The sequence below is a fragment of the Streptomyces sp. NPDC023723 genome (assembly GCF_040639815.1).
Taxonomy (GTDB): Bacteria; Actinomycetota; Actinomycetes; order Streptomycetales; family Streptomycetaceae; genus Streptomyces.
Genome location: NZ_JBFAAP010000052.1, coordinates 1 through 51,760, shown reverse-complemented (window position 1 = coordinate 51,760; position 51,760 = coordinate 1). Strand labels below are relative to the sequence as shown.

Genomic DNA, 51,760 nt, shown 5'->3' with positions numbered 1-51,760 from the left:
CCGACGTAGTCCACGCACAGGTCCAGCATGTGCGCGCCCTCGCGGATCTGGTCCCGGGCCATCTCCACACAGTCGTCCCAGCGGGCCTCCAGCATCGCCTCCCGGAACTTCTTCGACCCGTTCGCGTTGGTCCGCTCACCGATGGCCAGGTAGGAGGTGTCCTGCCGGAACGGGACCGACTGGTACAGGGAGGCGGCGCCCGGCTCGGGCTGGGGGTCGCGCTCGGTGGGGACGGCGCCGCGGACGCGTTCGACGACCTGCCGCAGGTGCTCCGGGGTCGTGCCGCAACAGCCGCCGACCAGCGACAGACCGTACTCACGGACGAACGTCTCCTGCGCGTCCGCCAGCCCTTGCGGACCGAGTGGGAAGTGCGCGCCCTCTTTGCCGAGGATCGGCAAGCCGGCGTTGGGCATGCACAGCAGGGGAATGCGGGAGTGCCGGGTCAGATGCCGCAGGTGCTCGGTCATCTCGGCCGGGCCGGTGGAACAGTTCAGGCCGATCATGTCGATGCCGAGCGGCTCCAGCACGGTCAGCGCCGCGCCGATCTCCGAGCCGAGCAGCATCGTGCCGGTCGTCTCGAAGGCCATCGACACCAGCAGGGGCATGTCGATGCCGAGGGTGTCCATCGCCCGCCGGGCACCCAGCACCGACGCCTTGGTCTGGAGCAGGTCCTGCGTCGTCTCCACCAGCAGCGCGTCCGCGCCGCCCGCGATCAGGCCCTCGGCATTGCGCTGGAACCCGTCGCGCAGCACAGCGTAGGAGACATGGCCGAGGGTGGGCAGCTTGGTGCCCGGTCCCATCGAGCCGAGCACCCAGCGCTGCCGGCCGTCCTTCGCGGCGAACTCGTCGGCCACCTCACGGGCCACCCGGGCACCGGCCTCGGACAGCTCGTGCACCCGGTGCGCGATGTCGTACTCACCGAGCGCCGAGTGATTGGCGCCGAAGGTGTTGGTCTCCACACAGTCCACACCGACCGCGAAATACTCCTCGTGGACGGAACGGACGATGTCGGGCCGGGTCACGCTCAGCACCTCGTTGCAGCCCTCCAGCTGCTGGAAGTCGTCCAGCGTCGGGTTCTGCGCCTGGAGCATGGTGCCCATCGCACCGTCGGCGACCACCACACGGGTGGCGAGCGCCTCGCGCAGGGCGGTGACACGGCCGGTGCTCGGGCCGCCCATCAGGACGCCCCGGTGAGGTGCCGGTCCAGGTCCTCGGCCGCGGAGATCCCGTAGGCGTCGCGCACCCTGGCCAGCAGGCCGTGGCCGGACAGGGACGACGGCTGGGAACCGGTGGCTTCCAGGACGGCGGTGGCCACCGCGCTGCCCAGTTGGGCGGCGCGGCGATGGCTCAGGCCCCAGGCGACCGCCGCGAGGAAGCCGGCCCGGAAGGCGTCGCCCGCGCCGGTGGGCTCCGCGGGTCCGGTGGGCGGCACCGACTTCACGGTGACCGGCCGCAGGCCGGCCTGCTGGACGACGGCGCCCTCGGCGCCCCGGGTGATCACCCAGCTGCCCACCCGGCCCAGGATCTGCTGCTCGGTCCAGCCGGTGCGTTCCTGGATGAGCACGCTCTCGTACTCGTTGGTGAACAGGTGGCGGGGGCCGGTGAGCAGCGCGCGGACCTGGTCGCGGTCCAGCCGGGCCAGTTGCTGCGAGGGGTCGGCGACGAAGGGGATGTCCATCTCGACGCACTGGCGGGTGTGCCGGAGCATCGCCTCGGGGTCGTTGGGCGAGACGACGACGAGGTCGAGTCCGCCCGCTCGGTCCCGTACCGGCCGCAGGTCGATGTCCCGGGCCTCGCTCATGGCACCGGTGTAGAAGGAGCCGATCTGGTTGTGGTCGCGGTCGGTGGTGCAGACGAAGCGGGCGGTGTGCAGCCGGTCGCTCACCCGGACCGGCGCGGTGTCGACACCGCGCCGCTCCAGCCGGGCGCGGTACTGCTCGAAGCCGTCCCCGACCGCTCCCACCAGCAGCGGCCGCAGCCCGAGCAGTCCCAGCCCGTGGGCGATGTTCGCGGCGGTTCCGCCGGGACGTATCTCCAGTTCGTCGACGAGGAAGGAGAGCGACACCTTGTCGATGTTCTTGGCGATGAACTGTTCGGTGAACCTGCCCGGATAGACCATGAGATGGTCCTCGGCGATCGAACCCGTCACGGCGATCTTCATCAAGTGCCCCTGCCCCTGTGGCGTGGATGTCGGCTGCCGCCCACATCATTCGAGGTGGCGCTTAAGCGGGGGTAAGACGGGAGTACGGTCGCACCGGCTGCCAGGCCCGGCGGGACCTGGGGAAAAGCAAAAGACCCCTGGTGAACAGGGGTCTCATGGGAGATCGAATCGACTGCTGGTACTGACTGGTGTCCGAGGGGGGACTTGAACCCCCACGCCCGATAAAGGGCACTAGCACCTCAAGCTAGCGCGTCTGCCATTCCGCCACCCGGACCAGGTGTCTGCCGTCCGCCAGGGCTGTACCCGGCGGCGACATGGACAACCATACCAAGCTTTCGCAGTGCCTTTCACCTGCGTTTCCGTGCCCTGGGCAGCGGTCGGCACGAGTGGTGACCGGTCGGCTACGGCATGAGCTGGTACGCCGAGAAGTTGCCCGGGAGCCGCTCCCCCGCGGGTCCCCGGGTCACCGCGCGGACCAGCAGGTCGCCGCCGACGAACGCGCCGCTCCAGGACGCGCCGAGGCCGCCGAACAGCTCGTCGCGGTCGCCGCGGGAGCGGGGGACGCCGTGGCCCACCTTGAAGGCGCGGATCTGCGGGGCCAGCCGGTCGTACGTCGCCCGGTCATCGGTGGACAGGGTGGCGACCAGGGCGCCGTTGGAGGCGTTCATGGCGGCGAGCAGCTCGGCCTCGGTGTCGACCAGGACGACGGTGTCGACCGGGCCGAAGGGTTCCGCGTGGTGCAGCGGGGAGGAGCGGGGCGGGTTCAGGAGCGTGACCGGGTGGACGTAGGCGGAGGTGTCCTGGCCGGGCAGGAAGCGGGCGTCGGCCGGCCGGCCGCGGTGCAGCGGGACGGCGCCGCGGTCGACGGCCTCGGTGACCTGGTCGTGCAGTTCCTTCGCCTTGGCGGCGCTGATCAGCGGGCCGAAGTCCAGCCGGGGCGGCGGGTCGGCCGGGTCCTCGACGGCCAGCGGGTGGCCGACGCCGAGGGTGCGCACGGCCGGGAGGTAGGCCGCGAGGAACTCGTCGAACAGCTCGCGCTGGACGACGAAGCGCGGGTACGCCGTGCAGCGCTGTTTGCCGTAGTCGAAGAGCTTGGGGACGACGGCCGTGAGCGTGTCCCAGTCGGAGTGGTTCCAGATGCCCCAGGTGTTGAGTCCCTCCTGTTCGAGGATGTGTCGTTTGCCGAGGTCGGCGACGGCCGTGGCGACCGCGGCGCCGGTGTCCCGGCCGCCGACGAAGGAGACGCAGCCGATCTCCGGCGCCCGCACCAGCGCCGCGGACAGCTCGCGGCCGCTGCCGCTGACGAGGGTGACGGGTATCCCCTCACGGGCGGCGAGCGCCGCGGCCAGGGTCAGGCAGGCGACACCGCCGTCGGTCGGGGTCTTGGCGATGACCGCGTTGCCCGCCAGGGCTTGGACCAGTACCGCGTGAACGAGCACGCTCATCGGGTAGTTCCAGCTGGCGATGTTGGAGACCGGGCCGTCGAGCGGGGACCGGCCGGTCAGCATCCCGTCGATGCCGTCGACGTACCAGCGCACCCCGTCGATGGCCCGGTCCACATCGGCCTGGGCGAGCCGCCAGGGTTTGCCGATCTCCCAGACCAGGAGCAGGGCGAGCAGTTCGCGGTGTTCGGCGAGGGCGTCCAGGGTGGCGGCGACCCGGGCCCGGCGTTCGGGGAGCGGGACGTGCCGCCAGGCGCGGTGCTGGTCGAGGGCGGCGCGTACCGCCCGGTGGGCGGTGTCGGCGTCGAGCCGGGGCGGGCCGGCGACCGGAGTGCCGTCGACGGGGCTGGTGGCGGGCAGGGCGCGGCCGTCCGGCCGCCAGGCGGCGTTCCAGAGGTTGAGGACCCGGTCGTCGCGGAACGCCTCGGGGGCGACGGCACGGCAGCGCCGCCAGGCGTCGGTCCAGGCGGTACCGGGTTTGAGGGAGAGGGTGCGGGCGTGGGTGGGGTCCGGGGCGGGGCTGGGTGCCATGGGGTGTCTCCGCTCTCGGTGCACGGTCGGGGGCGGGGCTGGGGGGCTGGAGGTGGGGGCGGGGGCCGGCGATGCTCGGGGCCGGGAGTCGGCAGTGGCTCCGGAGAGCGGGGCGTGGCGTCAGGCGTGGGTCAGGACGCTCTGCACCAGGCGGGCCGTCTCGGTGGGGGTCGCGCCGACCCCGACCCCGGCCGCCGCCAGCGCGGCCTTCTTGGCCTGGGCCGTGCCGGACGAGCCGGAGACGATCGCGCCCGCGTGGCCCATGGTCTTGCCCTCGGGCGCGGTGAACCCGGCGATGTAGCCGACCACCGGCTTGGTCACGTGCTCGCGGATGTGGGCCGCCGCGCGTTCCTCCGCGTCGCCGCCGATCTCGCCGATCAGGACGATCAGGTCGGTGTCGGGGTCGTCCTGGAAGGCGGTGAGGCAGTCGATGTGGCTGGTGCCGACGACCGGGTCGCCGCCGATGCCGACGCAGGTGGAGAAGCCGATGTCGCGCAGTTCGTGCATGAGCTGGTAGGTGAGGGTGCCCGACTTGGAGACCAGGCCGATCCGGCCGGGCTCGGTGATGTCGGCCGGGATGATGCCGGCGTTGGACCGGCCGGGGCTGATCAGGCCGGGGCAGTTGGGGCCGACCACACGGGTGCCGTGCGCCCTGGCGTGCGCGGTGAAGGCGACCGAGTCGTGCACCGGGATGCCCTCGGTGATGACGACCGCGAGGCCGATGCCCGCGTCGACGGCCTCGGTGACCGCCGCCTTCGCGAAGGCGGGCGGTACGAAGACCACGGTGACGTCCGCGCCGGTGGCCTCGACGCCGTCGCGGACCGAGCCGAAGACGGGGACCTCGCGGGTGCCGAACGCGGCGGTGCGGCCGGCCTTGCGCGGGTTGACGCCGCCCACCACGTCGGTGCCGGCGGCGAGCATGCGGCGGGTGTGTTTCATACCCTCGGCGCCGGTCATGCCCTGGACGAGGACCTTGCTCGCCTCGGTGAGAAAGATGGCCATGTCCTACGGCTCCTCAGGCTGCGGTGGCGAGTCGGGCGGCCCGGCGGGCGGCCCCGTCCATGGTGGGAACCTGGTGCACGAGCGGATGGGCGTGCTCGTCGAGTACGGCGCGGCCCCGGGCCGCGTTGTTGCCGTCCAGCCGCACCACCAGCGGTTTGGTCAGCCGCACCGTGTCGAGGGCGCGGACGATGCCCTCGGCGACCGCGTCGCAGGCGGTGATCCCGCCGAAGACGTTGACGAGGACGGACTTGACGGCCGGGTCGGACAGGACGACGGACAGTCCGTCGGCCATGATCCGGGCGGAGGCGCCGCCGCCGATGTCGAGGAAGTTGGCGGGACGGGCGCCGCAGCCGGCCACCACGTCGAGGGTCGACATGACCAGTCCGGCGCCGTTGCCGATGACGCCGACCTCGCCGTCCAGCTTCACGTAGTGCAGGCCCTTGGCGGCGGCCGCGGCCTCCAGCGGGTCGCCGTGCCCGTCCTTCTCGGCACCCCACCGGGTCTGGCGGAAGCGGGCGTTGTCGTCCAGGGTGACCTTTCCGTCCAGGGCCACGATCCGGCCCCGCGCGGTGCGCACCAGCGGGTTCACCTCGACGAGCAGGGCGTCCTCGCGGACCAGTACCTCCCACAGGCGTACCAGCACGTCGACGGTCTCCGGGGGCAGACCGGCGGCCGCCGCGATGCGTGCCGCGTGGGCGGTGGTCAGGTTCCCGGCGGGGTCGACCGGGACCCGGACCACCGCCCCGGGGTGCCGGGCCGCGACCTCCTCGATCTCCATGCCGCCCTCGGCGGAGGCGATGGCGAGGAAGCCGCCGGCCGCGCGGTCGAGTACGTAGGCGACGTAGAACTCGCTGTCGATGTCGACGGGTTCGGCGACCATGACGGTGCCGACCGTGTGGCCCTTGATGTCCATGCCGAGGATGCGGCGGGCCGCCGCCTCGGCCGCGGCGGGGTCGGCAGCCTGTGCGACCCCGCCCGCCTTGCCGCGTCCACCGGTCTTGACCTGCGCCTTGACGACCGCGCGGCCACCGAACCGGCGGGCGATCTCGCGGGCCCGCTCGGGCGAGTCGGTGACCTCGGCCCTGGGCACCACGATGCCGTGGTCCGCGAAGAGTTCCCTTGCCTGGTGCTCGTACAGGTCCATTTCGGCTCCTGACTGAAAATGCCGTACGCCCCCTGGACACCACCCACCGGATGCGGGATAACAAGCTTCATACAGTATTCGTCGACTGTATGCAATCTACCGCGAGAGCGCCCCACCCCCTCATGGAAGGGACAGACTTCGCATGCCCGAGGACACCCAGTCCCAGGACGTCATATCCGGCGGTCACCTCGTGGCCAAGGCACTCAAGGCCGAAGGGGTCGACCGCATCTACACCCTCTGCGGCGGCCACATCATCGACATCTACGACGGCTGCGTGGACGAGGGCATCGAGGTCGTCGACGTCCGCCACGAGCAGGTCGCCGCGCATGCCGCCGACGGGTACGCCCGGGTCACCGGCAAGCCCGGCTGCGCGGTCGTCACCGCGGGGCCCGGCACCACCGACGCCGTCACCGGCGTCGCCAACGCCTTCCGCGCCGAGTCGCCGATGGTGCTGATCGGCGGCCAGGGCGCCCTCAGCCAGCACCGGATGGGGTCCCTCCAGGACCTGCCGCACGTCGACATGATGACGCCGATCACCAAGTTCGCGGCCACCGTGCCGTCCACCGCGCGGGCCGCCGACCTGGTGTCGATGGCGTTCCGCGAGTGCTACCACGGCGCGCCCGGGCCCTCCTTCCTGGAGATACCGCGCGATGTGCTCGACGCGAAGGTGCCGGTGGACCAGGCACGGGTGCCGAAGGCCGGCGGCTACCGGGCCTCGACCCGCTCGGCCGGCGACCCGGCGGCCATCGAGCGGCTCGCCGACCTGCTGACGCACGCCGAGAAGCCCGCCATCCTGCTGGGCAGCCAGGTGTGGACGACCCGCGGCACCGAGGCGGCCGTCGAGCTGGTGCGCACGCTGAACATCCCGGCGTACATGAACGGCGCGGGGCGCGGCACCCTGCCGCCCGGCGACCCGCACCACTTCCAGCTCTCCCGCCGCTACGCCTTCTCCGGCGCCGATGTCATCGTGATCGTCGGTACTCCCTTCGACTTCCGCATGGGCTACGGCAAGCGGCTCTCGCCGGACGCGACGGTGGTGCAGATCGACCTGGACTACCGCACGGTCGGCAAGAACCGCGACATCGACCTCGGCATCGTCGGAGACGCCGGGCTGGTGCTCAAGTCGGTGACCGAGGCGGCCTCCGGACGGCTGAACGGCGGCGCGGCCCGGCGCAAGGAGTGGCTGGACGAACTGCGCGCGGCGGAGCGGGCGGCGCTCGAGAAGCGGCTGCCGCAGCTCCGGTCGGACGCCTCCCCCATCCACCCGTACCGGCTGGTCAGCGAGATCAACGACTTCCTCACCGAGGACTCGGTCTACATCGGCGACGGCGGCGACATCGTCACCTTCTCCGGGCAGGTCGTGCAGCCCAAGTCGCCCGGGCACTGGATGGACCCGGGACCGCTCGGCACCCTCGGCGTCGGTGTCCCCTTCGTGCTGGCCGCCAAGCAGGCCCGGCCCGACAAGGAGGTGGTCGCCCTCTTCGGCGACGGCGCCTTCTCGCTGACCGGCTGGGACTTCGAGACCCTCGTCCGCTACGACCTCCCCTTCGTCGGCATCGTCGGCAACAACTCCTCCATGAACCAGATCCGCTACGGCCAGGCCGCCAAGTACGGCAAGGCCCGCGAGCGGGTCGGCAACACCCTCGGCGACGTCCCCTACGACCAGTTCGCCCGCATGCTCGGCGGCCACGGCGAGGAGGTGCGGGACCCCGCCGACATCGGCCCCGCGCTGCTGCGGGCCCGCGAGTCCGGCAAGCCGTCGCTGATCAACGTCTGGGTCGACCCGGACGCGTACGCCCCCGGAACCATGAACCAGACCATGTACAAGTGAGGTGATCGCCCGTGACAGCGAAGGCTCTTGAGGGCATCCGCGTCCTGGACATGACGCACGTCCAGTCCGGCCCCTCCGCCACCCAGCTGCTCGCCTGGCTCGGCGCGGACGTGGTCAAACTGGAGGCGCCGACCGGTGACATCACCCGCAAGCAGCTGCGGGACCTGCCGGACGTCGACTCCCTCTACTTCACGATGCTCAACTGCAACAAGCGGAGCATCACCCTCAACACCAAGACCGAGCGCGGCAAGGAGATCCTCACCGAGCTGATCCGGCGCTCGGACGTCATGGTCGAGAACTTCGGGCCGGGCGCGGTGGACCGGATGGGCTTCACCTGGGACCGGGTCAAGGAGATCAATCCGCGGATCGTCTACGCCTCCATCAAGGGGTTCGGCGAGGGCCCGTACACCAACTTCAAGGCGTACGAGGTCGTCGCGCAGGCCATGGGCGGATCGATGTCCACCACCGGTTTCGAGGACGGGCCGCCGCTGGCGACGGGGGCCCAGATCGGGGACTCGGGCACGGGCGTGCACGCCGTGGCGGGCATCCTCGCGGCGCTGTACCAGCGGGAGCGCACCGGGCGCGGGCAGCGGGTGAACGTGGCCATGCAGCACGCGGTGCTCAACCTCTGCCGGGTGAAGCTGCGCGACCAGCAGCGCCTGACCCATGGTCCACTCGCCGAATATCCCAACGAGGACTTCGGCGACGAGGTTCCCAGGTCCGGCAACGCGTCCGGCGGCGGCCAGCCCGGCTGGGCGGTCAAGTGCGCGCCGGGCGGCCCCAACGACTACGTGTACGTCATCGTGCAGCCGGCCGGCTGGCAGCCGCTGACCGAGCTGATCGGCCGGCCGGAGCTGGCCGACGACCCCGAGTGGGCGACTCCGGCGGCCCGGCTGCCGAAGCTGAACAAGATGTTCCAGCTGATCGAGGAGTGGTCGGCCACGCTGCCCAAGTGGGAGGTGCTGGAGCGGCTGAACGCGCACAACATCCCGTGCGGGCCGATCCTGTCCACCAAGGAGATCATCGAGGACCGGTCGCTGGCCGACAACGGCATGGTGGTCCGCGTCCCGCACCCCGAGCGCGGCGAGTTCGTCACCGTCGGCAGCCCGCTCAAGCTCTCCGACTCCCCCGTGGAGGTGGCCGCTTCCCCGCTGCTGGGCGAGCACAACGAAGAGGTCTACGTCGGTGAGCTGGGCCTCGGTGACGAGGAACTGCGGCTGCTCAAGTCGAACGGGGTGATCTGAGGTGATGGCCGAGGACCGGACCGCGCGGGTGCGCGCGCTCCTGGACGCGGTGCGCGCCGAGGGGCGAGCCGCGCTCACCGCACCCGAGGGCAAGGTGCTCGCCGACGCGTACGGGATCGCCGTACCGGGCGAGGAACTGGCCACCGACGTGGACGAGGCGGTGGCGTGCGCCGCGCGGTTCGGCAGACCCGTCGTGATGAAGATCGTCTCGCCGGACATCCTGCACAAGACCGACGCGGGAGGTGTGGTCGTCGGCGTCGAAGGCGCCGTCGACGTCCGCGCGGCGTTCCACCGGATCGTGGCGAACGCCCGAGCGTACGACGCGACCGCCCGCATCCAGGGCGTGCAGGTCCAGGAGTTGCTGCCGCGGGGACAGGAGGTCATCGTCGGCGCGGTGACCGATCCGACGTTCGGGAAGGTGGTGGCGTTCGGGCTCGGCGGGGTGCTGGTCGAGGTCCTCAAGGACGTCACGTTCCGGCTGGCGCCGGTGGACGCGGACGAGGCGCTGTCGATGCTGGACTCGATCCGGGCGGCCGAGGTGCTGCGCGGGGTGCGCGGGCAGCAGGGCGTGGACCGGTGGGCGGTGGCGGAGCAGATCCGCCGGGTCTCCGAGCTGGTCGCGGACTTCCCGGAGATCGCCGAGGTGGACCTCAACCCGGTGATCGCCACGCCGACGGGCGCGGTCGCCGCCGACATCCGGGTGATCCTCTCCGAGACCGAGGTGAAACCCCGCCGCCGGTACTCGCGCGAGGAGATCCTCGCCTCGATGGGCCGGCTGATGCGGCCGCGGTCGGTCGCCGTGATCGGTGCCTCCAACGAGCCGGGCAAGATCGGCAACTCGGTGATGCGCAACCTGGTCGACGGCGGCTTCGCCGGGGACATCCATCCGGTGAACCCCAAGGCCGACGACATCCTGGGCCGCAAGGCGTACCGGAGTGTCACGGACGTGCCAGGCGAGGTGGACGTGGCGGTCTTCGCGATCCCCGCGCGGTTCGTCGCCGCGGCCCTGGAGGAGGTGGGCCGCAAGGGCGTGCCCAACGCCGTCCTGATCCCCTCCGGCTTCGCGGAGACCGGCGAACACGCCCTCCAGGACGAGATCGTGGCGATCGCCGAGCGGCACGGCGTCCGGCTGCTCGGGCCGAACATCTACGGCTACTACTCGACGTGGCAGGACCTGTGCGCCACGTTCTGCACGCCCTACGACGTCAAGGGCGGCGTGGCGCTGACCTCCCAGTCGGGCGGCATCGGCATGGCCATCCTGGGCTTCGCCCGCACCACCAGGACGGGCGTCTCCGCGATCGTCGGGCTCGGCAACAAGTCGGACCTGGACGAGGACGACCTGCTGACCTGGTTCGGCGAGGACCCGCACACCAAGTGCATCGCGATGCACCTGGAGGACCTCAAGGACGGCCGCGCCTTCGTGGCAGCCGCACGGGCGACCGTTCCGAAGAAGCCGGTGGTGGTCCTCAAGGCGGGCCGTACCGCCGCGGGCGCCAGGGCGGCCGGCTCGCACACCGGGGCGCTGGCCGGGGACGACGCCGTGTACGACGACATCCTCCGCCAGGCCGGGGTCATCCGGGCGCCCGGCCTGAACGACATGCTGGAGTACGCCCGCGCGTTGCCGGTGCTGCCGGCTCCCAAGGGCGACAACGTCGTCATCATCACCGGGGCGGGCGGCAGCGGCGTGCTGCTCTCCGACGCGGTGACCGACAACGGGCTGTCCCTGATGGAGATCCCGCCCGACCTGGACGCGTCCTTCCGGAGGTTCATCCCGCCCTTCGGCGCGGCGGGCAACCCGGTGGACATCACCGGGGGCGAGCCGCCGTCGACGTACGAGGCGACGATCCGGCTGGGCCTGGAGGATCCGCGCGTCCACGCGCTGGTCCTCGGTTACTGGCACACCATAGTGACCCCTCCCATGGTGTTCGCCGAACTGACCGCCCGGGTGGTGGCGGAGTTCCGCGCGCGCGGCATCGAGAAGCCCGTGGTGGCCTCGCTCGCGGGCGACGTGGAGGTCGAGGAGGCGTCCCAGTACCTCTTCGAGCACGGGGTCGTGGCGTACCCGTACACGACCGAGAAGCCGGTGGCCGTGCTCGGCGCGAAGTACCGCTGGGCGCGGGCGGCGGGGGTGCTGGGGGGCGGTACATGAGCTGAGCCGCAGCGGGGCCGGCCGACGGTGCGCGTCGGCCGGCCCCAGGACCCGTGCGCACACGAAAGGCATTGGACAGGGGGCGCTGGCCAGAGCTTTCGAACGCAAGGGGTACGACTGTCATGACCACAACCGATCTACCCGCTTCAGTCCCCTACCGGGAGGTGGCGGACGCCAACGGCCGGGTGTACCGGGTTGGCGAGAGTGATGTCGACATCATGGGGCGCAAGCGCAAGTGGATGGTGATCCTGCCCTGGGTGGGCATGATGGGGATCTCCTCCGCCGAGTACGCGTTCGCCTCCGCGGAGGACACCCTCCACACCGCGCACCACTGGGACAGCGGTCACATCTTCTGGATGATGACCGTCTGGGTGTTCTTCCAGGCCGCCGTGGCCTTCCCGGCCGGACGGCTGCGGGAGAGCGGCAGACTGCCCGCCCGCTGGGCGATGATGCTCGGCGCGACCGGCACCCTGCTGGGCTATCTGTCGCTGGCCTTCGCGCCGCACGTCGTGTTCGCCTACATAGGCTTCAGCATGTTCAGCGGCATGGGCGCGGGCATGGTGTACGCCACCTGCGTCAACATGGTGGGCAAGTGGTACCCGGAGCGCAGGGGCGGCAAGACCGGCTTCGTCAACGGCGGCTTCGCCTACGGCTCGGTACCGTTCGTCTTCCTGTTCACCGGCTACATGGACCTCACCAACTTCCGCTGGGTGCTGGTCAGCGTGGGTGTCCTCCTTGCCACGACGGTCGCGGTGGCCGGCGCGTTCTTCAAGGACCCGCCGAAGAACTGGTGGCCCGCGGACATCGACCCGCTGAACCCGCCCAAGGACCCGCGCGCCCGTCGTTCCCTGGCGAAGAACCCGCCGGCGGTCAAGCAGTACACCCCGCTGGAGGCGTGGCGGACCGGCCGGGTGGCACTGATGTGGTTCTGCCTGGCCTGCACCTCGGGCGTGAACATCTTCGGTATCGCCTTCCAGGTGGACATCGGTGAGGAGGCGGGCTTCGCGGGCGGGATCGTGGCCACCGCGATGTCGCTCAAGGCGATCGTCAACGGCACCGGGCGCGGCGTCATCGGCTGGCTCTCCGACCGCTACGGCCGCAAGCAGTGCCTGCTCGCCGTCTGCGTCATCCTGGGCCTGGCCCAGTTCGGCATCATCTGGTCGGCCGAGGCCAAGACCCTGCCGCTGTTCCTGGTCTTCTCGGCGGTCTCCGGCTTCGGCGGAGGCGCCATCTTCCCCATGTTCGCGGCACTCACCGCGGACTACTTCGGCGAGAACAACAACGCGACCAACTACGGCATGGTCTACAGCTCCAAGCTGGTCTCCGGTCTCGGCGCCGGCATGGGCTCCGTGGTGGTCGGCGCCTGGGGGCACTCCGGTGCCTTCATCCTGGCGGGCTGCATCTCGTTCTTCGCCGGATTCATCGCGATCTTCCTGACGCCACCGGGCCGCCCCAAGCCCCGTGGCATCCGCCCCAATCCGCAACCGCTCGGTGAGGAGATGGCCTGATATGACGGCGGAACCCATCGCCGCAGGAAACAACGCGCCGGCCGCCGGCGCGAAGTACCGAGAGATCACCGACGAGCACGGCCGGGTCTATCGCGTGGGCGAGACCGACCGCGACATCCTCGGCCACTCCCGCAAGTTCATGGTCTATCTGCCATGGGTCGCGATGATGGCCATCAGCGTCTCCGAGTACGCCTTCGGCTCGGCCGAGGACACCCTGTCCCACGCGCACGGGTGGACGCAGTCCAACACGTTCTGGATCCTGAGCGTCTGGGTGTTCTTCCAGGCGGGCATCGCGTTCCCCGCCGGCTGGCTGCGCGAGAAGGGCGTCCTGTCGGCCCGGCGGGCCATGTACGCCGGCTCCCTGCTGTGCCTGTTCAGCTTCCTGGCCCTGTCCCACCTCGACAACGTGTGGCTGGCCATTCTCGGTTTCGGTGTGATCGGCGGCCTGGGTTCCGGCCTGGTCTACTCGACCTGCATCAACATGGTCGGCAAGTGGTTCCCGGAGCGGCGCGGCGCCCGCACCGGGTTCGTCAACGGCGGGTTCGCCTACGGGTCGCTGCCGTTCATCTTCATCTTCAACTACGGCTTCGACACCGCGAACTACCACCGGGTCCTGGACCTCATCGGCTGCTACATCCTGGTCGTGGTCCTGGCGTGCGCGTTCTTCTTCAGGGACCCGCCGAAGAACTGGTGGCCCGCGAACGTCGGCGTGCCGACCCGCGGAACCAGCACCGGGAGCCTCGCGAAGAACCCGCCGGCGGTACGGCAGTACACGCCGAAGGAGGCGATCCGCACCGGCATGCTGCCGCTGATGTGGATCTCGGTCGTGATGACCGCCGGGGTGTCGATCTTCGGTATCTCCTTCCAGGTCGACTTCGCCAAGGAGATCGGTTTCGGCCCGCTGGTCGCGGCGTCCTCGATGGGCGTCATGGCGGTGATCAACGGCGTCGGGCGGGGTGTCGTGGGCTGGCTGTCGGACAAGTGGGGCCGCAAGCCGACCCTGGTGTTCGTCATCGTGGTGCTCGGACTCGCCCAGTTCGGCGTGATCTGGGCCGGCGACCTGAAGAGCGAGTGGCTGTTCCTGTTCTTCGCGTTCCTGTCCGGGTTCGGCGGCGGCGCGTTCTACCCGCTGTTCGCCGCGCTGACGCCGGACTACTTCGGTGAGAACTACAACGCCACCAACTACGGGCTCGTCTACAGCGGCAAGCTGATCAGCGGCCTGTTCGGCGGCGGACTCGGCTCCATGGTGGTCGCCGCCTGGGGCTACAACGGCGCCTACGCGCTGGCCGGCGGCGTGTCGATGGCCGCGGCGGCGCTGGCCCTGCTGCTGCGGCAACCGGGAGGGCGGCAGGCCGTGACCTGACCGGTCCCGGCCAGGTGTGCGACAGCATGGGGCGGCCCCTCCCGCGGTGCGCGGGAGGGGCCGCCCCATGCGCGCGGGTCAGCGACGGCGCTTGCGCAGGGCCGCCAGGTTGTCGTAGCTGATCTTCGCTTCGCGCAGCGACTGCGCCGGATCGGTGGCACTCGGCGAATTGTCGTCCTCGATCATCGGGTTGCGGTAGTCGCGCCGGCCGACCCGGGAGAAGAACGTCGTGTAGTCGATGACACCGGTGCCGAACGGCACCATGTCGTAGCCCATGCCGTTGGTGGTGCTCACGACGCCGTCCTTGGCGTGGAACAGCGGATACCGCTTGTTGTGGCGGGCGACCAGACCGGCCGGGTCGAAGACGTTCTTCCGGGTGGAGCCGTCGTGGGCCGTGTAGGTGTGGAACTTGTACTGCGCGACGTGCGCCCAGAAGATGTCCATCTCCAGCCAGACCACCCTGGGGTCGGTGACCTTCAGGAAGTACTCCAGCCGGCGGACGCCGGAGCTGCGGGTGGGCCGTCCCTGGTCGTCCGGCGGACCGCCGTCGAGGAGGAAACCGTAGGCGGCGTCGTGGTTGTGGGTGTAGAGCTTGATGCCCGCGCGGCGGGCGATCTCGCCCAGGGCGTTCCACTTGTCGGCGGCGACGTCCCAGTCGGCCCGGTAGGAACTGCCGGTGGGGTCGCCGCCGGTGCCCATGTGGTCCATGCCGAGGATGTCGGCGATCTCCAGGTGCTTCTTGAAGGTGTCCAGGTCGGCACTGGTCAGCGGCCAGGACGGCGGGATGAAGCCGTGGTTGCCCTGGGCGCGCAGGCCGTAGTCGTCGAGCCAGGAGCGCAGCAGCCGGGCGCCCTGGACCGTCTCCAGGTCCGCGCCGCCGGGCGCGTTGGCGTGCTGGCGGTAGCCGGCGAACTCGACCTGGCGGTATCCGTGGCGGGCGAGCTGCTTGAAGACCTCCCGGAACCCCGAGGGCAGGTCGGAGGCGAGCGGGTCACGGGCGGTGGCGTCGCGGACGGTGTAGAGGATGATGCCGCGCTTGTGCGCGGGGACGAGGAGGTCACCGCCGTGGCCGTGGTCGTGGCCGTGGTCGTGGCCGTGGCTTCCGTCTCGGCCTTGCGTGGCGAGGGCCGGGGACGCGCCGAAGACGGGTGCCGCGACGGCCGCGCCGGTGACGGCGGTGCAGGTGCTGAGGAAACGGCGGCGGCCGACACCGAGGCTGCGGCGCAGGGCCTCGCCGGGGCCTGCGGTGCCTTCGGGACCGTCGGCGCCGTGGGCGCCTCGGGTACGGTCCGTGACGGTGCGGGAGATGTCGGAGAACGGTCTCACGGTGCCTGCCTTCTCGGTCGTGACCTGCCCCGATGCCATGCCGGTGCGGTGGGACGGGTCGTTGTCGAAGTGCTTGCCGGGGTCGTTGTCAGTGGTGCGTGCTTCACTTTCGGTAGCTGGAACTCACGGCCGCGCGCGGCCGTTCATCAGTCGAGTCCGGCGAGATGGAGCAGGAGTCGTTTGACGTCGGTGGCCGCGACGCGGTCGCCGACCGGGTGGGGGGTGGAGCAGATGAGGAGCGGACCGTCGTCGTCGCTCGCGGGCAGGCGGCCGTGGCTGCCGCGAATAGCTGAGGCGTCCAGCGGCACGACCGCCATGCGGTAGCGCATGCCGAGTTTCTTGCGGGCCAGCGCGGTGGCCGCCTTGACCTTGACGTAGGGGTCGAGCGGGTCCATGAACAGCTCGACCGGGTCGTAGCCGGGTTTGCGGTGGATCTCGACGAGCTGCGCGAAGTCGGGCGCGCGGGCGTCGTCGAGCCAGTAGTAGTACGTGAACCAGGCGTCCGGCTCGGCGACGGCGACGAGTTCACCGGCGCGCGGGTGGTCGAGGTGGTGGGCCTTCTTGCCCTCGTCGTCCAGGAGTCGCTCCACTCCGGGCAGCCCGGAAAGGGCGGCGCGGGTGGCGGCGAGGTCCTCGGGGCGGCGCACGTAGACATGGGCGATCTGGTGGTCGGCGACCGCGAAGGCGCGGGAGGCCATCGGGTCGAGGTACTCCATGCCGTCCTGCGTGTGCACCTCCAGGAGGCCGGCGCGGCGCAGGGCGCGGTTGATGTCCACGGGCCGGTGCACAGGGGTGATGCCGTACTCGGACAGGGCGACCACGGTGCGTCCCTCGGCGCGGGCGTCGTCGAGGAGCGGGGCCATGGCCGCGTCCAGGTCGGTGGCGGCTTGCAGGGAGCGCGGGTCGTCGGGGCCGAAGCGCTGGAGGTCGTAGTCGAGATGCGGGAGGTAGCACAGGGCCAGATCGGGGTGGCGGGTGCGCAGGACGTGGCGGGTGGCGTCGATGAGCCACCGGCTGGAGACCAGGTCCGCGCCGGGTCCCCAGAAGTGGAAGAGCGGAAAGGTGCCGAGGGTGTCGGTCAGTTCGTCGTGCAGGGCCGGGGGCCGGGTGTAGCAGTCGGGTTCCTTGCGGCCGTCGGCGTAGTAGACGGGACGGGGGGTGACGGTGATGTCGGTGTCGGCGCCCATGGCGTACCACCAGCAGATGTTGGCGACCGTGTAGCCGGGGTGGGCGCGGCGGGCGGCGTCCCAGAGCTTGTCGCCGGCGACCAGTCCGTTGTGCTGGCGCCACAGCAGGACGTCGCCGAGTTCGCGGAAGTACCAGCCGTTGCCGACGATGCCGTGTTCGGCGGGGAGGGTGCCGGTGAGGAAGGTGGACTGGGCGGCGCAGGTGACGGCGGGCAGCACGGTGCCGAGCGGCGCGCGGGAGCCCTGCTGGGCGAGCGTCTTGAGGTGGGGCATGTGGTCGAGGAGACGGGGGGTGAGGCCGACGACGTCCAGGACGAGGAGCGGGGTGGGGCCGGTGCCGGTGCCGGTGCCTTCGGGGCGGGCTGTTCCGGTCATGGCAGCTCCTTCAGGCCGAGGTCGGTGAGCAGTCCGCGGGCGAGGGTCAGCTCGGCGGCGATGCCGTCGGTGAGCTGGGCGCGGGCCCGGGGGCGCAGTTCGGGAGGGAGGGCCTGCCAGGTGTAGGTCTCGACCTCCAGATGCCGGGTGAGGGGGTGCGGGCCGCCGACGAGGCGGGTCAGCGCGGCTTTGAGAACGTCGAGGGTGGAGGTGAGGGGCGTGGCGGGGGCCGCGTGCAGGGGGACGTGGAAGTGGGCGCGCCAGGGGGAGGTGTCGGGCAGGGCGTCCCCGGTGAGGGCCTCTCGCAGGTCGTCGGTGCCGTGGAGGGTGTGGTCCGGGGCGTGGGTGCCGGTCCGTACCTGGTCCGGGTTGTGGGTGCCGTTCGGTACCTGGTTCGGGGCGTCGGGGCCGGGCGGGCGGCGGCCGGTCGGGGTGGTGGTGCGGGTCTGGTGCAGGAAGCGGGGTTCGGCGAAGGCGGTGAGCGCTTCGCGGACCTCGGGGAGACGGGGGTGTTCGGCGTGCAGGGCGGCGGAGAGCTGGGATTTGACGACCGGGACGTGGGCGGCGGTGAGGGCGTCCAGGGCGGTGTGCGGGTCTTCGAAGGAGGTGGCGAGGTGGCAGGTGTCGACACAGATGCCGATGCGGTCGTGGCCGATCGCGGTGAGCGGGGCGATGGCGTCCCGGGTCGTTTCGACGACGCAGCCGGGTTCGGGTTCCAGGCCGACGCGGATGGAGCGGCCGGTCAGCTCCTGGAGCGCGTCGAGGCGTTCGGCGAGGGTGACCAGGGCGGCGCGGGCCTTGTCGGCGCGGGTGTCGTCATAGGCGGTGCGCCAGGCCAGCGGAAGGGTGGAGATGCTGCCCTCGGTGACATCGTCGGGGAGCAGCCCGGCGAGGACACGGGCGAGGGAGGTGGTGTGCTCCAGGCGCTCGGGGTCGGCCCAGTCCGGCTTGTAGACGCGGTACTTGACCTCTTCCGCGCCGAACCCTTCATAGGGGAAGCCGTTGAGGGTGACCACCTCCAGGCCGCGCCGGTCGAGTTCGGCGCGCAGGCCGCGCAGCGCGGACGGATCGGTGACCAGGGCGTGCGCGGCGTCGCGGGCCAGCCACAGGCCGATGCCGAGGCGGTCGCGGCCCAGCCGGCGGCGCACGGGTTCGCAGTGGTCGCGGAGTTGGGCGAGGACGCCGTCGAGGGTCTCGGCGGGGTGCACGTTGGTGCAGTAGGCGAGGTGGACGACGGAGCCGTCCGGGTGCCGGAAGCGCATCGCTCACTCACCGCCGCGCAGGATCGAGTTGCCCTCGTGGGTGGCGTCGGGCGTCGTGACCTCGAGTTCGAGGCGTCCGCTGAGCCCGTAGAAGGCGACCGGGTTGCGCCACAGCACACGGTCCACGTCGTCCTCGTCGAAGCCCTCGGCGAGCATCAGATCGGCGACCTTACGGGTCTTGAGCGGGTCGCTGCGGCCCCAGTCGGCGGCGGAGTTCACCAGCACCCGGTCCGGGCCGTACGCGCGCAGGATCGCGACCATCCGCGCCTCGTCCATCTTGGTGTCCGGATAGACGGAGAAGCCGAGCCAGCAGCCGGCCTCCTTGGCCTCCTCGACGGTGGTCTCGTTGAGGTGGTCGACCAGGACCCGGTCGACGGGGAGCGCGGATTCCCGGACCACGTCGAGGGTGCGGCGCAGCCCGGCCGGCTTGTCGCGGTGCGGGGTGTGCACCAGCGCGGGCAGGCCGTGGTCGGCGGCGAGCTGGAGCTGGGCGGTGAGCGCGGTGTCCTCGGCGGGGGTCATCGCGTCGTAGCCGATCTCGCCGACGGCGACGACGCGGTCCTTGAGCAGGTAGCGGGGCAGTTCGTCGAGGACGGGGAGGCAGCGCGGGTCGTTGGCCTCCTTGGGGTTGAGGGCGATCGTGCAGTGGTGGGCGATGCCGTACTGGGCGGCCCGGAAGGGCTCCCAGCCGAGGAGGGAGTCGAAGTAGTCGCGGAAGGCGGCGGGCGAGGTGCGGGGCTGGCCGAGCCAGAAGGCGGGTTCGACGAGGGCACGGACGCCTGCGGCATACATGGCCTCGTAGTCGTCGGTGGTCCGGGAGGTCATGTGGATGTGGGGGTCGAAGATGCGCATCAGGACTCCTTGCCGTGGGGGTCTGCCGGGCCGGGCGACTCGGTCGCCGGTTCGGTCAGGGCCAGGACGCGGTGCAGGTCTTCGGGGACTGGCCGGCCGGCGGCGGTACGTTCGGCGGCGTAGTCGGCGAGCATCCGGGCGAGTTCGGCGTCCCTGCGGGCCCGGCGGTCCAGCTCCGCCACCCGGCCGACACCGACGCCGGTGAACAGGCACTTCAGCACGGCGTGCCGCCACTGGTGGTCACCGAGGTGCCGGGCGGCGTACGGGCCGACGGCGGCGGCCAGCAGCCGGGTGTCGTTGCTGCGCAGGGCGTCCTCGACGAGCGGGCGGGCGTCGGGGCCGGGCACCAGGTGCGGCAGGGCGTGCAGGACGGCGCGGCGTTCGTCGGCGGTGCCCTGGTGGTAGACCCGGGCCAGGATGTCGGCGTCGGCGCGGGCCGCGTGCAGGATCAGGACGCGGACGGCGTCGGCGTGCCCGGGGCCGCACCGGCGGCCGGCCTCGGCGAGGCGCAGTTCCCACACGGAGATCGGGCCGTGGCCGCCGGGATGGGTGGCGGCCTCGTCGAGGGCCTGGTCGAGCCAGCGGCGGGCGGCGGTGCCGAGCCGGGCAGTGACGGCGGCACGCAGGTCGGGGGGCGGGGTGAGAGCGGGACCGGCGCCCTGCTGCCAGGCATCGTCCGGGGTGTCGTCCCGGCTGTCGTCCCGCGCGGCGTCGGTGCCCCGGCCCCGGGCGGCGCCGGGGTCTTCCGGGCGCCGGGTGGGGTGGGTGGCGTGCGGTCGTGTCATGGCGTGCTCCCTTGTGGGGTGGCGGAGGGCACGCCTGGGGGTGGGGCGGCCGGCGCTGGGAGATGGTCGGTGGTGGTGGGGGGCCGGGTGGTGGTGGTTCGGGTGGTGGGGACGGCGGCGGAGGCCGCCGCCCGGTGGAGGAACGGGAGGGAGTGGGCGGCGAAGTGGGGGCCGGCGTGGGAGTGGCGGGGCAGTTCGACGACGGTCAGGCCCTGGTAGCCGGTGGCGCCGAGGGCCGCGAGGACGGACGGGAAGTCGATCTCCCCGTCACCGAACGGGAGGTGTTCATGGACACCGCGGCGCATGTCCTCGATCTGGACGTGCCGCAGCCAGGGACCGGCGGCGCGGACGCAGTCGGCGGGCGGGAGGGGTTCGAGGCACTGGCAGTGGCCGATGTCGAGGGTGAGACCGAACGGCTCGGGATCGCCGAGGGCGCGGCGCAGATGGTGGAAGTCGGCCAGGGTGGCGAGGAGGTGACCGGGTTCGGGCTCGACGGCGAGCGGGACGCCGGCGCTGGCGGCGGCAGCCACCACCGGGGCGAGGGCGGCGGTCAGCCGTTCCCATGCCACCCGGGTGCCGGTGCCGTCCGGGGTGATGCCGCTGAAGCAGTGGACGGCGTGCGCGCCGAGGTCGGCGGCGACCCGGACGGCGGTGAGCAGCAGGTCGGTACGGCGGGCGCGATCGTCCGGGTCGGGATCGAGGAGGGAGGGGCCGTGTTTGCGGCGCGGATCGAGGACATAGCGGGCGCCGGTCTCGACGGTGACCCCCAGGCCGAGGACGTCCAGCCGGTGCGCGACCCGGCGGGTGCGGGCGGCCAGGTCCGGGGCGAGCGGGTCGAGGTGCATGTGGTCGAGGGTCAGTCCGACCCCGTCGTACCCGAGGTCGGCGAGGAGCGGGAGGGCGTCGTCCAGGCGGAGGTCGGCGAGACCATTGGTGCCGTAACCGAAGCGGAGCGGGGCGACGACGGCGTCCTGCGGTGCGGCGGGCGGCGTCACGTGATGCTCACCTTCCCGGCGAACCGCCGGCCCAGCGGGGCGAGCCCGGCGATCAGCAGACCCAGCGCGCTCGCGCCGGAGCGGGCGGTGAGGGCGGCCTGGAGGGGGATCGTGGCGCGGATGCCACCGCCGACGGCCCGTTGGGTGAGCGGGGGTGAGGGGTTGAGGGCGGCGTGGAAGTCGGGGCGGGCGGCGGTGGCGGCGTAGGCCGCGCCGAGGCACGCGGTGGGCCACGAGGCGGCTGACCGGCCCGACCCGGGCCGGGGCGCCGGGGTGCGGCCCGGCAGGCCGCGGGAGGCTGCTTCCCGTCGGCCTGCCGGTAGTCGGCCTGCCGGTAGTCGGACGGGCGGCCGGGTCACCAGCCGGGTGAGTACGGCGGTGGTGGCGAGGGCCGCGAGCGGGGCGAGTGCCGATCCGCCGGTGGTCTCCCGGCGGGACACCGCGGTGACCGCGAGGGTGTGGGTGCCGAGGAGGGCGGCGGCGGGCAGCGCCGGGCGGGCGCGGCCCGCGGTGGCGGCGCCGAGGAGCAGGTCCAGGGCACGGGCCCCGGCCATGGCGACCGGGCCGGCGGGCGTGTGCTTCAGGGCCAGGTCATAGGCCCAGACGGTCGCCGCGAGGGGTGCGGCCACCGTGAGGGCGGGGCGGCCGGCGCCGGCGGCGAGGGCCAGGCCGGCACCGGTCAGGGCGCACGCGGCGGTGAGGGCGGCGGCCGGGCTCACCCGGCCGGACGGAAGGGGGCGGTGGGGGCGTTCGGCGGCGTCCTCGGTGCGGTCGGCCCAGTCGTTGAGGACCATGCCGGCCTCGTACAGACAGACGGAGGAACCGATGGAGAGCAGGGTGCGGTACCCGGGCCGGACACCGGCCGCCGCGGCGCCGGCCAGCACGTCGCCGGGGACGGTGAACAGGGCCGGCAGGCGGAGGAGCTCGGCCCAGGCACGGACACGGGCACGGGCGTGGGTGCGGGGGCCGGTGCCGGTGCGGGGGCCGGTGCGGATGCGGGGGCGGGAGTGGGCTTGTGCTTCGGCATTGGTCCGGGAGGTGACCGGCCCGGGGGCGCCGGCGTCCGGGACGTCCGGCTCCGTCGCACGGCCCGATGCCGCGTCCCGCACAACGCCCACACCCGTGCCCGTGCCCGTACTCGTACTCGTACTCGCGCCCACGCTCGCGCCGGTCGCCCGCCTCACCGGCGCTCCCCAGCGCCGGCGGAGTCAGCAGAGTCAGCAGAGTCGGCAGCGGGATCGGCAGGGCCAACCCGCTCGGTCGCGTCGTCGCCCGGCGGCCGCCCCCTCAGACGGTGCGCGAAGCCGAGGAGTTCCGCGTACTGGTCGCCCAGGCCGGACGGCCCGTCCCCCACCGGGTCCTTGAAGTAGAAGCCCAGTTCGCGCAGCGGGCCGGTCAGGCCCAGTTCGTGGGAGCGGGCGACGAGGCGGGCCAGGTCCAGGACGAGGGGCGCGGCGAGGGCGGAGTCGCAGCCCTGCCAGATGGTCTGCAGGATCATGCGGGTGCCGAGGAAGCCGTCGAAGGCGATGTGGTCCCAGGCGGTCTTGAAGTCGCCGAGCGCGGGGACGTCGTCGATGTGGACCTCGCCCTCGACGGTGGCGCCGAGGGTGTCGGCGAGGACGCGTTCCTTGCCGGCGTTCTTGGCCGCCGCGGCGGCCGGATCGGCGAGGGCGGCGCCGTCACCGCCGCCGAGGAGGTTGGTGCCGGACCAGGCCCGGACGGTGAGCGCCCGCTGGGTGAACATCGGGCCGAGGACCGAGCGCAGCAGAGTCTGGCCGGTCTTGCCGTCGCGGCCGGCGTGCGGCAGGCCGCCGGCCGCCGCCTCGGTGGCCAGGGACGGGTGGTGCAGCCCGGTGGAGGGGGTGAAGTTGACGTACGGGCAGCCGGCGCGCAGGGCGGCCACCGCGTAGAGGGAGCTGGGCGGCAGGTCCCGGCCGGTGGCGAGCGGCTCGGTGGAGGCCACGTTGACGACCACCGCGCGGGCCGCCCCGGAGCGGCGGACGAAGTCACGGATGTCGGCGGCGAAGGCGGTGACGAGTTCCCCGGCGGACCGGGTGTCGCCGGGCAGCGGGCCGCCGGGGCGGATCTCCCGGTCGGCGGCGGCGAGTTCGGCGGCGACCGCGGCGGGCAGGCCGGGGGGCAGCACTCCCCCGGCGGCCAGCGCCTCGGCCCGTTTCGGAAGGGGGCAGTCCACGGTGTCGTGGCCGCCGAAGACGAGGGCGGAGAGGGCGGGGAGGGCGGAGCCGGTGAAGGGAGGTGTCTCGGTCACCATGCCGGTCGGCCGGTGCAGACCGGCGGTCACGGCGGCGCAGCCCGCCACCGCGGTGGCGGCGACGGAACCGCGGGCGCCGATCAGCCACACCCCGGTACGGGAAGCGGCGGACGAGGGCGAAGAGGCAGGGGAAGGGGACGCGGACATGGGCAGCCTCCTTGTCGAACGCGTCGGGGTGGCATCCCGGGGGAACCGGGCGATGCCCCGGAGGGTCCGGGTGGTGACGGCGGGCGGGGGTCCGGCGTCCCCCGCCCGCCGCCGTCCGGTGGCCCCGCGGGGGCTAGGAGGGCAGTTCCCTCAGCTGGATGTCCCGGAAGGAGACCTTGTCGGCGGCACCGTGGTTCTGGAGACCGAGGTAGCCGTCGGTCAGGCTCCGCTCGGGGTCCGTGTTGGTGAAGTCGTTGATCCTGACTCCGTTGAGGAACACCTGGAGGCGTTCGCCCTGGACCTTGATCTCGTAGGAGTTCCACTGGCCGGGCGGGCGCAGCACCTGGTCGCGGGCCTTGATGTCGGCCGACTTGAAGGAGTACACGGCGCCCGTGGTGCGGTCGGCCGCGTCCGTCGCGTCGATCTGGATCTCGTAGCCCTTGTTCACCGCGGACCAGGGGTCGTCGGAGGCCGGGAAGCCCACGAAGATCCCGGAGTTGTCGTCGCCGCGCATCTTCCAGTCGAGCTTGAGCGAGTACGACTTCAGCTCCTTGGCCTGGTACCAGAGCAGGCCCATGCCGCCGTTGGACTCCAGCGTGCCGTCCTTGACGTCGAAGGTGCCGGGGCCGGCCTGCTTCCAGCCGTCCAGGGTCTGGCCGTTGAAGATCTTCCGGTAGCCCTGGTCGGGCTTGCAGTCGGCCTTGACCTGGCCGGTTGCGTACTGGAGGCCGCCGAGCAGGTGGGCGCGGAAGGCTTCCTCGGCGTAGGACTCCTTGGTGTGGCCGAGGCCGGTGTAGAAGGAGCGGCCGCCCTCGTAGCTCTGGCACCAGGCGATCGGGTGGTCGCCCTTCATGGTGCCGCCCTGGTAGGTGGTCTCGTCGAGGGTGGCGAGGACCTTGACCCGGTCGCGCGGGTTGGTGCGGTAGTTGTACAGCTCGTCGGTGCGCACCCAGGTGTCGTCCAGGTGGGCGGTGGCCGGGTGGTCGTGGTCCTCGACCCGCACGGTGGCCTGTTGCTGGGCCGGGTGCGAGTCGAAGTAGGCGCCGACCAGTGCGCCGTAGAACCGCCAGTCGTACTCGGTGTCGGCGGCGGCGTGGACGCCCAGGTAGCCGCCACCGCCCCGGACGTAGTTCTCGAACGCCGCCTGCTGCCCGGCGTTCAGTACGTCACCCGTCGTGGAGAGGAAGACGACCGCGTCGTACTTGGCGAGGTTGGCGGTGGTGAACTGCCCCGCCTCCTCGGTGGCGGTGACGGTGATGCCGGCCGGGGTGCCGATCTCCTTCAGCGCGGCGATGCCCTCGGGGATCGCGTCGTGCCGGAAGCCGGCCGTCCTGGAGAAGACCAGGACCTTCTTGCCGTCCCGGTAGGACTGCTTGGAGAACTCGAAGTCGTCCACGTCGAACAGCGCGCCGTCGCCGCCCTTGAAGACGAGGTAGATGTCGGTGGTCTTCCTGGGCAGCGCCCGCAGCGGTACGTCGACGTCCTGGAACGTCTCCCAGCTGCCGGTCGGCGGGATGTAGGCCGAGCCGTGCAGCGGACCGGTGGGCGAGCCGGTGCGCAGTTCGACGTAGCCTCCGGCGCCGCCGGAGGAGGCGCGGACGGTCAGCTTCCGCTGCCCGTCGAACTTGTAGGGGCTGAAGGAGACCCAGTCGCCGTCGTTGACGTCACCGACGGTCTTGCCGCCGTTGGCGCCGGTCTTGCCGATGACCGAGACGCCCTGCTGGGTGGTGAAGTGCTCGGCCTGGCGGTGTGGCGGCTGGAGCACGGTGCGGGCGGTGCCGGTCAGCGCCTCCTGGCCGTTCGCGCCGCCGTCGGTGTAGCCGGCGCCGACGACGCCGTAGATGTTGGCGTTGGGGTCGTGTCCGCCGTCCCCGGCGGGCGGCGTGAGGGTGCCCTGGCAGCCGGTCTCGCTGGTCAGCTCGTGGGCGTGGTGGTCGTGGCCGAGGCTGTAGACGACCTTGACCTTGGAGCAGTCGACGGTCTCCTCGGGGTCGGTGACTGTCACCTCGAAGGGGACCGGCTCGCCGAAGGCGGCCAGGGCGCCGTTGCCGGGTATGTCGATCCTCACCTCGGGTTCGGTGTTGCCGACCACGATGCGGACGCCGGCGGTGCCGGTGTTGCCCTCGGGGTCCTTGGCGGTGAAGGTCGCGCTGTAGGTGCCCGCCTTCTTGTAGCGGTGGGTGGGGGTGAGCCCGGTGCCCGTGGTGCCGTCGCCGAAGTCCCAGCCGTAGCCGAGGTCCGGGGAGTCGGCGTCGGTGGCCGAGCCGGTGAACCTGACCCGGAGGCCGGCCGCGCCGGAGGTCTTGTCGGCGCTCGCCTCGGCGATCGGCGAGAAGCCGTCCTCGGCGTTCTCGATCCGGTAGAGCGCGGAGTCGTCGTCGCCCTGGAACCAGGACAGGCCGTAGTCGAGGACGTAGAGCGCGCCGTCCGGGCCGAACTCCATGTCCATGATCTGGGTGCCGGTCCACGGGAAGTCCTTGATGGACGCGACCGTGCCGTCGCCGTTCTGCTCGATCCGCTTGATCCACTGGCGGCCGAACTCACCGGCGAAGAAGTCCCCGTCGTACTCCTCGGGGAACTTCACCTCGGAGTCCAGGTCGGGGTCGTAGCGGTAGACCGGGCCGGCCATCGGGGACTCGGAGCCAGTGCCGAACTCGGGCACCGAGTCGTCGTCGTACGGGATCCAGGCGGCCTGCGCGGGAGGCAGGTCGGCCAGGCCGGTGTTGTGCGGCGAGGTGTTCTTCGGGGCGGCGCAGTCGAAGGGCGCACCGGAGGTGCCGGTGGCGAAGTCGTAGTCGACGTACGGGTCGTTGTCGCCGGTGCAGAACGGCCAGCCGAAGTTGGCGGCCTTGGTCACCTTGGCGAACTCGACCTGTCCGGCCGGGCCCCGGTTCGGGCCGGCCGCGCCCGCGTCGGGGCCGTAGTCGCCGACGTAGACGGTGCCGGTCTCGTCGTCGACGCTCATCCGGAACGGGTTGCGGAAGCCCATCGCGTAGATCTCGGGGCGGGTCTTCTCGGTGCCGGGGGCGAAGAGGTTGCCGTCCGGGACCGTGTACGAGCCGTCCTCGGCGACCTTGATGCGCAGGATCTTGCCACGCAGGTCGTTGGTGTTGCCGGAGCTGCGGCGGGCGTCGAAGGCCGGGTTGCGGTCGGGCCGCTCGTCGATCGGGGTGAAGCCGTCCGAGGCGAACGGGTTGGAGTCGTCGCCGGTGGAGAGGTAGAGGTTGCCGTCGGCGTCGAAGTCGATGTCACCGCCGACGTGGCAGCAGATGCCGCGCGAGGCGGCGACGTCCAGGACCTTCTTCTCGCTGGCCGGGTCCAGGGTGCCGTTGGGGCTGAGGACGAACCGGGAGAGCCGGTTGACGCCGTCGGACTTGGCGAAGTCGGCGGCGGTGCCGTTCTCCGGGGCGTCGCCCTCGGGGGTGTCCAGCGGCGGCGCGTAGTAGAGGTAGATCGCCCGGTTGGTGGCGAAGTCCGGGTCGATGCCGACGCCCTGGAGGCCCTCCTCGTCGTGGCTGTAGACCGGGATCCGGCCGGCGACCTTGGTGACACCGCCCTGGTCGGTGAGGCGCAGGGTGCCGTCCCGGGAGGTGTGCAGGACGCTGCGGTCCGGCAGCACGGCGAGCGACATCGGCTCGCCCGTCTCGGGTTCGCCCTTGGCCAGCGGCACCTGCTGGAACTGCCCCTCGGCGGCGGCCGGTTCCGCGGCCGCCGGAGGTCCGGGACGGGCGCCGGCGACGGTGGCCGGGGCGCCCACGGCCAACAGCAGGCCGGTCAAGAGGGCGAGGGAGGTGCGGAGTCTGGTGCTCCTGGTGCTTCTGAGCCTGGTTCTGTGCACGAGGTCCCTCCGGGAACGGGTGTGCCGTACGGGTGGGTGCGTAGAACGTGCGGTGCGGACGCCGGGGTGCGCCGTCACCCCGGAACGGACATCGGGCCAGGGGGCTTGCACCGGGCGTCGCGACGCCGCGGAGAGCCGTCAGAAGCCCCCTAGTGGCCGAACGCCGCGTCGAAGGACGCGCTGGGCGGCTCGTAGTCGTACGTCTTCAGGCGGGTCAGCGCCTCGGGGGCGCCCTGGCGGCGGTCCATGCCGGCGTCCTCCCACTCGACGGAGACGGGGCCCCGGTAGTCGATGGCGCGCAGCATCCGGAAGACATCCTCCCAGGGCACGTCGCCGTGTCCGGCCGAGACGAAGTCCCAGCCGCGCCGCGGGTCGCCCCAGGGCAGGTGGGAGCCGAGCCGGCCGTTGCGGCCGTCGAGGCGCTTGCGGGCCTCCTTGCAGTCGACGTGGTAGATCCGGTCGCGGAAGTCCCACAGGAAGCCGACCGGGTCGAGGTCCTGCCACACGAAGTGCGAGGGGTCGAAGTTGAGGCCGAAGGCGGGACGGTGGTCGACGGCCGCCAGGGCGCGCTGGGTGGTCCAGTAGTCGTAGGCGATCTCGCTGGGGTGAACCTCGTGGGCGAAGCGGACGCCCTCGGCGTCGAAGACGTCCAGGATCGGGTTCCAGCGGTCGGCGAAGTCCTGGTAGCCGCGTTCGATCATGGACTCGGGGACGGGCGGGAACATGGCGACCAGGTGCCAGATGGCGGAGCCGGTGAAGCCGATGACGGTGTCGACGCCGAGCCGGCGGGCGGCCCGCGCGGTGTCCTTGAGCTCGGCGGCGGCGCGCTGCCGTACGCCCTCCGGGTCGCCGTCGCCCCAGATCCGGGCGGGCAGGATCGCCTCGTGCCGTTCGTCGATGACGGCGTCGCAGACGGCCTGGCCGACCAGGTGGTTGGAGACCGCCCAGCACTTCAGGCCGTACTTGTCGAGGAGCCGGTGGCGGCCCTCGACGTAGGCCGGGTCGGCGAGGGCCTTGTCGACCTCGAAGTGGTCGCCCCAGCAGGCGAGTTCGAGTCCGTCGTAGCCGAAGTCGCGGGCGAGCCGGCAGACCTCCTCCAGGGGCAGGTCCGCCCACTGGCCGGTGAAGAGAGTGAAGTCGCGTGGCATGTCGCTGCCGGCCTCCTCAGGGGGCGATGGGGGTGTAGACGGCGTTCTTCGCGGCGCTCTCCTCCACCGCGGCGAGCACCCGCTGCACCTGGAGTCCGTCGGCGAAGGACGGCTCGGGTGCGCGGCCCGCCGCGACGGCGTGCACCAGGTCGCGGGCCTGGTGGACGAAGGTGTGCTCGTAGCCGAGGCCGTGGCCGGGCGGCCACCAGGCGTCCAGGTAGGGGTGGCCGGGTTCGGTGACGAGGATGCGGCGGAAGCCGGCCCGCTCGTCCGGCTCCGTGCCGTCGTGGAAGGACAGCTCGTTGAGCCGCTCCAGGTCGAAGGCCAGCGACCCCTGTTCGCCGTTGAGTTCGACGCGCAGGGCGTTCTTGCGGCCGGTGGCGTACCGGGTGGCCTCGAAGGAGGCGAGGGCGCCGGAGGGGAAGCGGCCGGTGAAGACGGCGGCGTCGTCCACGGTGACCTCGCCGGTGCCTCCCGTCCCGGACCCGCCCGGAAGGGGGCGTTCCCGGACGAAGGTCTCGGTGAGGGCGGAGACCCCGGCCAGCCGTTCGCCGGTCAGGTACTGGGCGAGGTCGACGACGTGGGCGCCGAGGTCGCCGAGCGCGCCGGAGCCGGCCAGTTCCCTGCGCAGCCGCCAGGTCAGCGGCGCGGCCGGGTCGACCAGCCAGTCCTGGAGGTACGTCACCCGGGCGTGCCGCAGCCGGCCGATCCGGCCCTCGGCGACCATCCGCCGGGCCAGCGCGGTGGCGGGCACCCGGCGGTAGTTGAAGCCGACCATCGCCACCTGGCCGCGGGCGGCGGCCGCTTCGGCGGCGCGGGTCATCGCCTCCGCCTCGGCGACGGTGTTGGCCAGCGGCTTCTCGCACAGGACGTGTTTGCCGGCGGCGAGCGCGGCCAGCGCGATCTCGGCGTGGCTGTCGCCGGGGGTGCAGATGTCGACGAGGTCGACGTCGTCGCGTGCCACCAGGGCCCGCCAGTCGGTCTCGGCCGCCGCCCAGCCGTGCCGGTCGGCCGCGCCGCGGACGGCGTCGGCGTCCCGCCCGCAGATCACCGCCAGTACCGGGTTCAGCGGCAGGTCGAAGACGCGTCCGGCGGTGCGCCAGCCCTGGGAGTGGGCGGCGCCCATGAAGGCGTAGCCGACCATGCCGACCCGCAACGGCGGTCTGCTCGCCGGCGCCCCGGCCCCGGCGGGCGCTGTGCCCGGCCCGGCCCCCTCGGGCTGCTGCGGCTGTCCCATGCGGATGTCCTCCTCGTCGTGGTGGTGCGGTGGGGCACGGTCCCCGCGCCCGGCCGGACCAGGGAGTTCGGTCCCCGCCCCGGGGCTGGTCAGGTCCCCGGGGCGGCACGCCGGCCGGTCACTTGAAGCCGGTGGACATGTACTGGTCGACGTTGTTCTTGTCGACGACGGCCGAGTAGCACGTCAGCGACGAGGGGATCTCGAACTCGGCGAGGCCGCCGACGCCCTTGCCCTGGCCGAGCGCGCGAGCGAGGTCGATCGCGGAGGCGGCCATGGTCGGCGGATAGAGGACGGTCGCCTTCAGGACGCCGTTGTCCTGCTCGATGGCCTGGAACGCGGAGAGCGCGCCCGCGCCGCCGACCATCAGGAAGCCGTCCCGGCCGGCCTGCTCGATGGCCCGCAGGGCGCCCACGCCCTGGTCGTCGTCGTGGTTCCACAGCGCGTCGAACGACGACTGGGCCTGGAGCAGCTGGGCCATCTTGGCCTGCCCGGACTCGACGGTGAAGTCGGCGGCCTGGCGGGCGACCTTCCTGATGTTCGGGTAGTTCTTCAGGGCGTCGTCGAAGCCCTTGGTGCGCTGCCGGGTCAGTTCGAGGTTGTCGATGCCGGCCAGCTCGATGACCCGGGCGTTCGCCTTGCCCTTGAGCTGTTCGCCGATGTAGTGCCCGGCGTTGAGGCCCATGCCGTAGTTGTCGCCGCCGACCCAGCAGCGGTACGCCTGCGGGGTGTTGAAGATCCGGTCGAGGTTGACCACGGGTATGCCGGCCCGCATCGCCTTCAGCCCGACCTGGGTGAGCGCCTTGCCGTCGGCGGGCAGCACCACCAGGACGTCGACCTTCTTGTTGATGAGGGTCTCGATCTGGCCGATCTGCTGGGCGGTGTCGTTGGAGCCCTCGGTGACCTCCAGGGTGACGTCGGAGTACTTCTCGGCCCGCCCCTTGGCCTGGTCGTTGACGGCGTTGAGCCAGCCGTGGTCGGCGAGCGGACCGGCGTAGCCGATGGTGACCTGCTTGCCGGGCTTGTCGTCGGCGGCGGGCTGGGTGCTCGCGCCCGCCCCCTCGTCGTCGTCCGGCTCGTTGCTGGTGCACCCGGTGAGGAAGGCCCCGGCGGACACCGCGGCGGCGCCGAACAGCAGCCCCCGGCGGCTGGCGAGCGGCCCGGTGTTCCCGGCCAGCGGCCCTCTGCGGCTCGCGAATGGCGTGTGCTCTGGCATGACGGTCAACCCTTTCCTCATGGCGTGCTCGCGGTACGGCTTCGTCATGGCGTGCTCGCGGTACGGCGCTGGACCAGCACGGCGGCGACGATGATCGCTCCCTTGGCGATCTGCTGGACGTCGCTCTGCAGGTTGTTCAGGGCGAAGATGTTGGTGATCGTGGTGAAGATCAGGACGCCGAGCACGGAGCCGACGATGGTGCCGCGGCCGCCGCTGAGCAGCGTGCCGCCGATGATCGCGGCGGCGATGGCGTCGAGTTCGTAGAGGTTGCCGTTGGTGTTCTGGCCGGAGCCGGACAGCACGATCAGCAGGAAGGCGGCGATGCCGCAGCACAGGCCGGACAGCAGGTAGAGGTAGAGGCGCTGGCGGCGGACGTCGATGCCGGCCAGGCGGGCGGCCTCCGCGTTGCCGCCGACCGCGACGGTGCGGCGGCCGAAGGTGGTCCGGTTGAGCACCAGCCAGCCGATGACGGTGACGGCGGCGAAGACCAGCACCAGTGGCGGTACGCCGAGCACGTAGGCGTCGCGTTCGCCGAGGTCGAGCACGCCGGCGACGGTGACGACCTGGGTCTGTCCGTCGGTGATCTGCAGTGCCAGGCCGCGCGCGGAGGCCAGCATGGCGAGGGTGGCGATGAACGGGACCATCGCGCCGTACGCGATGAGGACGCCGTTGACGAGTCCGCAGCCGACGCCGACCACCAGCGCGGTGAACAGGATACCGAGGAATCCGTACTCCTGGGTGGCGACCGTGGTCGCCCACACCGAGGCGAGGGCGACGATCGCGCCGACCGAGAGGTCGATGCCGCCGGACATGATGACGAAGGTCATGCCGACGGTGACGACGCCGATCACGGACGCCTGGGTGAGGACGAGCTGAAGGTTGCGGGTGTCGAGGAATTCGTCGGGCTTGGTGATCCCGCCGATCAGCACCAGCACGGCGAGCACGCCGAGCAGGGAGAGGACGCGGACGTCGGCGCGGGCCGGCACGCCCCGCCAGGCGGGGGGCGGGCCGTCCGCCGGTGCCGCCTTTCCGGTGCCGTCCCGGGGCGGTGACACGTGCTGCGTCATGATGCCGGGCTCCCTTCCATGACGAGGTCGAGTACGCGGTGTTCGTCGAGTTCGCGGGCGGGTGCCTGGTGCACGACCCGGCCCTCGCGCAGCACCAGGACGCGGTCGGCGAGGCCGAGCACCTCGGGCACCTCGCTGGAGACCAGCAGGACCGCCAGGCCCTCGTCGGCGAGACGGCGCACGACCGCGTACAGCTCGGCGCGGGCGCCGACGTCGACGCCGCGGGTCGGTTCGTCCAGCAGCAGCACCCGGCAGCCGCGCAGCAGCCAGCGGGCCAGGACGGCCTTCTGCTGGTTGCCGCCGGACAGGGTGCGCACCGGGACGTCCGGGTTGTCGGGGCGCAGCGAGAGTTCCCGGACGGCGGCGCGGGCGGCGGCGCGTTCGGCGCCGCGGTCCAGCCAGCCGCCGCGCGCGAAACGGGACATCGACGACACCGACACGTTGCGGGTGACGGACTCCAGCATCAGCAGCGCCTGTGCCTTGCGTTCCTCGGGGGCGAGGCCGAGTCCGGCGCGCACGGCGGCCCGCACGCTGCCGGGCCGGAGCGGGCGTCCGTCGACCAGCACCTGTCCGGCGGACGGCCTGCGGGCGCCGTAGACGGTCTCCAGGATCTCGGAGCGGCCGGAGCCGACCAGTCCGGCCAGGCCGACGATCTCGCCGGGGCGGATCTCCAGGTCGAGGGCGGCGAACTCCCCGTCCCTGGCCAGTCCGCGCACCCTCAGCACCGGTTCGGCGGCCGGGTCCCGGTCCCGCGCAGCCGGCCGGTCCGGGAAGACCCAGGCGACGTCGCGGCCGGTCATCAGGGCGACGACCTCGCTGGTCGGGGTGGACCTGGCGGGCAGCGCGCGGGCGACGGCGCGGCCGTCCTTGAGGACGGTGACCCGGTCGCCGATGCGGCGGATCTCCTCCAGGCGGTGCGAGATGTGGACGACGGCCACGCCGGTTGCGGTGAGGTCGCCGACGATCCGGAAGAGGTTGTCGACCTCGTCGGGGTCGAGGGCGGCGGACGGCTCGTCCATCACGATCAGCCGTACGTCGTGGGAGAGCGCGCGGGCCATGGAGACGATCTGCCGCTGGGCCGCCGACAGGTCCCCGACCAGCCGGCCCGGGTCGACCTCGGGGTGGCCGAGACGTTTCAGCAGCGCGGCGGTGGCGGCGCGGGCGGCTGCCCGGCCCCGGACCACGAAGCCGGCGCTGGTCGGCTCGTGCCCGAGGTGCACGTTCTCCGCCACCGACAGGTGCTCCACCAGGTCGAGTTCCTGGTAGATGGTGGCGATGCCGAGGCGCATGGCGGCGATCGGCGAGCGGAGCGTGACGTCCGCGCCGCGCCAGCGGATGGTGCCGGTGTCCGGTTGGTGGGCGCCGGCCAGCACCTTGATGAGGGTGGACTTGCCGGCCCCGTTCTGGCCGAGCAGGCAGTGCACCTCACCGGCCTGGACGTCGAGGTCGACGCCGTCCAGGGCGCGGACGCCGGGGAAGGACTTGGTGATGCCGGACATGCTGAGCAGCGGTGGTTCTGGTGCCATGTGAGGTCCCCTCGGCGGGCGTGCGGGCCGGTGTCAGGGCAGGGCGGAGCAGCGCGCTGTACGGGAAAGGGGCCGGCGGGGCGGTGCTACGCCGGTGAGAACAGGTGGTCGCTGATGAGCCGGGCGGCGCCGATGACGCCGGCGGTGGGGCCCAGTTCGCCGAGCACGATGGGCAGGTTGCCGGTCGCCAGGGGCAGCGACTGGCGGTAGACCTGGGTGCGGATGGCGGCGAGCAGGGTGTGGCCGAGGCCGGTGACCCCGCCTCCGATCACCACCAGGCCGGGGTTGAAGAAGCTGACCAGGCCGGCGATGACCTGGCCGGTGCGGCTGCCGCCCTCGCGGATCAGGTCGAGGGCGGTGGCGTCCCCGGCGGCCGCCGCGGCGGCGACGTCGGCGGCGCTGAGGCTTCCGCCCGCCGACAGGCGGGCCGCGAGTTCGGCGGAGGTGCCCTGCTGGGCGGCCTCGGTGGCGTCGCGGGCCAGGGCCGCGCCGCTGAAGTGGGCCTCCAGGCAGCCCCGGTTGCCGCAGGCGCACGGGCGGCCCTCGGGCACCGCCTGGATGTGCCCGATGTCGCCGGCGCTGCCCGTCGTACCGCGGTAGACCTCACCGCCGACGACGATGCCGCAGCCGATGCCGGTGCCGATCTTGACGACGAGGAAGTCGTGCACGGTCCGGGCCACCCCGGCGTGCTGCTCCCCCAGCGCCATCAGGTTCACGTCGTTGTCGACCATGACCGGGCAGCCCAGTTCCTGGCTGAGCGCCTCCCGGACCGGGAAGCCGTCCCAGCCCGGCATGATCGGCGGGGCCACCGGGACGCCCTCGGGGAAGCGGACCGGTCCCGGGACGCCGATGCCGGCGCCGTCGAAGCCCTCCGCGAGGCCCGAGGCCCGCAGCTTGGCGGCCATGGACAGTACTTGCTCGAAGACCGCGACCGGTCCCTCGCGGACGTCCATGGGCTGGTTGATGTGGCCGAGGATCTCCAGTTCCGCGTTGGTGACCGCGACGTCCACCGAGGTCGCGCCGATGTCCACGCCGAGGAACCGGAGTCCGGGGTTGAGCCGGATGTTGTGCGAGCGGCGTCCGCCGCGGGAGGCGGCGAGTCCGTCGGCGACGGCCAGTCCGGTCTCCAGCAGCCGGTCCACCTCCACGGCCAGCTTCGACCGGGAGAGGTCGACCTGGTCGCCGAGCTGGGCCCGGGAGTTGGGACCGCCGTCCCGCAGCAGTTTCAGCAGCCGGGCCTGGTGGGCGTTGGCCGGTCGCGCGGTCATGCGTCGCACGTGCCCCTCCCCGCCTCAATCGGCTGCGCGCTGTCGTGCTTTCGAAGGGAACGTAGCAGCGGCTGCCGAACCTGGGAAGAAGCTGTGCGTAGATTGCCGTCGACTTCTTCCACTCGCAGGACAAAGAGTCGGGCGGGAGCGGTCCGTTCAGGACGCGCCGCGGGCGTGGTACGACCGCCGGGTGTGCTCGGTGTGCTCGCGCATGAGGTGGGTCGCGCGCTGCTCGTCGCGGTCGGTGATGGCGGCGATCAGCTCTCGGTGCTCGGTCCAGGACTGCTGGCCGCGCCGGCGGGCGATCGGCGTGTAGTACCAGCGCACCCGGCGGTCGACCTGGGCGGCGAGTTCGGCGAGGACGGCGTTGCCCGCCAGCTCCATCACTTTGGCGTGGAAGCGGGCGTTCAGGGTGACGGCGGCGTCCACGTCGTCGGCGGCGACGGCCCGCTCCCCCTCGGCGCACAGCTCCTCCAGGGCCGCCACGCCCGCGCTGGTGGCGCCCGCGGCGGCCAGCCGGGCCGCCTCGGCCTCCAGCAGCGTGCGGACGGTCAGCAGCTGGTCGGCCTCCGCCTCGGTCGGCTCGTGCACGAACGCGCCCTGGGCCGGGCGCAGATCGACCCAGCCCTCGGTGTTCAGCCGCTGGAGCGCCTCGCGCACCGGCTGCCGGGAGACGCCGAGGTGGCCGGCGAGTTCGCTCTCGACGAGGTGCTGGCCGGGACGGAGGGCGCGGGTGGTGATGAGTTCGAGCAGTGCCTCGTAGACGCGGTCGCGCAGCGGCCCGGGGCGTTCCAGCCTGGGCACCGCCCCCTGCGGCAGTCCTGTCGACAACATCGCGGCCCCCTCGGCGAAGTAAAGACGATGCAGACGGTAAAGAAAGTATCAATTGTCTTTCGTCTACAGTCTACGGCGCCCCGGACCGCGGGGGTTCAGGGGCAGCGCACGACCTGCCCCGCGTACGACAGGTTGCCGCCGAAGCCGAACAGCAGCACCGGGTCCCCGGTGCTGATCTCGCCGCGTTCCACCAGCTTGGCCAGGGCGAGCGGGATGCTGGCCGCCGAGGTGTTGCCGGACTCGGTGACGTCCCGGGCGACGACGGCGTTGACGGCGCCGATGCGCAGCGCGAGGGGTTCGATGATGCGCAGGTTGGCCTGGTGCAGCACGACGGCGGCCAGCTCCGCGGGGTCCACACCGGCCCGTTCGCACACGCCCCGGGCGACGGCGGGCAGCTTGGTGGTGGCCCACCGGTAGACGCTCTGGCCCTCCTGGGCGAAGCGCGGCGGGGTGCCCTCGATCCGCACGGCGTGGCCGAGTTCGGGCACCGAGCCCCACAGCACGGGGCCGATGCCGGGTGCCTCGCCCGCGGCGCAGGGTTCGACCACGGCGGCGCCCGCGCCGTCGCCGACCAGCACGCAGGTGGTCCGGTCGGTCCAGTCGGTGACCTCGGACATCTTGTCGGCGCCTATCACCAGGGCCCGGCGCGCGGCGCCCGCCCGGACCGCGTGGTCGGCGGTGGCCAGGGCGTGCGTGAACCCGGCGCAGACCACGTTGACGTCCATCGTGGCGGGGCTGCCCATGCCGAGCCGGGCGGCGACCCGGGCGGCCATGTTCGGGGAGCGGTCGATGGCGGTGGAGGTGGCGACCAGCACCAGGTCGACATCGGCGGGGGTGGCCCCGGCCGCGGCGAGCGCCTTGGCGGCGGCGTGCCCGGCGAGCTCGTCGACGGGTTCGTCGGGTCCGGCGATCCGGCGGGTGCGGATGCCGACCCGGCTGGTGATCCACTCGTCGCTGGTGTCGACCAGGCCCGCCAGGTCCTCGTTGGTGAGGATTCTGGCGGGCTGGTGGTGGCCGACCCCGGTGATGCGCGAACCGTGCATGGTGGATTCCCCTCGGTGCCTGCGGTTGCGGGATCCACCAGTCTGATCAGTGACTCACGGGTACGACGGCAGGTGATGCGACAGGAAACGGAGGCACCGCTTGTCGGCTTCCGTCACCCGCGCACCCCGCGTCACCTCGCCCTTGCACCGTCCCTCTTCCTCACCCGGTGAACAACTGGGTGGCCTTGCGGACCAGCTCGTACAGCCCGTAGCCGAGCGGCGCTCCCACCCACAGCCAGGCGAAGGCGATCAGCGGGCGCCGACCGGTCCGGCTCTCACTGCTGTCGGGCGACATCGGCGGCCTCCTCGATTTCCCCGGCGGTGACGTGGTGGCGGGCGTGGACGGGACGGACCAGTTCGTTGGCGACGAAGCCGACGACGAGCAGTCCGATCATGATGACGAACGACAGCCCGTACAGGGACGAGCCGTGCCGCCCGGCCTCCTCCTGCCGGTCGGCGATCCAGTTGACGATCAGCGGCCCGAGCACGCCGGCCGTGGACCAGGCGGTGAGCAGCCGGCCGTGGATCGCGCCGACCTGGTAGGTGCCGAAGAGGTCCTTCAGATAGGCGGGGACCGTGGCGAAGCCGCCGCCGTAGAAGGACAGGATCACCAGGGCGGCCAGTACGAACAGCGGCTTGGAGGAGTCGCCGAACAGAGCGATGAGCGCGTACATCACCGCGCCGACACCGAGGTACACCCGGTAGATGTTCTTGCGTCCGATCAGGTCGGAGGTGGACGACCAGCCGATCCGGCCGGCCATGTTCGCGGCCGACAGCAGGGCCACGAACCCGGCGGCGGCGGTCGCGGAGACCGGCGCGGAGGTGTCCGCGAAGAAGTCCGTGATCATCGGCGCGGCCTTCTCCAGGATGCCGATGCCCGCGGTGACGTTCATGCAGAGCACCAGCCACAGGCACCAGAACTGCGGGGTGCGCACCGCCGAGCGGGCCGAGACCTGGACCCCGGTCAGCGCGGCGGGCTTCCCGTCGGCCGCCTCCGGGGCCCGCGGCACCCGCACCAGCAGGACGCCGAGCAGCATGAAGACGGCGTAGGACAGTCCGTGCACCAGGAAGGCGAGGGCGATGCCGGAGCTGTCGGCGCCGAAGGACTCCAGCATCTGCGCGGACCAGGGCGAGGCGATCAGCGCGCCGCCGCCGAAGCCCATGATGGCGATGCCGGTGGCCATGCCGGGCCGGTCCGGGAACCACTTGATCAGCGTGGAGACCGGCGAGATGTAGCCGATGCCGAGGCCGATGCCGCCGACGAAGCCGTAGCCGAAGACGATCAGCCAGTACTGCTCGGTGGCCGCGCCCAGCGCGGAGAGCAGGAAGCCGGACGAGAAGCAGATCAGCGCCACCGTCATCGCCCAGCGCGGCCCGCGCTTCTCGACCAGGGTGCCGCCGAACGCGGCGGACAGGCCGAGCATGACGATGCCGAGCTGGAAGGGCAGCGCGCTCTGGGTGCCGCTGAGGCCGAGCGCGGATTCCAGGGGCGGCTTGAACACGGACCAGGCGTACGCCTGCCCGATGGAGAGGTGGACCGAGAGGGCGGCCGGGGGAACGAGCCAGCGGCTCCAGCCGGGCGGTGCGACAGGGGGACTCATGAGTCCCCAACCGTAGGGAGCCGGGCGACGGTTGAGAAGACAGTTGATCAAACAACCACCCAGCGCCACCGGCTGTGCACAATCCCTTGCCGCCCTCACCTCCATACTGTAGACAATATTTCGTCGACGAAATCGCGACAGTTCCTCGGTTCCCCGGTTCCTCGGTACGACCCTCGACCGAACGGAGCTATCCCCCATGAAAGTCGCAGTCCTCGGCGCCGGTGCGATCGGCGCCTATGTGGGCGCCGCGCTCCACCGCGCCGGCGCCGACGTGCGTCTCATCGCCCGTGGACCGCACCTGGCGGCCATGAGGCGGCACGGAGTACGGGTGCGCAGCCCGCGCGGCGACTTCACCGCGCGCCCGCGCGCCACCGACGACCCGGCCGAAGTGGGCCCGGTCGATTACGTCTTCCTGGGGCTGAAGGCCACCTCGTACGCGGCGTGCGGGCCGCTGATCGAGCCGCTGCTGCACGGCTCCACGGCGGTGGTGGCCGCCCAGAACGGCATCCCCTGGTGGTACTTCCACCGGCACGGCGGCCCCTACGACGGCCGCCGCCTGCACAGTGTGGACCCGGACGGCGCGGTCAGTGCGGTGCTCGCGCCGGAGCGGGCCGTCGGGTGTGTCGTCTACGCCGCCACCGAACTCGAAGAGCCGGGCGTGGTCCGGCACCTGGAAGGCACCCGGTTCTCGATCGGCGAGCCGGACCGGAGCGTGTCCGCCCGCTGTCTGGCGCTCAGCGCGGCGATGCGCGCGGGCGGCCTGAAGTGCCCGGTCGAACCGGACCTGCGGGGCGACATCTGGCTCAAGCTGCTCGGGAACATCTCCTTCAACCCGATCAGCGCGCTGGCCCGCGCCACCATGCGGCAGATGTGCGCGCACGGCGGCACCCGGCAGGTGATCGAGACGATGATGGCCGAGACGCTGGCGGTCGCCGAGGCGCTCGGCTGCCGGGTCGGCGTCTCCATCGAACGCCGCCTGGCGGGCGCCGAGAAGGTCGGCGACCACCGCACCTCCACGCTCCAGGACCTGGAGCGCGGCAAGCCGCTCGAACTCGACGTGCTGCTCGCGGCCGTCGTCGAACTGGCGGAGATCACCGGCGTCCCGGTGCCCACCCTGCGCACCGTGCACGCCATCTCGGACCCGCTCGCACTGAGGAGCGCCGCATGAGGAAACGGCAGCCGGCCGGCTACACCAGGCTCACCCACCCGTTGGTGCGCGACTCCCGGACCGAGCCCTTCCGCCGGGCCACCTGGGACGAGGCCCTGGACCGGGTGGCCCGGGGCCTGGCCCGCCACCGGGGCGCGTTCGGCATGTTCTCCTGCGCCCGCGCGACCAACGAGATGAACTACGTGGCGCAGAAGTTCGCCCGGGTGGTGATGGGCACCAACAACGTCGACTCCTGCAACCGCACCTGCCACGCCCCGTCCGTGGCCGGCCTGTCCGCCGCCTTCGGCTCCGGCGGCGGCACCTCCTCCTACGAGGAGATCGAGCACACCGACGTCATCGTCATGTGGGGCTCCAACGCCCGCTTCGCGCACCCGATCTTCTTCCAGCACGTACTGAAGGGCATCCGGGGCGGCGCCCGGATGTACGCGGTCGATCCGCGCCGCACCTCCACCGCCGAGTGGGCGGAGAGCTGGCTCGGCCTGAACGTCGGCACCGACATCCCGATGGCGCACGCGATCGGCCGCGAGATCATCCACGCCGGTCTGGTCAACGAGGCGTTCGTCGCGCGCGCGACCACCGGCTATGCCGAGTACCGGGCGCTGGTCGAGCCGTGGACGCTCTCCCTCGCCGAGAAGGTGACCGGCGTCCCCGCCGCCGCGATCCGCGACCTCGCGCACGCCTACGCCCGAGCCGAACGCGCCCAGCTGTGCTGGACCCTCGGCATCACCGAGCACCACAACGGCACCGACAACGTCCGCGCGCTGATCAACCTCTCCCTGCTCACCGGGCACGTGGGCCGGTACGGCGCCGGACTGCAACCCCTGCGCGGCCAGAACAACGTGCAGGGCGGCGGCGACATGGGCGCCATCCCCAACCGCCTGCCCGGCTTCCAGGACATCCTGGACCCGGACACCCGGCTGAAGTTCGAGTCCGCCTGGGACACCGTGATCCAGCCGCACTACGGCCTCACCCTGACCGAGATGTTCGAGGCGATGGAGGACGGCTCGCTGAAGGCCGTGTACTGCGTCGGCGAGAACCCGGCCCAGTCGGAGGCCGACAGCGAACAGGCGGTACGCCGGCTGGCGGCGCTGGACTTCCTGGTCGTGCAGGACATCTTCCTGACCAGGACCGCCTCGCTCGCGGACGTCGTGCTGCCCGCCACCGCCGGCTGGGCGGAGACCGAGGGCACCACCACCAACAGCGAGCGGCGGGTGCAGCGGGTGCGCCGGGCGGTCACCCCGCCGGGCGAGGCCCGCGAGGACATCGACATCTTCTGCGACCTCGCCGCCCGCCTCGGTCACGACTGGAAGTACGCCGACGCCGAGGCGGTCTGGAACGAGCTGCGCGCCCTGTCGCCGGACCACCACGGGATGACGTACCACCGGCTCACCGAGCACCGGGGCATCCAGTGGCCCTGCCCGAGCACCGACCGCCTGGAACCGACCTATCTGCACGGCCGGCTGTGGGACCCCGACCCGGCGCGCCGGGGCCGCCCGGCGCCCTTCGGGATCGTCCAGCACGATCCGCCGGTCGACCTCACCGACGAGCGCTACCCGCTGCGCCTGACCACGGGGCGCCGGCTCGACTCGTACAACACCGGGGTGCAGAGCGGCGGTTACGCCTCCCCGCTGCGGCGCGGCGAGTCGGTGGAGCTGTCCCCGGAGGACGCCGAGCGGTACGGGGTGGTGGTCGGGGAGACGGTACAGGTGACCTCGCGGCGCGGGTCGGTGCGGGCGCCGGTGTGGGTCGACCCGGCGCTGCGGCCCGGCCTCGCGTTCATGACCTTCCACTTTCCCGACGAGGTGGACACCAACCAGCTGACGATCGAGGCCAACTGCCCGATCGCGGGGACGGCGGAGTTCAAGGCGTCGGCGATCCGGATCGAGAAGCTGCCCGTCGCGACCATCGTGAGGTGATGCCAAGTGGACCTGCGCTTCGGTGACAGCAAGCCGACGGACGACGAACGGGCGGCCGTCGACGCCCTGCTCGGCCCCCCGGAGTCCTCCTGGGAGGGCGCCGACCGCAGCGACGCCGATCTGCGCTGGGCCCGGGGCGGACGGGAGGCCCGGGACCGCCGCGACCTGCTGCTGCCGGTGCTGCACGCGGTCAACGACCGGGTCGGCTGGATCAGCGACGGCGCCCTGGACTACCTGTGCCGGCGGCTGACCGTGCCACCGGCCGAGGCGTACGGCGTCGCCACCTTCTACGCGATGTTCTCCGTCCGCCCCCGCCCCGCCACCGTGCTGCACGTCTGCACCGACCTGGCCTGCGCGACAGCCGGCGCGGAGGCACTGTGCGCCGAGGTCACGGCGGAGCCGGGCGTCACCGTCCAGCGCAGCCCCTGCCTCGGCCTGTGCGAACGCGCCCCGGCCGCGCTCGCGTTCGGGGCGGGGGACCGGGTGCGTACGGCGGTGGCGGCGCCCGCGAGGGCCCGCGCGGCCGTGCTCGCCGCCACCGCCCCCGACTCCGCGCCCGAGGAACCCCCGGCCGCGGCGGCCGTCCCGCAGGCGGGCGACCCGGAGCTGGTCCTGCTGCGCCGGGTCGGCGTGGTGGATCCCGCCTCCCTCGACGACTACCGGGCGCACGGCGGCTACACCGCCCTGCGCCGCGCCTTCGCACTCGGCCCGGCCGGCGTGATCCGCGAGGTCACCGACTCCGGACTGGTCGGCCGCGGTGGCGCCGCCTTCCCCACCGGCCGCAAGTGGCAGGCCACGGCCGGCCAGCCGGACCACCCGCACTACCTCGTCTGCAACGCCGACGAATCCGAGCCGGGCACCTTCAAGGACCGGGTGCTGATGGAGGGCGACCCGTACGCGCTGATCGAGGCGATGACCATCGCCGGATACGCCACCGGGGCCCATCGGGGCTACCTGTACCTGCGCGGCGAGTACCCGAGGGCGCTGGCCCGCCTGGACCACGCGATCACCCGGGCCCGGGCCCGCGGCCTGCTCGGCGACGACGTGCTCGGGCAGGGCTACGCCTTCGACATCGAGATCCGGCGCGGCGCGGGCGCCTACATCTGCGGTGAGGAGACCGCCCTGTTCAACTCCATCGAGGGCTACCGGGGCGAGCCCCGCGCCAAGCCGCCGTTCCCGGTGCAGCAGGGCCTGTTCGGCCGGCCGACCGCCGAGAACAACGTCGAGACCCTGGTCAACGTACTGCCGGTGCTGACGATGGGCGCCGAGGCGTACGCGGCGATCGGCACCGGCCGCTCCACCGGCCCGAAGCTGTTCTGCGTGTCGGGCGCCGTGGCCCGGCCCGGCGTCTACGAGCTGCCGTTCGGCGCCACGCTGGGCGAGCTGCTGGGCCTCGCCGGAGTCCGGGACGGGCTGCGCGCGGTGCTGCTCGGCGGCGCGGCCGGCGGCTTCGTACGGCCCGACGAACTGGACATCCCGCTCACCTTCGAGGGCACCCGGGAGGCGGGCACCACCCTCGGGTCGGGGGTGGTGATGGCCTTCGACGACACGGTTCCGCTGCCCCGGCTGCTGCTGCGCATCGCGGAGTTCTTCCGCGACGAGTCCTGCGGCCAGTGCGTGCCGTGCCGGGTGGGCACGGTGCGGCAGGAGGAGGCACTGCACCGGATCGCCGAGCGCACCGGGGCGAGCGCCGCCGACGACATCGCGCTGCTGCGCGAGGTCGGCCGGGCGATGCGGGACGCCTCGATCTGCGGTCTGGGCCAGACCGCGTGGAACGCCGTGGAATCCGCCATCGACCGGCTGGGGGCCTACGCATGACCGCGATACCGCTCGGTGTGCCGCGCCGGCTGGTGGAGTTCACCCTGGACGGGCAGCCGGCCCGCGTCCCCGAGGGGTCGACGATCCTCGACGCCTGCCGGGCCGCGGGCAAGGACGTGCCGACCCTGTGCGAGGGCGACACCCTCACCCCGAAGAACGCCTGCCGGGTGTGCGTGGTGGAGGTCGAGGGCGCCCGCACCCTCGTCCCCGCCTGCTCCCGCCGCGCCGAGCCCGGCATGGAGGTGCGCACCGGCACCGAGCGCGCCCGGCACAGCCGCAAGGTGGTCCTCGAACTCCTCGCCTCCTCGGTCGACTTGTCGACCACCCCGCGGGCCGCCGAGTGGATCGAGGAGTACCGGGCGAAGCCCGACCGGTTCGGCCCGGACGCGGCCCGGGTCGAGGAGGAACCCCGGATCGACAACGACCTGTACGTCCGCGACTACGGCAAGTGCATCCTCTGCTACAAGTGCGTGGACGCCTGCGGGGAGCAGTGGCAGAACAGTTTCGCGATCTCGGTTTCCGGGCGCGGTTTCGACGCCCGGATCTCGGTCGAGCAGGACGCCCCGCTGACCGACTCGGCGTGCGTCTACTGCGGCAACTGCGTCGAGGTCTGCCCCACCGGGGCGCTGTCGTTCAAGTCGGAGTACGACATGCGGGCGGCGGGCACCTGGAACGAGTCGGCGCAGACCGAGACGACCACGGTGTGCGCGTACTGCGGAGTGGGATGCAACCTCACTCTGCACGTGCAGGACAATGAGATCGTGAAGGTCACCTCGCCGCACGACAGCCCGGTGACCCACGGCAATCTCTGCATCAAGGGCCGTTTCGGCTACCAGCACGTACAGAACCGGGGCTGATCAGGACATGGGACGAGTCACGGAACGACGCAAGGTGATCCGCATCCGGGACGGGGCGGTCTCCACCCGGCCGGACACGCTCGTCGCCGAGGAGCCCCTGGAGATCCGGCTCAACGGCAAACCCCTGGCCATCACCATGCGCACCCCCGGCGACGACTTCGCGCTCGCCGCCGGGTTCCTGGTCAGCGAAGGGGTGCTGGCCGACCGGAGCGACCTGCGGAACATCGTGTACTGCGCGGGTGCCACGGCCGACGGCTCGAACACGTACAACGTGGTGGACGTGCAGACCGCGCCCGGTGTCCGGATGCCCGACATCACCCTCGAACGCAACGTCTACACCACCTCCTCCTGCGGCCTGTGCGGCAAGGCCAGCCTGGACGCGGTGCGCACCACCGCCCGCTGGCCGATCGCCGACACCCCGCCGGTCCGGATCGACGCGGAGCTGCTCGCCGCGCTGCCGGACCGGCTGCGCGCCGCCCAGCGGGTCTTCGACCGCACCGGCGGGCTGCACGCGGCGGCCCTGTTCACCGAGGACGGCGAACTGGCCGACATCCGGGAGGACGTGGGCCGGCACAACGCGGTCGACAAGCTGGTCGGCCGGGCGCTGCAGAGCGGCGGCCTGCCGCTGTCCCGGTCCGTGCTGCTGGTCTCCGGGCGGGCCTCCTTCGAGCTGGCGCAGAAGGCCGTCATGGCCGGCATCCCGGTGCTGGCGGCGGTGTCGGCGCCGTCCTCGCTCGCCGTGGACCTGGCCGCCGAGAGCGGTCTGACCCTGGTGGGCTTCCTGCGGGGCACCTCGATGAACGTGTACGCGGGCGCGGACCGGATCGCCCTGCGGACCGCGGCCGTCCAGGGCTGAGCGGGCCGCCCCGCGGCACGGCGGCGGACCCCCGGCCCCCGGCGGGGAGCGCCCCCTGCGCCGGGCCGGGGCGATGCCGTGCCGCGAACTCCCGGCGGCGGCGACACGCGGGGGAAGTCCGTACGACATATCCGTCATGTGATGACTTGATCTACTGATGCCCTGATGACCGGCTACCGCCCAGCCGTCCGAAGGGTCACCGCTCCATGCCGTCCGCGCTCGCCGCCGCCCTGCTCGCCCTCTCCGTCGCCGTCCCCGCCGCCGCACCCGCCGCCCAGGCCCCCGAATTCACCCAGCAGGTCCTCTTCCGCGCCGACCAGGAGAGCGGATACGCCTGCTTCCGCATCCCGGCGATCGTACGGACCGCGGACGGCACGCTGCTCGCCTTCGCGGAGGGCCGGGTCCGCAACTGCGGGGACGCGGCCGACATCGACATCGTGCTCAAGCGCTCCACCGACGGCGGCCATACCTGGGGTCCGCTGCGGGTGGTCAACGACGGCGGCGGCGACACGCACGGCAATCCGGCGCCGGTCGTGGACCGCACCACCGGCCGGGTGCTGCTGGTGGAGACGTACAACACCGGCCGGGCGGACGACGCGGGCTGCGCGATCCCCTGCGACCGCGTGCCGCACCTGCAGTACAGCGACGACGACGGGCTGACCTGGTCGGCGCCGCGCGACCTGACCGCCGAGATCCGCCCGGCCGGCTGGAACTCCTGGTACGCCACCGGTCCCGTGCACGGCGTGCAGCTGAGCACCGGGGCGCACGCCGGGCGGCTGGTGCTCGGGGTCAACGCCGAGAGCTGGGGCGACGGCCGGGTCGCGGCGAACCACGCGGCCCTCGTGGTCAGCGACGACGGCGGCGCGCACTGGCGGGTCGGCGCCACCGACACCTGGCCGGTGGCCGACGACGGCACCTTCCGGCAGAAGCCGTCCGAGGTGACCCTGGCCGAACTCGCCGACGGCACGCTGCTGGTCAGCGGCCGCGAGCAGGACGGCACCGACCTCGGCCACCGCGCGCAGACCGTCAGCCGCGACGGCGGCGGCAGCTTCGCCGCGCCCTTCGAGGCGCTCCCGGACCTGTACACCCCGCAGGTGCAGGGCGCGCTGCTGCGGATCGGCGACCGGGTGCTGCTGTCCGCCCCGGCCGACCCGGACCGCCGCCGCACGATGGTGATCCGGTCCTCCTACGACTCCGGCGCCACCTGGGACAGCGTGGACCGGGCCAGTGTCGTCACCCGGGACTGGTCCGGCTACTCCGACCTGACGGCGCTCGACGAGACGACGGTGGGGCTGCTGTACGAGGCGGGCACGGCGGACGCCCGCGACGAGATCCGGTTCGTCCGGTTCGGCACCGACTGGCTCCAGCCCCGGCGGGGCGCCGACCCCACCACCCCCGACCTGTCGCCGGGCGCCCGGCCCGCCGCCGTGCTGGGCGGGGCGGCGCCGACGGACGGCGCGGTCGGCGGGGCGCTCGCCTTCGACGGCGTGGACGACGAGGTGCGGCTGCCGTACCGGGACCGGCTGCCGCTCGGGGCCGGCGACTTCACCGCGTCGCTCCGGTTCCGGTACACGGTCGGCAGCGGGGAGCAGCCGCTGCTGTGGATGGGCGGCATCGGCACCAAGCAGCCGCAGGTGTGGCTGCGGGCCGAGCCCGGGCAGGACCGGGTGACCGGGCTGATGACCGCGCGGCAGGGCGCGGCGGCGCCCCGGTCGGCCTATGTGCGGGCGGCCGGTGCGCACCACGACGGCCGCTGGCACCGGCTGGTGCTGCGCCGGGGCGGTGGGCGGCTCGCGCTGTTCCTCGACGGGGTGCGGACCGAGGCGGCGGACGTGCCGGGCTCGGTCAGCCGCGACTCGGCGTTCGGTGTGCACGTGGGCGCCCGGATGGACGGGCGGGCGCACTTCACCGGGGCGCTGGACGACGTACGGGTGTGGGGGCGGGCGCTGACCGACGGCGAGGTGGCGGCCGCCGAGCCGCCGTCCGGGGACAGTGTGCTGACGCTGCCGCTGGACCGGGTGGACGCCGGGGGCTGATTGCTCAGCGGGAGCCGGCGCCGGTCGGTATCGGCTCGGCCGGGGCGGTGCCGCCCGGGGGCAGCGGGTCGTGCGCGCGGCGTTTGGCGATGACCGCGCAGACCATGAGCTGCATCTGGTGGAAGAGCATCAGCGGCAGCACGGCCAGCGAGGCGTGCGCGCCGAACAGCACGCTGGCCATGGGCAGTCCGGCGGCCAGGGACTTCTTCGAGCCGGCGAACTGGATGGCGATCCGGTCCGCCCGGCCGAACCGCAGCGCCTTGGCTCCGTACCAGGTCAGCAGCAGCATCACGGCGAGCAGCACGGCCTCCACGGCCAGCAGCCCGGCCAGCCGCACCGGGCTGACCTGGTGCCACACGCCCCGCACCATGCCCTCGCTGAACGCCGTGTAGACGACCAGCAGGATCGACCCCCGGTCGACCAGCCCGAGCACCTTCTTGTGCCGGGCGACGAAACCGCCGATCCAGCGCCGCAGCAGCTGCCCGGCGACGAACGGCACCAGCAGCTGGAGCACGATCTTCACCAGCGAGTCGGCGGAGAACCCGCCGCCGGTGCCGCCCAGCAGGCCCGCCGCCAGCAGCGGTGTCACGACGATGCCGACCAGCGAAGAGAAGGAGCCCGCGCAGATCGCGGCGGGCACGTTGCCGCGGGCGATGGAGGTGAAGGCGATCGACGACTGGATGGTGGACGGGACCAGGGTGCAGAACAGCAGGCCCTGGTAGAGCGGGTCGGTCAGGAGGACCGGGACGAGTCCGCGCGCGGCCAGCCCGAGCAGCGGGAAGACGACGAAGGTGCAGGCCAGCACGGTGACGTGGAGCCGCCAGTGCTTGACCCCGTCCATCGCCTCCCGGGTGGAGAGCCGGGCGCCGTAGAGGAAGAAGAGAAACGCGATCGCGGCCGTGGCGGCGCCGTTCGCCACGTCGGCCGAGGTGCCGCGGGCCGGCAGCAGCGCCGCGAGGCCCACCGTCGCGAGCAACAGCAGGATGTACGGGTCGATCGGCATCCAGCGCGGCGGGCGTAGGCGTTTCACGGTGCTCCACTTGCTCGTGTCGCTGCTTCTTCGGTCATCGGGCACGGGGACACGGGTCCCCGCTCCATCCTGCTCCCTCACCCGGCGATCGGGAATCCGGTACACCGCACTGACTGCCATCGCGTTCCGCGATAAGCTGGGGGCCATGTACGACCCGTCCCAGCTGCGCACCTTCCTCTCGGTGGCGCAGACGCTGAGCTTCACCCAGGCCGCGCGGCGGCTCGGGCTGCGCCAGTCGACGGTGAGCCAGCACGTGCGGCGGCTGGAGGACGCGACCGGGCGGCCGCTGTTCACCCGGGACACGCACTCGGTGGAGCTGACCGAGGACGGCGAGGCGATGCTCGGCTTCGCCCGCCGCATCCTGGAGGTGCACGAGCAGGCGACGGCGTTCTTCACCGGCACCCGGCTGCGCGGCCGGCTGCGGTTCGGCGCGTCGGAGGACTTCGTGCTGACCCGGCTGCCGGAGATCCTGGAGAGCTTCCGGCACGACCACCCCGAGGTCGACCTGGAGCTGACCGTCGAGCTGTCCGGCACGCTGCACGAGCGGCTGGCCGCCGGGAAGCTGGACCTGGTGCTGGCCAAGCGGCGGCCGCAGGACCGGCGGGGCGAGCTGGTCTGGCACGACCGGCTGGTGTGGATCGGCGCCGAGCGGCTGCGCCTGGACCCCGGCCGCCCGGTGCCGCTGATCGTCTATCCGCCGCCCGGCATCACCCGCGCCCTGGCCCTGGAAGCGCTCCAGCGCCAGGGCCGCGAATGGCGGGTGGCCTGCACCAGCGGCAGCCTCAACGGTCTGATCGCGGCGGCCCGCGCGGGCCTCGGCGTGATGGCGCACTCCCGGGGCCTGGTCCCGCCCGGCCTGGTACGGGTCCCGGACCGGGCCGGCCTGCCGGAACTGGGCCGGGTCGACTTCGTCCTGATCACCGGCGAGCGCCGCACCCTCGCCCAGGACGCGGCGGACGCCCTGGCGGCGGCGATCCTGGCCGGCGGCGACCGGCTGCACACGGCGGTCAGGACAGCGGCCGCGGATAGATGAGCTGCTTGATCCGGCGCAGGAACGGGGACGCCTCCACGTGCCGGACGCCCCTCAGATGGCCGAGCGGGCCGCTCAGGTAGGCGTAGAGGTCGGCGGTGCTGCGGGCCACGGCGGTGGCGACCAGGTTGGAGGGGCCGGCGGTGGCCGCCGCGTGGGCGATCTCGGGGTGCCCGGCGAGGGTCTCGCCGACCCGGTGCAGGGCGGCCGGGCCGGCGGTGATCCACAGGACGGCGACGACCGGGAAGCCGAGCAGCGCGGAGTCGTACTCGACGTCGACGTAGAGCGCGCCGGAGCCGAACAGCGCGGCCAGTCGGCGTTTGACGGCCGACTCGGAGCGGCCGGTGGCGCGCTGGAGCTCCGGGTAGCCGGCCCGGCCGTCCCGTTCGAGGACGGCGATCAGCGGCTCGTCCTCGGGGGTGATCCGGGCCGGGCCGGCGGCCGGGTCGACGGCCGGCGCCGCCAGCGCCGCCGTCTCCTCGGCGGTCAGCACGTCGAACTTGCGCAGCCAGCCGGTGGGGCCGCCGTGGAAGCGGTGCAGCATCTGGTGGGCCCGGATCTCCAGGACGCGCGGGGTGCGCGGCAGCTTGCCCAGCAGCAGGTCGTCGCGGTCGCCGAGGCTGCGCGGGCGGGTGCCGCAGATGACCTCGGTGCCGCCCGAGGCGAGCCCGATCCAGTTGGTGTCGGGCCGTTTGGCGAGCGCCTCGGCGATGGCGGCGGCCGCGTCGGGGACGCAGCGCAGCCGCAGCGTCCACTGGTCGTGGCCGAGCACCTGCGCGTCCCGGACCGCGACCACCCGCAGCCCGCCCTCGGCGCACAGCCGCCGGTAGCGGCGGGCGACGGTCTGGTCGGAGACGCCGAGCACCGCGCCGAGCCGGCTGAAGGAGGCCCGGCCGTGCACCTCCAGCGCGTTCAGCAGCCGCAGGTCGAGCTGGTCGAAGGTGTCGGATTCCATCTCCACGGCGGCCACTTTCCTCGGGTTTCGTCGCTCGTCGGCCGATGGCTGGTGCCATCGGCCGGGCACGGCTCATCGTACGGAGGACCGCAAGGGTTTCGACGAACGGGAAGAGGACGAGATGCGCGCATGGGGACCGCTGACGGCGGTCTGCCTGGGCACGTTCATGCTGCTGCTGGACGTGACGATCGCGGTGGTGGCGCTGCCGGACATGGCGCACGGGCTGGACGCCTCGCTGAGCGATCTGCAATGGGTGATGGACGGGTACGCGCTGGCGCTGGCGGCGCTGCTGCTCGGCGCGGGCGCCGCGGCCGACGTGCTGGGGCGGCGGCGCGTCCATGTCGCCGGGGTGGTGCTGTTCGCGGCGGCGTCGCTGCTGTGCGGGGTGGCGACCGGGCCGGCGATGCTGGTCGCGGCGCGGGCGGTGCAGGGAGTGGGCGCGGCGGCGATGTTCGCCACCACGCTGCCGCTGCTGGGCTCGGTCTACCAGGGCCGGCAGCGGTCCGTGGCGCTCGGCGTGTGGGGCGCGGTGAGCGGCGCGGCGGCGGCCGTCGGGCCGGTACTGGGCGGCCTGCTCACCGCCGGACCCGGCTGGCGGTGGATCTTCTACGTCAACCTGCCGGTGAGCGTGGCCGCGGTGTGGCTGACGCTGCGGGTGGTGCGGGAGTCGCGCGGGGCCCGCGGGCGCCGGGTGGACCTGCCGGGCACGGTGGCCTTCGCGGCGTTCGCCGGGGCGGTGACGTACGGGGCGGTACGGGCCGGGTCGCACGGGTGGACCGAGAGCGGCACGCTGGCCGCCTTCGGCTGCGCGGTGCTGTTCCTGGCCGCCTTCGTCATGGTGGAGCGGCGGTCCGCCGATCCGCTGCTGGACGTACGGCTGTTCGCGCGGCCCGCGTTCTCGGCGGTGATGCTGGGGGCGCTCGCCTTCAACGCGGCGGCGTTCGGGGTGATGGCGTACACCTCGATCTGGCTCCAGACGCTGCTGGGGATGAGCCCGGTGCGCGGCGGTCTGGTGTTCCTGTGGCTGTCGCTGGCCTCGTTCACGGTGGCCGCGGCGGGCGGCCGGCTGCTGCACGGGGTGCCGGCCCGGTTCACCATCGGCGGCGGGCTGCTGCTGATCGCGGCGGGACAGTACTGCACGGCGTTCCTGGACGCCGGGTCGACGGCGTCCGCGCTGATACCGGGGCTGCTGCTGGTCGGGGCCGGCACCGGGCTGGTGTCGCCGGGCATCGCGGGCGCGGCGCTGGCGGCGGTGCCGGCCGAGCGGGCCGGGATGGCGGGCGGCGCGGTGAACACCTTCCGGCAGCTCGGGTACGCGCTCGGCATCGCGGTCTTCGGCACGGTGCTGGCCGCGCGGATGACGGACACCCTGCCGCACGACGCGGCGCACGCGCTGGCGGGCGGCGGCGCGGGCGCCCTGCGCGGCGCGTTCCCCGAGCGGGCGCTGCACGCCGCGTTCGCCTCCGGCCTGAACGCGGCGGCGGTGGTGGCGGGATCGGTGGCGGCGGTGGCGGGAGTCCTGGTGCTGGCGCTGGCCGGTTCCCGTCCGGGGGCGACGCGGTCTCCTGAGCGGGAACGGGTGCCTGCCGGGCGGTGAGGTTCGGGGGTGGTTCGGTGCGTATTCCTACTGCGGGTGCGTCGTGGTCGCGGGCGGCGGTGCCCCCGCCCCGCGAGGGGGGCGGGGGCCGGGGCCCACCCCCCCCCCCCCCCCCCGGCGGGGCCCCCCCCCCCCCCCCCCCACCC

General features: G+C 72.7%; 39 protein-coding genes and 1 tRNA gene. 13 read left to right on the top strand and 27 right to left on the bottom strand.

Translation table 11 applies throughout. The features are described 5' to 3' along the window. The 6 genes from AB0G32_RS33335 to sucC all read right to left on the bottom strand — a co-directional run. The coding region (locus tag AB0G32_RS33335) for a homocysteine S-methyltransferase family protein (RefSeq protein WP_361172045.1) at positions 1–1,178 on the bottom strand (1,178 nt) is incomplete at its 3' end. Then, complete coding sequence (locus AB0G32_RS33330) at positions 1,178–2,161, bottom strand: carbohydrate kinase family protein (RefSeq protein WP_361172042.1); 984 nt, start codon at positions 2,159–2,161, stop codon at positions 1,178–1,180. The genes AB0G32_RS33330 and AB0G32_RS33335, both read right to left, overlap by 1 nt. A 186-nt stretch (positions 2,162–2,347) precedes the next feature. Further along, positions 2,348–2,435 (bottom strand) — tRNA-Leu (locus AB0G32_RS33325). 127 nt (positions 2,436–2,562) lie between these two features. Then, positions 2,563–4,134: an aldehyde dehydrogenase family protein gene (locus AB0G32_RS33320; protein WP_361172039.1), complete on the bottom strand. Its 1,572-nt coding sequence runs from the start codon at positions 4,132–4,134 to the stop codon at positions 2,563–2,565. Positions 4,135–4,254: 120 nt separating this feature from the next. After that, positions 4,255–5,136 (bottom strand): succinate--CoA ligase subunit alpha, encoded by an 882-nt coding sequence (gene sucD, locus AB0G32_RS33315; protein ID WP_361172036.1) that lies wholly within the window; start codon positions 5,134–5,136, stop codon positions 4,255–4,257. A gap of 13 nt (positions 5,137–5,149) precedes the next feature. After that, the gene (gene sucC / locus AB0G32_RS33310; protein ID WP_361172033.1) at positions 5,150–6,280 is read right to left on the bottom strand and encodes an ADP-forming succinate--CoA ligase subunit beta; all 1,131 of its coding nucleotides are present in this window, start codon (positions 6,278–6,280) and stop codon (positions 5,150–5,152) included. A 142-nt stretch (positions 6,281–6,422) separates the two neighbouring features. On the opposite strand from sucC, the gene AB0G32_RS33305 reads away from it, so the two are divergent. The 5 genes from AB0G32_RS33305 to AB0G32_RS33285 all read left to right on the top strand — a co-directional run bounded on the left by AB0G32_RS33305 (position 6,423) and on the right by AB0G32_RS33285 (position 14,375). Next, positions 6,423–8,111, top strand: coding sequence for a thiamine pyrophosphate-binding protein (locus AB0G32_RS33305; protein ID WP_361172030.1), 1,689 nt, complete (start codon positions 6,423–6,425; stop codon positions 8,109–8,111). A gap of 11 nt (positions 8,112–8,122) precedes the next feature. Next, on the top strand, positions 8,123–9,355 hold the full coding sequence (gene frc / locus AB0G32_RS33300; RefSeq protein ID WP_361172027.1) for a formyl-CoA transferase: 1,233 nt from the start codon (positions 8,123–8,125) through the stop codon (positions 9,353–9,355). Positions 9,356–9,359: 4 nt separating this feature from the next. Continuing rightward, entirely contained in the window at positions 9,360–11,504 is a 2,145-nt protein-coding gene (locus AB0G32_RS33295; RefSeq protein WP_361172024.1) for an acetate--CoA ligase family protein, read from the top strand. Between the two features lie 122 nt (positions 11,505–11,626). Then, positions 11,627–13,012 carry an OFA family MFS transporter gene (locus AB0G32_RS33290; protein ID WP_361172021.1) on the top strand — a complete coding sequence of 462 codons (1,386 nt, stop codon included), beginning with the start codon at positions 11,627–11,629 and terminating at the stop codon, positions 13,010–13,012. Position 13,013: 1 nt separating this feature from the next. After that, a complete protein-coding gene (locus AB0G32_RS33285; protein WP_361172019.1) occupies positions 13,014–14,375 on the top strand; it encodes an OFA family MFS transporter in 1,362 nt (453 codons plus the stop codon). Positions 14,376–14,453: 78 nt separating this feature from the next. Here the strand turns inward: AB0G32_RS33285 and AB0G32_RS33280 are convergent, their stop codons facing one another. The 19 genes from AB0G32_RS33280 to AB0G32_RS33190 form a co-directional block, all read right to left on the bottom strand. Next, positions 14,454–15,602 carry a sugar phosphate isomerase/epimerase family protein gene (locus tag AB0G32_RS33280; RefSeq protein ID WP_361172054.1) on the bottom strand — a complete coding sequence of 383 codons (1,149 nt, stop codon included), beginning with the start codon at positions 15,600–15,602 and terminating at the stop codon, positions 14,454–14,456. Positions 15,603–15,847: 245 nt separating this feature from the next. Further along, positions 15,848–17,263: a nucleotide pyrophosphatase/phosphodiesterase family protein gene (locus tag AB0G32_RS33275; RefSeq protein WP_361172016.1), complete on the bottom strand. Its 1,416-nt coding sequence runs from the start codon at positions 17,261–17,263 to the stop codon at positions 15,848–15,850. Continuing rightward, positions 17,260–18,525 carry a metabolite traffic protein EboE gene (eboE, locus tag AB0G32_RS33270; RefSeq protein WP_361172013.1) on the bottom strand — a complete coding sequence of 422 codons (1,266 nt, stop codon included), beginning with the start codon at positions 18,523–18,525 and terminating at the stop codon, positions 17,260–17,262. The genes AB0G32_RS33275 and eboE overlap by 4 nt, the downstream gene beginning before the upstream one ends. Before the next feature lie 3 nt (positions 18,526–18,528). Next, the gene (locus AB0G32_RS33265; protein ID WP_361172010.1) at positions 18,529–19,377 is read right to left on the bottom strand and encodes a TatD family hydrolase; all 849 of its coding nucleotides are present in this window, start codon (positions 19,375–19,377) and stop codon (positions 18,529–18,531) included. Next, the gene (locus tag AB0G32_RS33260) at positions 19,377–20,162 is read right to left on the bottom strand and encodes an EboA domain-containing protein (RefSeq protein WP_361172007.1); all 786 of its coding nucleotides are present in this window, start codon (positions 20,160–20,162) and stop codon (positions 19,377–19,379) included. Before AB0G32_RS33260 ends, AB0G32_RS33265 begins: the two co-directional genes overlap by 1 nt. Beyond that, positions 20,159–21,157: a sugar phosphate isomerase/epimerase family protein gene (locus AB0G32_RS33255; RefSeq protein WP_361172004.1), complete on the bottom strand. Its 999-nt coding sequence runs from the start codon at positions 21,155–21,157 to the stop codon at positions 20,159–20,161. Before AB0G32_RS33255 ends, AB0G32_RS33260 begins: the two co-directional genes overlap by 4 nt. Next, entirely contained in the window at positions 21,154–22,152 is a 999-nt protein-coding gene (locus tag AB0G32_RS33250; protein WP_361172051.1) for an SCO3242 family prenyltransferase, read from the bottom strand. The genes AB0G32_RS33255 and AB0G32_RS33250 overlap by 4 nt, the downstream gene beginning before the upstream one ends. A 185-nt stretch (positions 22,153–22,337) precedes the next feature. Next, positions 22,338–23,576: an inositol-3-phosphate synthase gene (locus tag AB0G32_RS33245; protein WP_361172001.1), complete on the bottom strand. Its 1,239-nt coding sequence runs from the start codon at positions 23,574–23,576 to the stop codon at positions 22,338–22,340. 133 nt (positions 23,577–23,709) lie between these two features. Continuing rightward, positions 23,710–27,414 (bottom strand): ThuA domain-containing protein, encoded by a 3,705-nt coding sequence (locus AB0G32_RS33240; RefSeq protein ID WP_361171998.1) that lies wholly within the window; start codon positions 27,412–27,414, stop codon positions 23,710–23,712. Positions 27,415–27,563: 149 nt separating this feature from the next. Then, positions 27,564–28,562, bottom strand: a complete 999-nt coding sequence (locus AB0G32_RS33235; protein WP_361171996.1) for a sugar phosphate isomerase/epimerase family protein — start codon at positions 28,560–28,562, stop codon at positions 27,564–27,566. Between the two features lie 16 nt (positions 28,563–28,578). Continuing rightward, entirely contained in the window at positions 28,579–29,799 is a 1,221-nt protein-coding gene (locus AB0G32_RS33230; RefSeq protein ID WP_361171993.1) for a Gfo/Idh/MocA family oxidoreductase, read from the bottom strand. Between the two features lie 118 nt (positions 29,800–29,917). Then, positions 29,918–31,012: a substrate-binding domain-containing protein gene (locus tag AB0G32_RS33225; RefSeq protein ID WP_361171990.1), complete on the bottom strand. Its 1,095-nt coding sequence runs from the start codon at positions 31,010–31,012 to the stop codon at positions 29,918–29,920. Between the two features lie 44 nt (positions 31,013–31,056). After that, a complete protein-coding gene (locus AB0G32_RS33220) occupies positions 31,057–32,079 on the bottom strand; it encodes an ABC transporter permease (RefSeq protein WP_361171987.1) in 1,023 nt (340 codons plus the stop codon). Further along, positions 32,076–33,605 carry a sugar ABC transporter ATP-binding protein gene (locus AB0G32_RS33215; protein WP_361171984.1) on the bottom strand — a complete coding sequence of 510 codons (1,530 nt, stop codon included), beginning with the start codon at positions 33,603–33,605 and terminating at the stop codon, positions 32,076–32,078. The genes AB0G32_RS33220 and AB0G32_RS33215 overlap by 4 nt, the downstream gene beginning before the upstream one ends. 86 nt (positions 33,606–33,691) lie before the next feature. After that, on the bottom strand, positions 33,692–34,873 hold the full coding sequence (locus tag AB0G32_RS33210) for an ROK family protein (protein WP_361171981.1): 1,182 nt from the start codon (positions 34,871–34,873) through the stop codon (positions 33,692–33,694). A 156-nt stretch (positions 34,874–35,029) separates the two neighbouring features. Continuing rightward, positions 35,030–35,707, bottom strand: a complete 678-nt coding sequence (locus tag AB0G32_RS33205) for a GntR family transcriptional regulator (protein ID WP_361171978.1) — start codon at positions 35,705–35,707, stop codon at positions 35,030–35,032. Between the two features lie 95 nt (positions 35,708–35,802). Continuing rightward, on the bottom strand, positions 35,803–36,750 hold the full coding sequence (locus AB0G32_RS33200; protein ID WP_361171975.1) for a beta-ketoacyl-ACP synthase III: 948 nt from the start codon (positions 36,748–36,750) through the stop codon (positions 35,803–35,805). Between the two features lie 160 nt (positions 36,751–36,910). Then, positions 36,911–37,045 carry a hypothetical protein gene (locus AB0G32_RS33195; RefSeq protein WP_361171972.1) on the bottom strand — a complete coding sequence of 45 codons (135 nt, stop codon included), beginning with the start codon at positions 37,043–37,045 and terminating at the stop codon, positions 36,911–36,913. Next, positions 37,026–38,351, bottom strand: coding sequence for an OFA family MFS transporter (locus AB0G32_RS33190; RefSeq protein WP_361171969.1), 1,326 nt, complete (start codon positions 38,349–38,351; stop codon positions 37,026–37,028). The genes AB0G32_RS33195 and AB0G32_RS33190 overlap by 20 nt, the downstream gene beginning before the upstream one ends. A gap of 196 nt (positions 38,352–38,547) precedes the next feature. Between AB0G32_RS33190 and AB0G32_RS33185 the strand changes: the two genes are divergently transcribed. From AB0G32_RS33185 to AB0G32_RS33160, 6 genes are all read left to right on the top strand, one after another. Further along, on the top strand, positions 38,548–39,519 hold the full coding sequence (locus tag AB0G32_RS33185; protein ID WP_361171966.1) for a 2-dehydropantoate 2-reductase: 972 nt from the start codon (positions 38,548–38,550) through the stop codon (positions 39,517–39,519). Beyond that, the gene (locus AB0G32_RS33180; protein WP_361171963.1) at positions 39,516–41,435 is read left to right on the top strand and encodes a molybdopterin-dependent oxidoreductase; all 1,920 of its coding nucleotides are present in this window, start codon (positions 39,516–39,518) and stop codon (positions 41,433–41,435) included. The genes AB0G32_RS33185 and AB0G32_RS33180 overlap by 4 nt, the downstream gene beginning before the upstream one ends. A 6-nt stretch (positions 41,436–41,441) precedes the next feature. After that, positions 41,442–43,253, top strand: coding sequence for an NADH-ubiquinone oxidoreductase-F iron-sulfur binding region domain-containing protein (locus AB0G32_RS33175; RefSeq protein WP_361171960.1), 1,812 nt, complete (start codon positions 41,442–41,444; stop codon positions 43,251–43,253). After that, positions 43,250–44,110 carry a 2Fe-2S iron-sulfur cluster-binding protein gene (locus tag AB0G32_RS33170; protein ID WP_361171957.1) on the top strand — a complete coding sequence of 287 codons (861 nt, stop codon included), beginning with the start codon at positions 43,250–43,252 and terminating at the stop codon, positions 44,108–44,110. The genes AB0G32_RS33175 and AB0G32_RS33170 overlap by 4 nt, the downstream gene beginning before the upstream one ends. 7 nt (positions 44,111–44,117) lie before the next feature. Beyond that, the gene (fdhD, locus tag AB0G32_RS33165; RefSeq protein WP_361171954.1) at positions 44,118–44,966 is read left to right on the top strand and encodes a formate dehydrogenase accessory sulfurtransferase FdhD; all 849 of its coding nucleotides are present in this window, start codon (positions 44,118–44,120) and stop codon (positions 44,964–44,966) included. Positions 44,967–45,172: 206 nt separating this feature from the next. Continuing rightward, the gene (locus tag AB0G32_RS33160; RefSeq protein WP_361171951.1) at positions 45,173–47,002 is read left to right on the top strand and encodes an exo-alpha-sialidase; all 1,830 of its coding nucleotides are present in this window, start codon (positions 45,173–45,175) and stop codon (positions 47,000–47,002) included. 4 nt (positions 47,003–47,006) lie between these two features. Here AB0G32_RS33160 and AB0G32_RS33155 read toward each other — a convergent pair whose 3' ends face one another. After that, positions 47,007–48,032: a bile acid:sodium symporter family protein gene (locus AB0G32_RS33155; RefSeq protein WP_361171948.1), complete on the bottom strand. Its 1,026-nt coding sequence runs from the start codon at positions 48,030–48,032 to the stop codon at positions 47,007–47,009. Positions 48,033–48,177: 145 nt separating this feature from the next. On the opposite strand from AB0G32_RS33155, the gene AB0G32_RS33150 reads away from it, so the two are divergent. Further along, entirely contained in the window at positions 48,178–49,065 is an 888-nt protein-coding gene (locus AB0G32_RS33150; RefSeq protein WP_361171945.1) for a LysR substrate-binding domain-containing protein, read from the top strand. Here AB0G32_RS33150 and AB0G32_RS33145 read toward each other — a convergent pair. After that, a complete protein-coding gene (locus AB0G32_RS33145; protein WP_361172048.1) occupies positions 49,040–50,017 on the bottom strand; it encodes an AsnC family transcriptional regulator in 978 nt (325 codons plus the stop codon). The two genes, AB0G32_RS33150 and AB0G32_RS33145, sit on opposite strands and share 26 nt — an antisense overlap. Before the next feature lie 121 nt (positions 50,018–50,138). Between AB0G32_RS33145 and AB0G32_RS33140 the strand changes: the two genes are divergently transcribed. Beyond that, positions 50,139–51,614 (top strand): MFS transporter, encoded by a 1,476-nt coding sequence (locus tag AB0G32_RS33140; RefSeq protein WP_361171942.1) that lies wholly within the window; start codon positions 50,139–50,141, stop codon positions 51,612–51,614. Positions 51,615–51,760: the final 146 nt, after the last annotated feature.

What these genes read in the sequence shown, in the direction of transcription:
- AB0G32_RS33330 (WP_361172042.1), bottom strand. Translation starts at nt 2,161, where the DNA reads ATGAAGATCGCCGTGACGGGTTCGATCGCCGAGGACCATCTCATGGTC.
- AB0G32_RS33320 (WP_361172039.1), bottom strand. Translation starts at nt 4,134, where the DNA reads ATGGCACCCAGCCCCGCCCCGGACCCCACCCACGCCCGCACCCTCTCC.
- sucD (WP_361172036.1), bottom strand. Translation starts at nt 5,136, where the DNA reads ATGGCCATCTTTCTCACCGAGGCGAGCAAGGTCCTCGTCCAGGGCATG.
- sucC (WP_361172033.1), bottom strand. Translation starts at nt 6,280, where the DNA reads ATGGACCTGTACGAGCACCAGGCAAGGGAACTCTTCGCGGACCACGGC.
- AB0G32_RS33305 (WP_361172030.1), top strand. Translation starts at nt 6,423, where the DNA reads ATGCCCGAGGACACCCAGTCCCAGGACGTCATATCCGGCGGTCACCTC.
- AB0G32_RS33295 (WP_361172024.1), top strand. Translation starts at nt 9,360, where the DNA reads ATGGCCGAGGACCGGACCGCGCGGGTGCGCGCGCTCCTGGACGCGGTG.
- AB0G32_RS33290 (WP_361172021.1), top strand. Translation starts at nt 11,627, where the DNA reads ATGACCACAACCGATCTACCCGCTTCAGTCCCCTACCGGGAGGTGGCG.
- AB0G32_RS33285 (WP_361172019.1), top strand. Translation starts at nt 13,014, where the DNA reads ATGACGGCGGAACCCATCGCCGCAGGAAACAACGCGCCGGCCGCCGGC.
- AB0G32_RS33275 (WP_361172016.1), bottom strand. Translation starts at nt 17,263, where the DNA reads ATGACCGGAACAGCCCGCCCCGAAGGCACCGGCACCGGCACCGGCCCC.
- eboE (WP_361172013.1), bottom strand. Translation starts at nt 18,525, where the DNA reads ATGCGCTTCCGGCACCCGGACGGCTCCGTCGTCCACCTCGCCTACTGC.
- AB0G32_RS33265 (WP_361172010.1), bottom strand. Translation starts at nt 19,377, where the DNA reads ATGCGCATCTTCGACCCCCACATCCACATGACCTCCCGGACCACCGAC.
- AB0G32_RS33260 (WP_361172007.1), bottom strand. Translation starts at nt 20,162, where the DNA reads ATGACACGACCGCACGCCACCCACCCCACCCGGCGCCCGGAAGACCCC.
- AB0G32_RS33245 (WP_361172001.1), bottom strand. Translation starts at nt 23,576, where the DNA reads ATGTCCGCGTCCCCTTCCCCTGCCTCTTCGCCCTCGTCCGCCGCTTCC.
- AB0G32_RS33235 (WP_361171996.1), bottom strand. Translation starts at nt 28,562, where the DNA reads ATGCCACGCGACTTCACTCTCTTCACCGGCCAGTGGGCGGACCTGCCC.
- AB0G32_RS33230 (WP_361171993.1), bottom strand. Translation starts at nt 29,799, where the DNA reads ATGGGACAGCCGCAGCAGCCCGAGGGGGCCGGGCCGGGCACAGCGCCC.
- AB0G32_RS33225 (WP_361171990.1), bottom strand. Translation starts at nt 31,012, where the DNA reads ATGCCAGAGCACACGCCATTCGCGAGCCGCAGAGGGCCGCTGGCCGGG.
- AB0G32_RS33220 (WP_361171987.1), bottom strand. Translation starts at nt 32,079, where the DNA reads ATGACGCAGCACGTGTCACCGCCCCGGGACGGCACCGGAAAGGCGGCA.
- AB0G32_RS33215 (WP_361171984.1), bottom strand. Translation starts at nt 33,605, where the DNA reads ATGGCACCAGAACCACCGCTGCTCAGCATGTCCGGCATCACCAAGTCC.
- AB0G32_RS33210 (WP_361171981.1), bottom strand. Translation starts at nt 34,873, where the DNA reads ATGACCGCGCGACCGGCCAACGCCCACCAGGCCCGGCTGCTGAAACTG.
- AB0G32_RS33205 (WP_361171978.1), bottom strand. Translation starts at nt 35,707, where the DNA reads ATGTTGTCGACAGGACTGCCGCAGGGGGCGGTGCCCAGGCTGGAACGC.
- AB0G32_RS33200 (WP_361171975.1), bottom strand. Translation starts at nt 36,750, where the DNA reads ATGCACGGTTCGCGCATCACCGGGGTCGGCCACCACCAGCCCGCCAGA.
- AB0G32_RS33195 (WP_361171972.1), bottom strand. Translation starts at nt 37,045, where the DNA reads ATGTCGCCCGACAGCAGTGAGAGCCGGACCGGTCGGCGCCCGCTGATC.
- AB0G32_RS33190 (WP_361171969.1), bottom strand. Translation starts at nt 38,351, where the DNA reads ATGAGTCCCCCTGTCGCACCGCCCGGCTGGAGCCGCTGGCTCGTTCCC.
- AB0G32_RS33185 (WP_361171966.1), top strand. Translation starts at nt 38,548, where the DNA reads ATGAAAGTCGCAGTCCTCGGCGCCGGTGCGATCGGCGCCTATGTGGGC.
- AB0G32_RS33180 (WP_361171963.1), top strand. Translation starts at nt 39,516, where the DNA reads ATGAGGAAACGGCAGCCGGCCGGCTACACCAGGCTCACCCACCCGTTG.
- AB0G32_RS33170 (WP_361171957.1), top strand. Translation starts at nt 43,250, where the DNA reads ATGACCGCGATACCGCTCGGTGTGCCGCGCCGGCTGGTGGAGTTCACC.
- fdhD (WP_361171954.1), top strand. Translation starts at nt 44,118, where the DNA reads ATGGGACGAGTCACGGAACGACGCAAGGTGATCCGCATCCGGGACGGG.
- AB0G32_RS33160 (WP_361171951.1), top strand. Translation starts at nt 45,173, where the DNA reads ATGCCGTCCGCGCTCGCCGCCGCCCTGCTCGCCCTCTCCGTCGCCGTC.
- AB0G32_RS33150 (WP_361171945.1), top strand. Translation starts at nt 48,178, where the DNA reads ATGTACGACCCGTCCCAGCTGCGCACCTTCCTCTCGGTGGCGCAGACG.
- AB0G32_RS33145 (WP_361172048.1), bottom strand. Translation starts at nt 50,017, where the DNA reads ATGGAATCCGACACCTTCGACCAGCTCGACCTGCGGCTGCTGAACGCG.
- AB0G32_RS33140 (WP_361171942.1), top strand. Translation starts at nt 50,139, where the DNA reads ATGCGCGCATGGGGACCGCTGACGGCGGTCTGCCTGGGCACGTTCATG.